The organism is Castellaniella defragrans 65Phen (assembly GCF_000612685.1).
GTDB classification, from domain to species: domain Bacteria; phylum Pseudomonadota; class Gammaproteobacteria; order Burkholderiales; family Burkholderiaceae_B; genus Castellaniella; species Castellaniella defragrans.
In genome coordinates, this window is the sequence record NZ_HG916765.1 from 681,368 (window position 1) to 735,852 (window position 54,485).

54 protein-coding genes (1 of these 54 cut by a window edge) are annotated in these 54,485 nt (G+C 69.7%); 22 read left to right on the forward strand and 32 right to left on the reverse strand.

Annotated features, from left to right (window positions below; genetic code table 11):
• Window positions 1-71: 71 nt before the first annotated feature.
• The 8 genes from BN940_RS03015 to BN940_RS03050 all read left to right on the forward strand — a co-directional run bounded on the left by BN940_RS03015 (window position 72) and on the right by BN940_RS03050 (window position 9,652).
• Window positions 72-2,033, forward strand: a complete 1,962-nt coding sequence (locus tag BN940_RS03015) for an AMP-dependent synthetase/ligase (RefSeq protein ID WP_043680017.1) — start codon at window positions 72-74, stop codon at window positions 2,031-2,033.
• Complete coding sequence (locus tag BN940_RS03020) at window positions 2,034-2,873, forward strand: ABC transporter ATP-binding protein (protein WP_420864843.1); 840 nt, start codon at window positions 2,034-2,036, stop codon at window positions 2,871-2,873. It abuts the gene before it with no gap.
• A 38-nt stretch (window positions 2,874-2,911) separates the two neighbouring features.
• Window positions 2,912-3,841 (forward strand): branched-chain amino acid ABC transporter permease, encoded by a 930-nt coding sequence (locus BN940_RS03025; RefSeq protein WP_043680021.1) that lies wholly within the window; start codon window positions 2,912-2,914, stop codon window positions 3,839-3,841.
• A 23-nt stretch (window positions 3,842-3,864) separates the two neighbouring features.
• A complete protein-coding gene (locus BN940_RS03030) occupies window positions 3,865-4,926 on the forward strand; it encodes a branched-chain amino acid ABC transporter permease (protein WP_043680023.1) in 1,062 nt (353 codons plus the stop codon).
• Between the two features lie 88 nt (window positions 4,927-5,014).
• Window positions 5,015-6,346 (forward strand): ABC transporter substrate-binding protein, encoded by a 1,332-nt coding sequence (locus BN940_RS03035; protein WP_043680026.1) that lies wholly within the window; start codon window positions 5,015-5,017, stop codon window positions 6,344-6,346.
• Between the two features lie 55 nt (window positions 6,347-6,401).
• Window positions 6,402-7,229, forward strand: coding sequence for an ABC transporter ATP-binding protein (locus tag BN940_RS03040; RefSeq protein WP_043680029.1), 828 nt, complete (start codon window positions 6,402-6,404; stop codon window positions 7,227-7,229).
• Between the two features lie 14 nt (window positions 7,230-7,243).
• Window positions 7,244-8,515: a phenylacetate--CoA ligase family protein gene (locus BN940_RS03045; protein WP_043680032.1), complete on the forward strand. Its 1,272-nt coding sequence runs from the start codon at window positions 7,244-7,246 to the stop codon at window positions 8,513-8,515.
• Between the two features lie 117 nt (window positions 8,516-8,632).
• Window positions 8,633-9,652, forward strand: coding sequence for an amino acid ABC transporter substrate-binding protein (locus BN940_RS03050; protein WP_043680034.1), 1,020 nt, complete (start codon window positions 8,633-8,635; stop codon window positions 9,650-9,652).
• Between the two features lie 42 nt (window positions 9,653-9,694).
• Here BN940_RS03050 and BN940_RS19490 read toward each other — a convergent pair whose 3' ends face one another.
• The 3 genes from BN940_RS19490 to BN940_RS03065 form a co-directional block, all read right to left on the reverse strand.
• Complete coding sequence (locus BN940_RS19490) at window positions 9,695-12,685, reverse strand: beta strand repeat-containing protein (RefSeq protein ID WP_043680037.1); 2,991 nt, start codon at window positions 12,683-12,685, stop codon at window positions 9,695-9,697.
• A gap of 282 nt (window positions 12,686-12,967) precedes the next feature.
• Entirely contained in the window at window positions 12,968-13,441 is a 474-nt protein-coding gene (locus tag BN940_RS03060) for a hypothetical protein (RefSeq protein ID WP_043680039.1), read from the reverse strand.
• A gap of 218 nt (window positions 13,442-13,659) precedes the next feature.
• Complete coding sequence (locus BN940_RS03065; RefSeq protein WP_052355560.1) at window positions 13,660-14,769, reverse strand: DUF4351 domain-containing protein; 1,110 nt, start codon at window positions 14,767-14,769, stop codon at window positions 13,660-13,662.
• A 191-nt stretch (window positions 14,770-14,960) separates the two neighbouring features.
• On the opposite strand from BN940_RS03065, the gene BN940_RS03070 reads away from it, so the two are divergent.
• Complete coding sequence (locus BN940_RS03070; RefSeq protein ID WP_043680041.1) at window positions 14,961-15,227, forward strand: transposase domain-containing protein; 267 nt, start codon at window positions 14,961-14,963, stop codon at window positions 15,225-15,227.
• A 224-nt stretch (window positions 15,228-15,451) separates the two neighbouring features.
• Here BN940_RS03070 and BN940_RS03075 read toward each other — a convergent pair whose 3' ends face one another.
• The 4 genes from BN940_RS03075 to BN940_RS17795 form a co-directional block, all read right to left on the reverse strand.
• Window positions 15,452-15,736: a HigA family addiction module antitoxin gene (locus BN940_RS03075; RefSeq protein ID WP_043680044.1), complete on the reverse strand. Its 285-nt coding sequence runs from the start codon at window positions 15,734-15,736 to the stop codon at window positions 15,452-15,454.
• Between the two features lie 11 nt (window positions 15,737-15,747).
• Window positions 15,748-16,017, reverse strand: a complete 270-nt coding sequence (locus BN940_RS18265; RefSeq protein ID WP_084330484.1) for a type II toxin-antitoxin system RelE/ParE family toxin — start codon at window positions 16,015-16,017, stop codon at window positions 15,748-15,750.
• 82 nt (window positions 16,018-16,099) lie between these two features.
• Window positions 16,100-17,209 (reverse strand): DUF4351 domain-containing protein, encoded by a 1,110-nt coding sequence (locus tag BN940_RS03080; RefSeq protein WP_052355561.1) that lies wholly within the window; start codon window positions 17,207-17,209, stop codon window positions 16,100-16,102.
• Between the two features lie 347 nt (window positions 17,210-17,556).
• Window positions 17,557-20,028 carry a SwmB domain-containing protein gene (locus BN940_RS17795; protein ID WP_052355562.1) on the reverse strand — a complete coding sequence of 824 codons (2,472 nt, stop codon included), beginning with the start codon at window positions 20,026-20,028 and terminating at the stop codon, window positions 17,557-17,559.
• Window positions 20,029-20,224: 196 nt separating this feature from the next.
• Here BN940_RS17795 and BN940_RS03090 point away from each other — a divergent pair, with 196 nt between their 5' ends.
• A complete protein-coding gene (locus BN940_RS03090; RefSeq protein ID WP_043680047.1) occupies window positions 20,225-20,842 on the forward strand; it encodes a response regulator transcription factor in 618 nt (205 codons plus the stop codon).
• A gap of 60 nt (window positions 20,843-20,902) precedes the next feature.
• Here the strand turns inward: BN940_RS03090 and BN940_RS17800 are convergent, their stop codons facing one another.
• From BN940_RS17800 to dprA, 3 genes are all read right to left on the reverse strand, one after another.
• Window positions 20,903-22,690: an ATP-binding protein gene (locus tag BN940_RS17800; protein WP_052355563.1), complete on the reverse strand. Its 1,788-nt coding sequence runs from the start codon at window positions 22,688-22,690 to the stop codon at window positions 20,903-20,905.
• A gap of 46 nt (window positions 22,691-22,736) precedes the next feature.
• Complete coding sequence (locus BN940_RS03100) at window positions 22,737-23,642, reverse strand: hydroxymethylglutaryl-CoA lyase (protein ID WP_043680050.1); 906 nt, start codon at window positions 23,640-23,642, stop codon at window positions 22,737-22,739.
• Between the two features lie 61 nt (window positions 23,643-23,703).
• The gene (gene dprA / locus BN940_RS03105; protein ID WP_043680054.1) at window positions 23,704-24,846 is read right to left on the reverse strand and encodes a DNA-processing protein DprA; all 1,143 of its coding nucleotides are present in this window, start codon (window positions 24,844-24,846) and stop codon (window positions 23,704-23,706) included.
• A 147-nt stretch (window positions 24,847-24,993) separates the two neighbouring features.
• On the opposite strand from dprA, the gene def reads away from it, so the two are divergent.
• A complete protein-coding gene (def, locus tag BN940_RS03110; RefSeq protein WP_043680056.1) occupies window positions 24,994-25,518 on the forward strand; it encodes a peptide deformylase in 525 nt (174 codons plus the stop codon).
• The gene (gene fmt, locus BN940_RS03115) at window positions 25,519-26,478 is read left to right on the forward strand and encodes a methionyl-tRNA formyltransferase (RefSeq protein WP_043680058.1); all 960 of its coding nucleotides are present in this window, start codon (window positions 25,519-25,521) and stop codon (window positions 26,476-26,478) included.
• Window positions 26,479-26,536: 58 nt separating this feature from the next.
• On the opposite strand, the gene BN940_RS03120 is transcribed toward fmt, so the two are convergent.
• From BN940_RS03120 to rsmB, 4 genes are all read right to left on the reverse strand, one after another.
• Entirely contained in the window at window positions 26,537-27,250 is a 714-nt protein-coding gene (locus BN940_RS03120) for a response regulator (protein WP_043680059.1), read from the reverse strand.
• Window positions 27,251-27,256: 6 nt separating this feature from the next.
• Entirely contained in the window at window positions 27,257-29,587 is a 2,331-nt protein-coding gene (locus BN940_RS03125; protein ID WP_043685657.1) for a sensor histidine kinase, read from the reverse strand.
• A complete protein-coding gene (locus BN940_RS03130; RefSeq protein WP_043680061.1) occupies window positions 29,587-30,156 on the reverse strand; it encodes a DUF4390 domain-containing protein in 570 nt (189 codons plus the stop codon). The genes BN940_RS03125 and BN940_RS03130 overlap by 1 nt, the downstream gene beginning before the upstream one ends.
• Before the next feature lie 147 nt (window positions 30,157-30,303).
• Entirely contained in the window at window positions 30,304-31,626 is a 1,323-nt protein-coding gene (gene rsmB, locus BN940_RS03135; RefSeq protein WP_242404258.1) for a 16S rRNA (cytosine(967)-C(5))-methyltransferase RsmB, read from the reverse strand.
• Between the two features lie 156 nt (window positions 31,627-31,782).
• On the opposite strand from rsmB, the gene rimO reads away from it, so the two are divergent.
• The 3 genes from rimO to BN940_RS03150 all read left to right on the forward strand — a co-directional run bounded on the left by rimO (window position 31,783) and on the right by BN940_RS03150 (window position 33,809).
• Window positions 31,783-33,105, forward strand: coding sequence for a 30S ribosomal protein S12 methylthiotransferase RimO (gene rimO, locus BN940_RS03140; RefSeq protein ID WP_043680063.1), 1,323 nt, complete (start codon window positions 31,783-31,785; stop codon window positions 33,103-33,105).
• Between the two features lie 105 nt (window positions 33,106-33,210).
• Window positions 33,211-33,489, forward strand: coding sequence for a type II toxin-antitoxin system Phd/YefM family antitoxin (locus BN940_RS03145; RefSeq protein ID WP_043680065.1), 279 nt, complete (start codon window positions 33,211-33,213; stop codon window positions 33,487-33,489).
• Window positions 33,486-33,809 carry a type II toxin-antitoxin system RelE/ParE family toxin gene (locus BN940_RS03150; protein WP_043680066.1) on the forward strand — a complete coding sequence of 108 codons (324 nt, stop codon included), beginning with the start codon at window positions 33,486-33,488 and terminating at the stop codon, window positions 33,807-33,809. Before BN940_RS03145 ends, BN940_RS03150 begins: the two co-directional genes overlap by 4 nt.
• A 16-nt stretch (window positions 33,810-33,825) precedes the next feature.
• On the opposite strand, the gene BN940_RS03155 is transcribed toward BN940_RS03150, so the two are convergent.
• Complete coding sequence (locus tag BN940_RS03155; RefSeq protein ID WP_052355564.1) at window positions 33,826-34,782, reverse strand: methyltransferase domain-containing protein; 957 nt, start codon at window positions 34,780-34,782, stop codon at window positions 33,826-33,828.
• Between the two features lie 74 nt (window positions 34,783-34,856).
• On the opposite strand from BN940_RS03155, the gene BN940_RS17805 reads away from it, so the two are divergent.
• Window positions 34,857-35,873: a ComF family protein gene (locus tag BN940_RS17805; RefSeq protein ID WP_052355565.1), complete on the forward strand. Its 1,017-nt coding sequence runs from the start codon at window positions 34,857-34,859 to the stop codon at window positions 35,871-35,873.
• Window positions 35,819-36,289: a tRNA (cytidine(34)-2'-O)-methyltransferase gene (locus BN940_RS03165; protein ID WP_043680068.1), complete on the forward strand. Its 471-nt coding sequence runs from the start codon at window positions 35,819-35,821 to the stop codon at window positions 36,287-36,289. The genes BN940_RS17805 and BN940_RS03165 overlap by 55 nt, the downstream gene beginning before the upstream one ends.
• Before the next feature lie 118 nt (window positions 36,290-36,407).
• Here the strand turns inward: BN940_RS03165 and BN940_RS03170 are convergent, their stop codons facing one another.
• The 4 genes from BN940_RS03170 to BN940_RS03185 are packed head-to-tail and all read right to left on the reverse strand — an operon-like array spanning window position 36,408 to window position 38,704.
• A complete protein-coding gene (locus BN940_RS03170; protein WP_043680070.1) occupies window positions 36,408-37,448 on the reverse strand; it encodes an NAD(P)H-dependent glycerol-3-phosphate dehydrogenase in 1,041 nt (346 codons plus the stop codon).
• Window positions 37,449-37,467: 19 nt separating this feature from the next.
• Window positions 37,468-37,974: a protein-export chaperone SecB gene (gene secB, locus BN940_RS03175; RefSeq protein ID WP_043680073.1), complete on the reverse strand. Its 507-nt coding sequence runs from the start codon at window positions 37,972-37,974 to the stop codon at window positions 37,468-37,470.
• A 48-nt stretch (window positions 37,975-38,022) separates the two neighbouring features.
• Window positions 38,023-38,280, reverse strand: a complete 258-nt coding sequence (gene grxC, locus BN940_RS03180) for a glutaredoxin 3 (RefSeq protein WP_043680076.1) — start codon at window positions 38,278-38,280, stop codon at window positions 38,023-38,025.
• A gap of 13 nt (window positions 38,281-38,293) precedes the next feature.
• A complete protein-coding gene (locus tag BN940_RS03185) occupies window positions 38,294-38,704 on the reverse strand; it encodes a rhodanese-like domain-containing protein (RefSeq protein ID WP_043680079.1) in 411 nt (136 codons plus the stop codon).
• A 119-nt stretch (window positions 38,705-38,823) separates the two neighbouring features.
• Between BN940_RS03185 and gpmA the strand changes: the two genes are divergently transcribed.
• The 4 genes from gpmA (at window position 38,824) to BN940_RS03205 (ending at window position 43,679) form a co-directional block, all read left to right on the forward strand.
• On the forward strand, window positions 38,824-39,576 hold the full coding sequence (gpmA, locus tag BN940_RS03190) for a 2,3-diphosphoglycerate-dependent phosphoglycerate mutase (protein WP_043680082.1): 753 nt from the start codon (window positions 38,824-38,826) through the stop codon (window positions 39,574-39,576).
• A 25-nt stretch (window positions 39,577-39,601) separates the two neighbouring features.
• A complete protein-coding gene (locus BN940_RS03195) occupies window positions 39,602-41,188 on the forward strand; it encodes a peptidoglycan DD-metalloendopeptidase family protein (protein ID WP_052355566.1) in 1,587 nt (528 codons plus the stop codon).
• Window positions 41,189-41,349: 161 nt separating this feature from the next.
• Window positions 41,350-42,882, forward strand: coding sequence for a S41 family peptidase (locus BN940_RS03200; RefSeq protein ID WP_043680085.1), 1,533 nt, complete (start codon window positions 41,350-41,352; stop codon window positions 42,880-42,882).
• Window positions 42,883-42,899: 17 nt separating this feature from the next.
• Window positions 42,900-43,679 carry a HesA/MoeB/ThiF family protein gene (locus BN940_RS03205; protein WP_043685671.1) on the forward strand — a complete coding sequence of 260 codons (780 nt, stop codon included), beginning with the start codon at window positions 42,900-42,902 and terminating at the stop codon, window positions 43,677-43,679.
• Here BN940_RS03205 and BN940_RS03210 read toward each other — a convergent pair.
• From BN940_RS03210 to BN940_RS18275, 6 genes are all read right to left on the reverse strand, one after another.
• Window positions 43,609-44,349, reverse strand: coding sequence for a pyrimidine 5'-nucleotidase (locus BN940_RS03210; protein ID WP_052355567.1), 741 nt, complete (start codon window positions 44,347-44,349; stop codon window positions 43,609-43,611). The genes BN940_RS03205 and BN940_RS03210 overlap by 71 nt on opposite strands.
• A 125-nt stretch (window positions 44,350-44,474) precedes the next feature.
• Window positions 44,475-45,380, reverse strand: a complete 906-nt coding sequence (argB, locus tag BN940_RS03215) for an acetylglutamate kinase (RefSeq protein ID WP_043680088.1) — start codon at window positions 45,378-45,380, stop codon at window positions 44,475-44,477.
• Window position 45,381: 1 nt separating this feature from the next.
• Complete coding sequence (locus BN940_RS03220; protein ID WP_043680091.1) at window positions 45,382-45,876, reverse strand: peroxiredoxin family protein; 495 nt, start codon at window positions 45,874-45,876, stop codon at window positions 45,382-45,384.
• A 76-nt stretch (window positions 45,877-45,952) separates the two neighbouring features.
• Window positions 45,953-46,669 carry a BON domain-containing protein gene (locus tag BN940_RS03225; protein ID WP_043680094.1) on the reverse strand — a complete coding sequence of 239 codons (717 nt, stop codon included), beginning with the start codon at window positions 46,667-46,669 and terminating at the stop codon, window positions 45,953-45,955.
• Window positions 46,669-47,262, reverse strand: a complete 594-nt coding sequence (locus BN940_RS03230; RefSeq protein ID WP_043680097.1) for a phosphoheptose isomerase — start codon at window positions 47,260-47,262, stop codon at window positions 46,669-46,671. Before BN940_RS03230 ends, BN940_RS03225 begins: the two co-directional genes overlap by 1 nt.
• Window positions 47,263-47,473: 211 nt before the next feature.
• Window positions 47,474-48,055 (reverse strand): YraN family protein, encoded by a 582-nt coding sequence (locus BN940_RS18275; RefSeq protein WP_084330487.1) that lies wholly within the window; start codon window positions 48,053-48,055, stop codon window positions 47,474-47,476.
• A 36-nt stretch (window positions 48,056-48,091) separates the two neighbouring features.
• Between BN940_RS18275 and rsmI the strand changes: the two genes are divergently transcribed.
• Window positions 48,092-49,018: a 16S rRNA (cytidine(1402)-2'-O)-methyltransferase gene (rsmI, locus tag BN940_RS03240; protein WP_043680100.1), complete on the forward strand. Its 927-nt coding sequence runs from the start codon at window positions 48,092-48,094 to the stop codon at window positions 49,016-49,018.
• Window positions 49,019-49,265: 247 nt separating this feature from the next.
• Here the strand turns inward: rsmI and BN940_RS03245 are convergent, their stop codons facing one another.
• The 7 genes from BN940_RS03245 to lptA form a co-directional block, all read right to left on the reverse strand.
• Entirely contained in the window at window positions 49,266-50,321 is a 1,056-nt protein-coding gene (locus BN940_RS03245; protein WP_242404259.1) for a septal ring lytic transglycosylase RlpA family protein, read from the reverse strand.
• Window positions 50,318-51,193: an RNase adapter RapZ gene (gene rapZ, locus BN940_RS03250; RefSeq protein WP_043680104.1), complete on the reverse strand. Its 876-nt coding sequence runs from the start codon at window positions 51,191-51,193 to the stop codon at window positions 50,318-50,320. Before rapZ ends, BN940_RS03245 begins: the two co-directional genes overlap by 4 nt.
• A gap of 91 nt (window positions 51,194-51,284) precedes the next feature.
• Window positions 51,285-52,223 carry an HPr(Ser) kinase/phosphatase gene (gene hprK, locus BN940_RS03255; RefSeq protein WP_043680107.1) on the reverse strand — a complete coding sequence of 313 codons (939 nt, stop codon included), beginning with the start codon at window positions 52,221-52,223 and terminating at the stop codon, window positions 51,285-51,287.
• A complete protein-coding gene (locus tag BN940_RS03260; RefSeq protein ID WP_052356026.1) occupies window positions 52,195-52,692 on the reverse strand; it encodes a PTS sugar transporter subunit IIA in 498 nt (165 codons plus the stop codon). The genes hprK and BN940_RS03260 overlap by 29 nt, the downstream gene beginning before the upstream one ends.
• Window positions 52,693-52,796: 104 nt before the next feature.
• Window positions 52,797-53,120, reverse strand: a complete 324-nt coding sequence (gene hpf / locus BN940_RS03265) for a ribosome hibernation-promoting factor, HPF/YfiA family (protein ID WP_043680110.1) — start codon at window positions 53,118-53,120, stop codon at window positions 52,797-52,799.
• Between the two features lie 228 nt (window positions 53,121-53,348).
• Window positions 53,349-54,137: an LPS export ABC transporter ATP-binding protein gene (lptB, locus tag BN940_RS03270; RefSeq protein WP_043680113.1), complete on the reverse strand. Its 789-nt coding sequence runs from the start codon at window positions 54,135-54,137 to the stop codon at window positions 53,349-53,351.
• A 5-nt stretch (window positions 54,138-54,142) separates the two neighbouring features.
• A protein-coding gene (lptA, locus tag BN940_RS03275; protein ID WP_043680116.1) for a lipopolysaccharide transport periplasmic protein LptA crosses the window boundary here: on the reverse strand, window positions 54,143-54,485 show its 3' portion. It continues 260 nt past the right edge of the window; only the last 343 of its 603 coding nucleotides appear in the window; the start codon falls outside the window, past its right edge; its stop codon occupies window positions 54,143-54,145.

The following is a 54,485-nucleotide window of genomic DNA, read 5'->3' on the forward strand; positions in this document are numbered from 1 at the left end:
GCGACACGCCCCACAGAGGCGCACTGAAGGCCCCGCGCAGCGCAGGTTCCGCGCCGGGCCGAGGAGACATCATGGTACAGGAAACCACCGCCGCGACGACGTTCCCCGCCCTACTGATGCACCATGCACGGGTGCGCGGCGCGCGCCCCGCGATCCGGGAAAAGGACCTGGGCATCTGGCAGACGCTGAGCTGGGCCCAGGTGGCGGCCGAGGTCCGGCGCGTGGCCTCGGGGCTGGCCGAACTGGGCGTCCGGCCGGGCGAGCACGTCGCCGTCGTCGGCGAGAACCGCCCCCGGCTGTACATGGCGATGATGGCGGCCCAGTGCCTGGGCGCCATCCCCGTGCCGCTCTACCAGGACGCGGTGGCCGAGGAAATGGCCTACGTGCTGCAGGACGCCGAGGTCGGCGTGGTGGTGGCCGAGGACCAGGAGCAGGTGGACAAGATGCTGGAGGTCTCGGGCCGCTGCCCGGCGCTGCGCCACGTCGTCTACGACGATCCGCGCGGCCTGCGCCACTACGACGATCCGCGCCTGCTGGACTGGGAAGCCCTGCTGTCGCGCGGCGACGAGCGCGCCCACCGGCTGCCCGACGAGATCGACGGCCGCATCGCCGCGATCCGCCCCGAGGACACGGCCGCGATGTTCTATACCTCCGGCACCACGGGCAAGCCCAAGGGCGTGGTGCTCAGCCATCACGCGCTCATCGACCGGGCGCGCGCCATCGAGCGCTTCGAGGGCCTGACCGACCGGGAAGACGTGCTGGCCTACCTGCCGCCCGCTTGGATCGGGCAGAACATGTTTTCCTACACCCAGTTCCTCACCACGGGCTTCACCGTGAATCATCCGGAATCGCCCGAGACCGTGTCGATCGACATGCGCGACATCGGCCCCACCTATTATTTCGCGCCGCCGCGCGTGCTCGAAGGCCTGCTCACCCACGTCACGATCCGCATGGAGGACGCCGGCCGCTTCAAGCGCTGGCTGTACCGCCGGGCGATGGGCCTGGCGCGGCGGGTGGGCGACAGGATCCTGGACGGCGGCGCGGGCGTCGGCCTACTCGACCGCCTGAAATACGCCCTGGGCGACCTGCTGATCTACGGCCCGCTGCGCAACACCCTGGGCATGAGCCGGGTGCGCGTGGCCTATACGGCGGGCGAGGCCATCGGCCCCGACCTGTTCGTCTTCTACCGCTCCATCGGCATCAACCTCAAGCAGCTCTACGGCTCCACCGAGACCTCGGTCTTCGTCTGCGTCCAGGCCAACGGCCAGGTGCGCGACGACACGGTCGGCCCGCCCTGCGAGGGCGTGGATATCCGCGTGGCCGACAACGGCGAGATCCAGCTGCGCAGCCCCGGCCTGTTCTCCGGCTACTACCGCAACCCCAAGGCGACGGCCGAATCCTATACCGAGGACGGCTGGTACCACACCGGCGACGCGGGCTACCTGGACACCGACGGCCAGCTGAAGATCATCGACCGCGCCAAGGACGTCGGCCACCTGTCCGACGGCAGCCTGTTCGCGCCCAAGTACATCGAGAACAAGCTCAAGTTCTTCTCCTTCATCAAGGAGGCCGTGGCCTTCGGCGCGGACCGCCCCGAGGTCTGCGCCTTCATCAACATCGACCTGGAGGCGGTCGGCAACTGGGCCGAGCGCCGCGGCCTGCCCTACGCCGGCTACACCGACCTGGCCGGCAAGGACGAGGTCTACGCCCTGATCCGGGACTGCGTCGAGCAGGTCAACGCCGACCTCGCGCAGGACCCGAAGCTGGCGGCCTCGCAGGTCAGCCGCTTCCTGATCCTGCACAAGGAACTGGACCCGGACGACGACGAGCTGACCCGCACCCGCAAGGTCCGCCGCGCCTTCATCGCGCAGAAATACGCCGTGCTGGTCGAGGCCCTGTTCGCGGGCCGCACGAGCCAGTTCATCGAGACCGAGGTCAAGTTCGAGGATGGCCGCACGGGCCGGATCTCCGCCGACCTGCGCATCGAACCCGCGGCCGTGACGCGGCCCGAACCGCTGAAGAAGGTGGCCTGAATGACCGGACTGGCGATGGAACAGGACCGCGACGCGGCGCAGGACGGCGCCGCCGGCCGGGCGGGGCGGATCGGCGAGGTCATCCTGGACCTGCAGAACATCTCGCTGTCCTTCGGCGGGGTCAAGGCGCTGACGGACATTTCCTTCGACGTGCGCGAACACGAGATCCGCGCCATCATCGGCCCCAACGGTGCGGGCAAGAGCTCGATGCTGAACGTCATCAACGGCGTCTACACGCCCCAGCAAGGCCGCATCCTGCTGCAGGGCCGGCAGTTCGCCCGGATGAATCCGCGCCGCGCCGCCGAAATGGGCATCGCCCGCACCTTCCAGAACCTCGCCCTGTTCAAGGGCATGAGCGTGCTGGACAACATCATGACGGGCCGCAACCTGCGCATGAAGGCCGGCGTGCTGGCCCAGGCGCTGCGGCTGGGGCCGGCCGAGCGCGAGGAAATCGCCCACCGCGAGGTGGTGGAGAACATCATCGACTTCCTGGAGATCCAGGCTTGGCGCAAGACCCCGGTGGGCCGCCTGCCCTACGGCCTGCAGAAGCGCGTGGACCTGGGCCGCGCGCTCGCCATGGAGCCGCGCATCCTGCTGCTCGACGAGCCCATGGCGGGCATGAACATCGAGGAAAAGCAGGACATGAGCCGCTACATCCTCGACGTGAACGACGAATACGGCACCACGATCGTGCTGATCGAGCACGACATGGGCGTGGTCATGGACATCTCCGACCGGGTCGTGGTGCTGGACTACGGCCGCAAGATCGGCGACGGCACGCCCGACGAGGTGCGCAGCAACCCCGAGGTCATCCGGGCCTACCTGGGCGCCAGCCACTAGGGCCCTTCACGCCCCTGCATGCTATTCGAGGAGTCGCAATGGGATTCTTTCTGGAAACGGTGATCGGCGGCCTGATGAGCGGCATGCTCTACGCCCTGGTGGCGCTGGGCTTCGTGCTGATCTTCAAGGCGTCGGGGGTGTTCAATTTCGCCCAGGGCGCCATGGTGCTGATCGCGGCGCTCGCCATGGCCCGCCTGTCGGGCTGGATCGACGCCTGGCTGGGCGGCGCCTCGCCCGTGCTGGCCAACCTGCTGGCCTTCGCGCTGGCCGCCCTGTTCATGTGGCTGGTGGCCGTGCTGGTCGAGCGCCTGGTGCTGCGCCACCTGGTCAACCAGGAGGCCACCACGCTGCTGATGGCCACCATCGGCATCAGCTATTTCCTCGACGGCATCGGCCAGATCCTGTTCGGCAGCTCGGTGTATTCCATCGACGTCGGCATGCCCAAGGACCCGGTCATCATCATGGATGCGATGTTCGACGGCGGCGTGATGGTCAACCTGGAGGACCTCACGGCCGCCGTCGTGGCCGCCGTGCTGGTGGCGGTGCTGGCCTTCTTCTTCCAGTACACCACGGTGGGCCGGGCGCTGCGCGCCGTGGCCGACGACCACCAGGCGGCGCAGTCGGTGGGCATTCCACTCAACCGCATCTGGGTGGTGGTCTGGACCGTGGCCGGCCTGGTGGCCCTGGTCACGGGCATCGTCTGGGGCTCGAAGTTCGGCGTGCAGTTCACCCTGTCCACGGCCGCGCTGCGCGCCCTGCCGGTGGTGATCCTGGGCGGCCTGACGTCCGTGCCCGGCGCCATCGTCGGCGGCCTCATCATCGGCGTGGGCGAGAAGCTCTCCGAGGTCTACCTGGGGCCCTACGTGGGCGGCGGCATCGAGATCTGGTTCGCCTACGTGCTGTCCCTGGTGTTCCTGCTGTTCCGGCCGCAGGGCCTGTTCGGCGAAAAAATCATCGACCGCGTCTGACCGTCTGACAGGAAGCCCCGCCCATGTTCTATCGTGAAAACGGCCAGTTCAAGAGCTCCTACCGCTCGGACCAGCAGATCTTCCCGATCCGCCAGGACCGCCGGTTCATCGCCGGCCTGCTGCTGGTGGCCTTCGTCGCCGTGCCGCTGGGCGCGTCGGACTACTTCCTGCAGGCGATCCTCATCCCCTTCCTGATCCTGTCGCTGGCGGCCATCGGCCTGAACGTCCTGGTCGGCTATTGCGGCCAGATCTCCATCGGCTCGGGGGCCTTCATGGCGGTGGGCGCCTATGCCGCCTGGAACTTCGGCGTGCGCCTGGACCTGCCGCTGGTGGTCCAGATCCTGCTGGGCGGCGTGTTCGCCACCCTGGCGGGCGTGGTGTTCGGCGTGCCCAGCCTGCGCATCCGCGGCCTGTACCTGGCGGTGACGACGCTGGCGGCGCAGTTCTTCATGGACTGGGCCTTCCTGCGCATTCCCTATTTCACCAACTACTCCACCTCGGGCAACGTGTCCGTGCCGGCGCTCGAAGCCTTCGGCCTGCCGGTGACCACGCCCGCGCAGAAATACCTGTTCGTGCTGTGCTTCGTGGCGGTCATCGGCCTGCTGGCCAAGAACCTGGTGCGCGGCGCCATCGGCCGGCAGTGGATGGCGATCCGCGACATGGACGTGGCCGCCGCCGTCATCGGCATCCGGCCGGTGTACGCCAAGCTCACCGCCTTCGCCGTCAGCTCCTTCATCATCGGCGTGGCGGGCGCGCTCTGGGCCTACATCCACCTGGGCTCCTGGGAGCCCCTGGCCTTCGACCTGAACCGCTCGCTGCAGCTGCTGTTCATCATCATCATCGGCGGCCTGGGCTCCATCATCGGCAGCTTCTTCGGCGCGGCCTTCATGGTGCTGGTGCCGGTGGCGCTCACCAACGTGCCGCACTGGCTGGGCCTGGACCTGCCGGTGGACGTGGCCTCGCACATCGAACACATGGTTTTCGGCTTCCTGATCGTCTTCTTCCTGATCGCGGAGCCGCACGGTCTGGCCAGGCTGTGGAGCATCGCCAAGGAAAAACTCAGGATCTGGCCGTTCCCCCACTGAAGGACCGCGGGGGGCTTTGGGGCGGCGTTCGATCGGACCCGTTCTTTGTTGACACGATAGGTGCCACACGCACCAGGAGGAGCTACAGATGAAGCATGCATTGACGAAGACCGCCGCCGCCGCCCTGCTGGCCGCCGTCGGGCTGGCGGGCGCCGCCGGCACGGCGCAGGCCGCCGAGGAGCAGTTCGTTCCGCTGCTGGTCTACCGGACCGGCTCGTTCGCCCCGCTCGGCATTCCCTGGGCCAACGGCAAGATCGACTACCTCAAGCTCGTCAACGAGCGCGACGGCGGCGTCAACGGCGTCAAGATTTCCTACGAGGAATGCGAGACGGCCTATTCCACCGACAAGGGCGTGGAATGCTACGAGCGCCTGAAGAACAAGAACGGCGGGGCTTCCGGCTTCGACACCCAGTCCACGGGCATCACCTTCGCCGTGACCGACAAGGCGATCGTCGACGGGCAGCCCGTGGTCACCGTGGGCTACGGCCTGTCGCAGTCGGCCGACGGCCGGGTCTTCAAGTGGAACTTCCCGCTGCTGGGCACGTACTGGACGGCGGCCGACGTCATGATCCAGGACATCGCCAAGAAGCTGGGCGGCGAGGACAAGCTCAAGGGCAAGAAGATCGCCCTGATCTACCACGACTCGCCCTTCGGCAAGGAGCCCATCCCGCTGCTGCAGGAACGCGCCAAGGACAACGGCTTCGACCTGCAGCTCTATCCGGTCGCCGCGCCCGGCGTCGAGCAGAAGTCCACCTGGCTGCAGATCCGCAAGAACCGCCCCGACTACGTGATCCTCTGGAGCGCCGGGATCATGACCCCGACCGCCATCCGCGAGGCCCAGAGCGTGGGCTACCCGCGCGACAAGATGTACGGCATCTGGTGGGCCAGCTCCGAGACCGACGTCAAGGACCTGGGCGACGTCGCCAAGGGCTACAACGGCATCACCATCCAGAACAGCGCCGAGCACGGCCGGGTGCACGAGGACGTGAAAAAGTACGTCTACGACAAGGGCGAGGGCGCCGACAAGGATGGCAGCACCTTCGGCTCGCTGGCCTACACGCGCGGCATGATGATCTCCATGCTGCAGGTCGAGGCCATCCGCACCGCGCAGGAAAAGTTCGGCAAGGGCAAGCACATGACGCCCGAGCAGGTGCGCTGGGGCTACGAAAACCTGAACCTGGACCAGGCCCGCCTGGAACAGCTGGGCTTCGCCAAGCTGATGCGTCCGGTGAAGACCTCGTGCGAGAACCACATGGGCGACGACTGGGCGCGCATCATCCAGTGGGACGGCAAGAAGTTCGACGTCGTGTCCGACTGGTACCAGTCCAACCCGAAGTACGTGCAGCCGCTGGTGAAATCCCTGGGCGACAAGTACGCCGCCGAGAAGAAACTGCCGACGCGCGACTGCGCCGCCGAGTAAGCCGCGCCGGGGCCGGGTCCGGCCCGGCCCCGGACGGCTCCTGGGAGAGGAAACCATGGATAGCGCACAGGCGTCCGAACCCGCGGTGCTGTTGAACGTCAACGGCATCGAGGTCATCTACAACCACGTCATCCTGGTGCTCAAGGGCGTGTCCCTGACCGTGCCGGAAGGCAGGATCGTGGCGCTGCTGGGCGCCAACGGCGCGGGTAAGACCACCACCCTGCGGGCGATCTCCAACCTGCTGCGCGGCGAGCGCGGCGAGGTCACCAAGGGCGGGATCGAATACCGCGGGGAACGCATCGAGTCCCTGTCGCCGGCCGACCTGGTGCAGCGCGGCGTGGTCCAGGTCATGGAAGGCCGCCACTGCTTCGCCCACCTGAGCATCGAGGAAAACCTGCTCACCGGCGCCTACACGCGGCGCCTGGGGCGCGCCGATCTGGACGCCGCCCTGGAGCGGGTCTACCGCTATTTCCCGCGCCTGAAGCAGCGCCGCAAGAGCCAGGCCGGCTATACGTCCGGCGGCGAGCAGCAGATGGCCGCCATCGGCCGGGCGCTGATGGCCGACCCGCGCATGATCCTGCTCGACGAGCCCTCGATGGGCCTGGCGCCGCAGATCGTCGAGGAAATCTTCGAGATCGTGCGCGACCTGAACCAGCGCGAGGGCGTGAGCTTCCTGCTGGCCGAGCAGAACACCAACGTGGCCCTGCGCTACGCGGACTACGGCTACATCCTGGAGAACGGCCGCGTGATGATGGACGGCGCCGCCCGCGCGCTGGCCGAAAACGAGGACGTGAAGGAATTCTATCTGGGCGTCTCGGGGGCGGGCCGCACCAGCTTCCGCGACACCAAGTTCTATCGCCGGCGCAAGCGCTGGCTGGCCTGACACGGGGGAATGGCATGCAGGCATACTACGATGCGCGCGAGACCCAGCCCGCCGACGAGCGCGAGCGGCTGCTGTTCCAGCGCCTGCCCGCCGCCCTGGAGCGGGCCCGCGCGCGGGCGCCGGCCATCGCCCGGCAGCTCCAGGGCATCGATCCCGCCGCGCTGGATTCGCGCCAGGCCCTGGCGCGCGTGCCGGTGCTGCGCAAGAGCGAACTGCTGCAGCTGCAGCACGCGGCCCGCATCGCGCCGCCGGGCGCCACCGCCGACGCGGAGCGCCTGCGCGTGTTCGGCGGCTTTTCCACGATCGGCTGGGGCGAGGCGCGGCGGGTGTACGCCTCGCCGGGCCCCATCTACGAACCCGAAGGCCCGCGGCCGGACTACTGGGGCTTCGCCCGCGCCCTGCACGCGGCGGGGGTGCGCTCCGGCATGCTGGTGCACAACTGCTTCTCCTACCATTTCACCCCGGCCGGCTCCATGATGGAGACCGCCGCCCACGCGCTGGGCTGCACGGTGTTCCCCGGCGGGGTCGGGCAGACCGAGCAGCAGGTGCGCGCCATGGCCGACCTGGCGCCGCACGCCTACACCGGCACGCCCAGCTTCCTGCGCATCATCCTGGAAAAGGCCGACGAGATGGGCGTGGCGCTGCCCTCGCTGCGCCTGGCGCTGTTCTCGGGCGAGGCCTACCCGCCGTCGCTGCAGGCCTGGTTCCGGCACCGCGGCATCCAGGGCTTCCAGGCCTACGGCAGCGCCGACCTGGGCATGGTGGCCTTCGAGACCCCGGCGCGCGAAGGCCTGGTCGCCAACGAGGACCTGATCCTGGAAATCGTGCGGCCCGGCACCGGCCAGCCCGTGCCCGAGGGCGAGGTCGGCGAGCTGGTGGTCACCACCCTGCATGCGGACTACCCGCTGCTGCGCTTCGGCACCGGCGACCTGTCGGCCCTGATGCCGGGGGCCTCGCCCTGCGGCCGCACCAACCTGCGCATCCGCGGCTGGCTGGGGCGCGCCGACCAGACGACCAAGGTGCGCGGCATGTTCGTGCATCCGGAGCAGATCGCCCGCGTGCTGGACCGGCACGCGGGAATCGGGCGGGCGCGCCTGGTGGTGTCGGGCGAGGCGGGGCACGACGTCATGACCCTGCGGGTCGAGGCCGACGCCGCGCTGGATGCCGGGGCCGTGGCCGCCACGGTGCGCGAGCAGACCAAGCTGCGCGCCGTCGTCGAGATCGTGGCGGCCGGCAGCCTGCCCAACGACGGCAAGGTGATCGAGGACGTCCGGCGCTACGATTGAGCGGCGGCGTGGCTCAGTAGCAGTGGTGTGGCCAGTATTGAATCCGGGCATATCGATTCCCGGGTTCCCTCAGTTACTATGTGCGAATCCGTGTAGCAGACCGAGGGAGACTCTTCCATGCGTGGATTCAAAATGATCGCCGGCCTGGCCGTCCTGCTGGGCGCCGGCATGCCCCTGGCCCAGGCCGACACCCTGGCCGTGGTCAAGACGCGCGGGGCCGTGCAGTGCGGCGTCACCACCGGCTTCGCCGGATTCTCCGCGCCCGACGCCAAGGGCGAATGGAAGGGCCTGGACGTGGACATGTGCCGCGCCGTCGCCGCCGCCGTGCTGGGCGACGCGTCCAAGGTCAAGATCGTGCCCCTGAACGCGCAGCAGCGCTTCACCGCCCTGCAGTCGGGCGAAATCGACCTGCTGGCGCGCAACACCACGGTGACGCAGTCGCGCGACACCTCGCTGGGGGCCGTCCATGCCGCCATCAACTTCTACGACGGCCAGGGCTTCATGGTGCCCAAGTCCCTGGGCATCACGTCCGCCCGCGACCTGAACGGCGCCACGGTCTGCATGCAGACCGGCACGTCCAACGAGCAGAATATGGCCGACTGGGCGCGTGCGCACGACGTGCAGTACAAGCCCGTGGTGATCGAGCAGTTCAACGAGGTCGTCAACGCCTTCGCGGCCGGCCGCTGCGACGTGTTCACCACCGACGCCTCGGGCCTGGCCTCGATCCGCATCGCCAAGCTGTCCAAGCCCGCCGACTACGTGATCCTGCCGGAAATCATCTCCAAGGAACCCCTCGGGCCCTTCGTGCGCCAGGGCGACGACGCCTGGCTGAACGTCGTCAAATGGAGCTTCCACGCCATGGCCGGCGCCGAGGAACTGGGCATCACCACGGCCAACGTCGATGCGCAGCTGAAAAGCGCCGACCCCAACGTCCAGCGCCTGCTGGGCGTGACCGGCAGCGCGGGCAAGAACCTGGGCCTGGACGAGCAGTGGGCCTACCGCATCGTCAAGCAGGTCGGCAACTACGGCGAATCGTTCGAGCGCAACGTGGGCATGGGCAGCCCGCTGCAGATCCAGCGCGGCCTGAACGCGCTCTGGAAGGACGGCGGCCTGATCTATCCGCTGCCGATCCGCTGATCCGCACGCCCCGCCGCGGGGACGTGCGGGGAGGCCGTGCGATCAATCGGCGAGGGCACTCATGTCCAGGCCGGTGACCGAGCCCACTCCGACCAGGATCACGATCTGGGTGAACTCGCCCGCGTCCATCACCCCATTGCCGTTGCCGCCGGACGCCGCGCGGTCGTCCCAGCCCAGCACCAGCGTGTTGGTGCCATTGGAGATCGCGAAGATGAAGGCGTCGTCGGCGGCCGTGTTCGTCACGGCGGCGGCGATCCTGGCACCGGCATCGCTGAAGTTGGCGGCGGCGGTGTCGGTGATCCTGACGAGGCCGCCAAAATCGGCGGTGTCGAGATCGAATGCTGCGCTGGCCGATCCCGTGCCGATGACGTTCTGGGCGCCCAGGCTGCCCTGGATGAAGACATCATGCCTGAATAATAGTGCGTCCTTTTGGCCGCTGGCGGTATCGAAGCCCAGGACGTAGCTGGGAGTGCCGATGCGCGCCTGGAAACTGAGGGTGTCGGTTGCCGGCGCGGTTTCGGTCAGGTCGATGAAATCGCTGCCGCTGGCGATGTACACGGTGTCCGCGCCCTCGCCTGGGCGGATGAAGTCGTTGCCTTCGTCCCCGTAGATGTGATCGTTTCCGTCGCCGCCATAGATGAAATCGTCGCCGCCGCCGCCATGGATCGTATCGGCGTTGGCGTCCCCGGCGATGAAATCGCGCGCCGCGCCGCCGGTGACGGTGTTGCTGATGCTGCCGTTGGTGGCTTCCTGCCCGACATAGATGAAGTTGGTCAGGTCGCCGCCGATCAGGGTGTCGCTGCCATCGCCGCCCGAGATGAAGTTCTGCACCCCGCTGCGCCCCTGGATCACGCCGGCGCCCGTCATTCCGGCCAGCATGTCGCACATGAGGGCATAGTCGCCTTCCACGGCCGGGGCCTGGGTGTAGGCGCCCAGGCCGACTGTCGTCAACGTGCCGTTCACCGTGGCGATGATGCCATTGACGGTGTCGATGATGGCGCCGATGTTGGCGCCGCCTGATGTCTTGAGCGTGGCGGCCTGCTGCGTGCCATCACTCTTGAGCACTTCGGCGCTGCCGAAGACATTCTTGCCGGTGAAATTCAGGACTGTGTCCACTGCCGCCTGGATCTTGGCGTTCTGGTACGACGAGACGGTGGCGATGGCGTTCAGATTGTCCTGGCTGATCTTGGCGGTGACGTTGTTGCCGACATCCAGCTGGCCGATATTGGCCAGCGTAATGCTGGACAGATCGATTGTGCTGTCCGAAGTGGCGGCCAGGCGCACCGTGCTGCCGCCGTCGCCGGTGATCTTGGTGATGCCGTCGAGCTGCCCGGGCGCAAAGGTCACGTCCGAGTGCACGACGATTTCCGTGATGTTGGCCAGGCTGATGCCCGCCATGTCCACCGTGCCGTAGACATGCAGGGTGTTGACGCCGCCGCCGCCGCCGCCATCGTAGGATTCGCCGCTGGCAGCTTCGCTGGCCGTGCGGCCGTTCAGGTCGGTGCCGTCGATCTTCAGGACGCCGGCCAGCCCGGCGGGAATGTCCCCCGCCACGTATTGGCCTTCCGCCGTGATGCCGACGAGCACGAATGTATCGTCTCCAGTGCCGCCGGTGACGGTGTCCTTGCCCTCGCCGCCACGGATCAGGTTGCCGCCGGTGGATGTGGCGCTAATGGTCTGGTCGCCAGCCGAGCCGGTGATGGCCACGCCGCCGGCGCCGCTGATGACCATGCCGCTGGCCTGGGCGGCTGACAGGATGCCGGTATCGGCGGTGATTTCCAGCGCGTCCACTCCTTTGGCGGACAGATCGGCAGCGTGGTGCGTGACCTGAGCGCCGTCACCCTTGGCCTGCACGGTGGCCCCGGTGCCCTTGACGATGGTGCCTACGTCCGCGACCTGGGACACGTCCATGCTGGCCGACTTGCCGGCGGCGATTTCGAGCCGGGTCACCTGGGTCCCGACCGAAAAATTGGTCGAGATGTCTGTGTTTTCTTCGATCCGGACGGTGACGCTGGCGGCGGCGATGGAACTCAGGTCGGCGGCGGGCGTGGCGTCCAGCGCGCCGATCACCACGCCGCCCGTGCCGTCGATGGTGCGGCCGCCGGCCTGGGCCGCCGAGAGCGCCAGCGTCTGGCCGGTGCCAACGGTGATTTTGGCCAGGGTATCGAGATCGGGCGTGGTCGTCGCCGTGACGCCGCCGCGCGAGAAGGTAGCCACGTTGCCGCCATCGGTGGTGACGGTGATGTCGCCAGTCGCGGTACCGCCGAAGGTGAGCACGCCGGCCGTGTCCGTGACCGTGAAGGTGGCGGCCGGGCCGCCGCCACCGCCACCGCCGCCGCCACCGCCGCCGCCACCGCCGCCGCCGCCACTCCCGCCGCCGGAGTCGTCCTCCACGGGCTTGAAGGTGTCGGGCAGCTCGGTGCCTTCGGGCACGGAGACCGAGGGCGGGACGACCAGCAGCAGGCCTTCGGGGGGCACGAAGTCGGTGGGGATGGGGGTGTCGGCCGGGGGCGTCCAGCCTTCTGGGGGCTGGAAGTCGGGCAGGAAGGGGGCGACTTCGGCGATGCGGGCCAGGGCCTCGAGGATGTGGTCGGGGTCGGCCAGGGCGGCGTTGAAGACCGGGTCGTTGGCGAACTGGCCCAGGGTGATGCCGTTGCCCAGGTCGCGGTTTTCGTGCAGGCCGTAGGTGACCAGGTGCTGGTAGAGGTTCAGGCCCTCGACGGCGGCGAGATCGGGGTTGGCATTGGCGTAGGCGGCCAGGTCGATGAAGGGGCTGATGGTGCGCGGCTCGCTCTGGCCGTAGAGCAGGAAATGCTCGTAGGCGGAGGCGAGGCCGGCCGCGACGGCGGCGGCGACGTCGGGGTTCTGGTCCAGGTAGAAGGCGGGATCGAAGAGCGCGCTGGGTGCGCGGCTTTCGTACTGGCCGTAGGCCATGAAGTGCTGGTAGGCGGTGGTCAGGCCGGCGGCCACGGCGGCGGCGACGTCCGGGTTCTGGTCCAGATACCACTGTTCATTGAAGAGATCGACGGCCATGAGGAGTCTCCTGGGGTGCGAGGACAGGTTTCAGATTGTTTCCTGTCTTGCATTGTCCTGAACAGGAGTGCGGTTGTCAGTTCTGCAGATGGATAGGTGCATGTGTATCTATTCGCCCCTGATCCGCCTGCGCCTTTCTGTGCTCGGGCGCCCGATGGGCATGGCCGAGCCACATGGGGGCCGCATGCTCTTCATGCTTCTTTCAGGGGGCGGAGCATGCCCCGGAATGCCCGCCGGACGCGGCGGTCTGCGCGCATCTGCAAGGCAATGTGGCAGCCGAGGTCAGGTTCTTTTCCGGTATACCAGGCTGATGCGGGCGAAGGCCGCCTGCAGTTCCGGCGTGCCGGCCTGGAAGATCACCGGCCGGCCCTTCTGCACGAAGCAGACCAGCTTCTTCGAGGCGAACAGCGGGATGAACTTGGTGGACTGGATCTCGGTCCAGGGCACTTCGCGGCGCGTGATCCAGGACTGGCGGATGCCCCAGTCGGAGATTTCCGTGACCGAGGTCCACATGTGGACGCTCATCCAGATCAGGGCGGCAAAGCACACCACGATGCTGGCGACGACCGCCATGGGCAGCGCCCGGTCGGGCGAGAGCTGTAGGACCATGGCCAGGCGCACGGCGATCAGGGCCATGATGATCCAGGCGATGACGGCGATCCAGCGCGGCCAGGCGCGCCCGCGCAGCGGCAGCGGGGCGATCTGCGCCAGCAGGGCGCGGTGTTCTTCTTCGGAGGGGCGGTACAGGGCGAGCATGGACGCTATTCTACCCAGGCTGGCGGGGCAGGCTGACCCTGGGATTGGGTGGTCGCCTCTTTGGTGACCTCAAGCACAGCATCGCGTAGTGTCGTTGTCATTACAGCGTGTCTGCGCGAGCATCCAGGCGCGGCACGCGCAGACAGTTGTGGTTCCCGCGACCACAGCGTTCAACATGATGGCTGGTGATTCGCCAGAGAACGCCGGTTCGGGTCGCGTCAGTCGCGGAACACGTCGTCCAGCGTTGCGGCGTCCAGGATGTTCAATGACCAGGTTTCCAGATCGTCCATGCCGGCCGAGCGGATGCGTTGCGTGACTTCTGCGTCTGCAGGGCCGAAGCGGCGTTCGATCTGACGCAGCAGCAGATCGGCCTGGCCCTTGACCCGGCCTTGCTCCAGACCCTGTTCCAGGCCTTGTTCCAGACCCTGCTCCAGGCCTCTTTGGGTATACAGCCGTTCGGCAATCGTCACATAGCTCATCTTGCGCTCCTGTTCCAGGCGTTCCACCGCCGCCAGGTACTCCGGCTCCTGCGCCGCAGGCAGCCGCAGCATCCATTCGATCAGCCGCAGCAGCGGCTGGATCTGGTCATGGCCATAGCCGTACCCGTACAGCATCCGCACCAGCGACACCGCAGGTCCTACCCGCCGCGCCCCGGCCCGATACCGCACGGCCTGCAGCTGCGCCATGACCACCACCGCAAACGGGTTCGTGCGCGCCAGCGATTCCAGCTCGTTCCAGCGGGCCAGCCACTGGGCCAAGTGTACGACGGGAAAGGAAAAACACACACCCTGGCCGAGGAATTCCCGCCGGCATTCCAGGCGGTCCGGGCCCGAGCGGCTGGCCACCAGGATGCACAGGCTGAACAGGGCCGGAGGCACACGCCCGGCCCGAGCGCTCAGGCCCTCGTGCCTGATCTCGATGCGCGTCCGGTAGCGGTACATGCGCTGCGCGATCCGGGCAAGCGCCCGGGGGCCCGTGCCCCCGCCCTGCACCTCGACGTGGACCAGGATCCAGGCATCGGCACCGGCCCGATGGCGCACCCGCACCAGCTTGTCGGCGTGCAGCCGCCCATGGCCGGGCGGACCATCCGGCACGCCCAGGGCCTGCAGTTCCTTGTCCAGGAACTGCGGCGCGACCGACCAGTCGACGGCCTGGTGCAGTCCGGGGGCCAGCAGTTCGAGGGCCTGCCGGAAGAAGATTTCCAGCGCCTCCTTCCAGGGACTGTCGTGGTCGTCGGCCGGGGTGGCCGCGGCAGCACCTGCACCGGTACCGGCAGCCGGGTCGGCGGCGGCAGAAGCAGCCGAGCCAGCAGCGGCGCCGGCGGCCACAGACGCAGGAGCGGCAGCGGCAGACGCAGGAGTGGCTGCGGCAACAGCAGGCGCAGCATCGTTCCGATCGGGCATGGCGGGCTTCCGGATGCGGGAAGTCTCATTCTGCGCATGCCCCCACCGCCTCGCCAGACTGGGAAGTACGAACGGATGAAAGCGTCACGGGGGCGCATCGAAAGGGTGAGACCACGATGCAGGTGTTGAAGGAGGCGGGCAAGTCCGCCGATTCCAAGTCGTACATGTGGGAGCAGACGGGCGGGCCGCCCGGGCAGTCGGTGGTGATCTACGACTACGTGGTGGAGACGGCCAAGGCCAATGGTCGCGAGCCGTATACATGGCTGCGCAAGGTGCTGCGTGAACTGCCCCGCGCCAGCGCGGCGGAAGCGGATGAAGCGCTGTTGCCCTGGAATCTGCATCCCGAGACTTTAGCGCTGGAGTCCGTCGGCGCGGAAGAATGAGGTCGTGGAGCGTTTACTTTTGCGCGGAAACTTATCGCAGAGGCATCGAAGGGCGGGAAGCGGGTGGAACGGGTGATGCCGGTTGGACGAGGGGCTGCTGGCACGAGCGCGGGGATGAACCTACCGAGCGGCTTCGTCCCGGCGCACTGAGCATCCTTTTGTTTCTTTGTTTCCACGACGGGACTTGCGTTTCAAGACGGTATCCGACCCCGGCAACTTTTCAATCAAGCTGTCCGCTGCAGCGGCTGAACCTTGGGTTTGGGCTTGCGGCTGCTCTGCCACAAGTCCCATTGCATCTGATTGGCCAGCCACGATTCGGGGCTGGTGCGCGTCAGCAGGCCGATGCGGATCGCCATATCCGCCGACATCGCGGAGCGTCCGTTGAGCACGCGGGACAGCATGACGCGAGAAACGCCGAGGCGTTGCGCGGTCTCGGTCACACTCATGCCCGGCGGCAGGAACTCGCGCAGCACTTCGCCGGGATGCGCTGGGTTGTGCATACGAGTCATCGCCATGTTCCTCAGTGATAGTCCTGATAATCGACCAGCTCGGCATCTTCGCCGTCGAACCGGAACGTCAGTCGCCAATTTCCATTCACCCATACCGACCAATGGCCATTCGAGAGCAGGTGTAGCTTCCAGCCTGGCGCATCCATGTCTTCCGGCCGTCTGGAAACGTCCAAACGCGTCAACATGATGCGCAGCCTGTTGGTGTGATGCGCCTGAATCCCGGCCTTCGAGCCCATCCTGAAAAAACGCTCAAGACCTTTGTGCCGGAAACTCTTGATCATGGCGTATTGTATAACGTGATTTTACAGTCTGCAACCGCACATCTACCCCGCCCCCTCTCCCGTGAGGGGAGAGGGGGCCGCGTCAGTCGCGGAACACGTCGTCCAGCGTCGCGGCGTCCAGGATGTTCAATGACCAGGTTTCCAGTTCATCCATGCCGGCCGAGCGGATGCGCCGAACCACGTCAGCATCCACCGCCCCGAAGCGACGCTGAAGCAGGCGCAGCAGCAGATCGGCCTGGCCCTTGACCCGGCCTTGCTCCAGACCCTGTTCCAGACCTTGCTCCAGTCCCTGCTCCAGGCCCTTGGCAATGCCGCGCCGTTCGGCGATCGTCACATAGCTCATCTTGCGCTCCCGTTCCAGGCGTTCCACCGCCGCCAGGTACTCCGGCTCCTGCGCCGCAGGCAGCCGCAGCATCCATTCGATCAGCCGCAGCAGCGGCTGGATCTGGTCATGGCCATAGCCGTACCCGTACAGCATCCGCACCAGCGACACCGCAGGTCCTACCCGCCGCGCCCCGGCCCGATACCGCACGGCCTGCAGCTGCGCCATGACCACCACCGCAAACGGGTTCGTGCGCGCCAGCGATTCCAGCTCGTTCCAGCGGGCCAGCCACTGGGCCAAGTGTACGACGGGAAAGGAAAAACACACACCCTGGCCGAGGAATTCCCGCCGGCATTCCAGGCGGTCCGGGCCCGAGCGGCTGGCCACCAGGATGCACAGGCTGAACAGGGCCGGAGGCACACGCCCGGCCCGAGCGCTCAGGCCCTCGTGCCTGATCTCGATGCGCGTCCGGTAGCGGTACATGCGCTGCGCGATCCGGGCAAGCGCCCGGGGGCCCGTGCCCCCGCCCTGCACCTCGACGTGGACCAGGATCCAGGCATCGGCACCGGCCCGATGGCGCACCCGCACCAGCTTGTCGGCGTGCAGCCGCCCATGGCCGGGCGGACCATCCGGCACGCCCAGGGCCTGCAGTTCCTTGTCCAGGAACTGCGGCGCGACCGACCAGTCGACGGCCTGGTGCAGTCCGGGGGCCAGCAGTTCGAGGGCCTGCCGGAAGAAGATTTCCAGCGCCTCCTTCCAGGGACTGTCGTGGTCGTCGGCCGGGGTGGCCGCGGCAGCACCTGCACCGGTACCGGCAGCCGGGTCGGCGGCGGCAGAAGCAGCCGAGCCAGCAGCGGCGCCGGCGGCCACAGACGCAGGATCGGCAGCAGCAGATGCAGCGGCAGACGCAGGAGCGGCAGCAGCAGCGGTAGCAGCAGACACAGGAGTGGCTGCGGCCACAGCAGGCGCAGCATCGTTCCGATCGGGCATGGCGGGCTTCCGGATGCGGGAAGCCTCATTCTGCGCATGCCCCCGCCACCCCGCCAGACTGGGAAGTACGAACGGATGAAAGCGTCATGGCTGTGCATCGGGTGCAAGACGACAGTAGATGGCTGTCAATGAAAAAAGCGGCCACGGTTCCGGGGACGGAAACCGTGGCATGGCACTTCCATGGAGGCTATTCAGCGTTCTGCGTTTGGAGGCCCAGGAGAGATGGTTCAGGCTGTCATGGCAATCCCGGTGATGTCCCCAGCGGTGATGGTCAGGCCATCATTGCTCAGATAGACGCCCGTCAATTTGATCAGCACATCCGTTGCGGTCAGTCCCGAATCCGCATCGGAGATGAACAGGTATGCATCACCACCGTTTTGCCAGATGGCGACCCCGCCTGCGGTGGGCGGACTGCTCCCTATGGCCGAAATGGCGGCCTCGACGGCGGTCAGTTGCTCGGCGAGCGTGTCATCATCGGCATGGAACGTTGCAACACCGGTGTTGGAAATGCTTGCCTTGCCGGCGACGGCCGACGAACCTCCGTGATGGATCACGAGCGTGGTGGCGCCGAAATCGATGATGTTGTTCGTTCCTGCGATCCAATGTTCGATGGTGTCGAAGTTCGTATCCGAGGGCGTTCCGGTCGATGTATTGGAGAATACGAAGGTGTTCTGCCCGGCGCCCCCGATCAGGGTGTCCATGCCTGTCTTGCCTACGATCGTGTCGTCGAAATCCGTGCCGGTAATGGTGGAGCCCGTGACGGTATGCGCCGTCGCGTTGCCTTGCAAGGCAATTTTCGCGCCGGCGGAGAAAGTCCAGGCGGACGCGTCATAGTTGTCCATGATGCCGTCGACGTTGAGCCCGGTGCCCCAGCCCGAGGCGGAATCGGTGAATGCCATATCCGTGATGCTCAAGTGATCGATGTTCTCGTAATTGAACACGGCCACGGCATTCTTGCTGAATCCGCCTTCGAGCGTGACGTTGTTGAGTGCGATGGCGCTATTTTCCGCGTTGTTCAGCTCGGGGCCGTTGACCCATACGCCGCCGCCCAGTTCGGAATTCTGCGCGCCTTGGATCTGGATGCCATACCACGGGGATGCGTTCGTGGTGCCTTTGTCCGCGAGTCCCTTGATGGTCACGTTGCTGATCGAGGCCTTGCCGCCATCGAAGCCGAACATCATGATCCCCGCGGCATGGGATGCGTCCGTGTTTTGCGACAATCCCGTTGCGGATTGATCGAAGATCACTTTATCGATGAAGAGGTTGCCCAGGCTGGAATCCTTGTGGTTCAGGCCGATCACCAGGCCGCCGTTCGTCTGGCTGATGAACGTGCTGTTCGTGACGACCAGAGAGCCCACATTGGCCTGCAGGGGCAGCGTCGAGCCGTCGATGGTCACGGCTTCGGAGCCGCCTGTCACCTGAATGCCGGTGATCGACACCGTGCCGGTCACCGTCCCGTTCACGACGAAGGCACGGACTCCGGCGGCGGTGTTGATGACGACGTCCTGCGCGGTATCGCTTGTATCGTCATCCGCCCCGACGATCGAGATTGCCTTGGTGATGGAGATTTCTTCGGGGATGTTGTGGGTGCCTTTGGCCAGGTAGATCGTATCTCCATCCGCGGCCGCGGCGATCGCGGCTTTGATGTCCCCGCCCGCGGCGACATGGATGTAGGTCGTACCGTTGGTCACGGCCGTTGCCGCCAGGGTGGCGGCGTCGTTGCCCGCCGCGTCCTGGATTGCATGGCTGTCATTTCCGGTCGAGGGGTCGTCGTAGGCGACCGTGACGGCCTGGCCCTTGCTGACGGGCGTGGTCAAGGTAAGCTGGACCGTGCTGCCGTCGATCGTCACCGCGGTCACTGCATTGTCGGCGTCATCGACTTTTACGGTGAAGGCGGTCGTCGCCGCCGTCGTGCCGCTGAGCGCGCCGTCGTAGGTCATGATGAGTTTGCTGCCGTCGGTATTGATTGCCGCCGACTGGAACACCGGCGCCACGGTGTCCCCGCCGCCGCCCCCGCCGCTTCCTCCCGTGCCCCCCGTGCCCCCGGAGCCGCTGTCGACGGGCTTGAAGGTGTCGGGCAGCTCGGTGCCTTCGGGCACGGTGACCGAGGGCGGGACGACCAGCAGCAGGCCTTCGGGGGGCACGAAGTCGGTGGGGATGGGGGTGTCGGCCGGGGGCGTCCAGCCTTCTGGGGGCTGGAAATCGGGCAGGAAGGGGGCGACTTCGGCGATGCGGGCCAGGGCCTCGAGGATGTGGTCGGGGTCGGCCAGGGCGGCGTTGAAGACCGGGTCGTTGGCGAACTGGCCCAGGGTGATGCCGTTGCCCAGGTCGCGGTTTTCGTGCAGGCCGTAGGTGACCAGGTGCTGATAGAGGTTCAGGCCCTCGACGGCGGCGAGATCGGGGTTGGCATTGGCGTAGGCGGCCAGGTCGATGAAGGGGCTGATGGTGCGCGGCTCGCTCTGGCCGTAGAGCAGGAAATGCTCGTAGGCGGAGGCGAGGCCGGCCGCGACGGCGGCGGCCACGTCGGGGTTCTGGTCCAGGTAGAAGGTGGGATCGAAGAGCGCGCTGGGTGCGCGGCTTTCGTACTGGCCGTAGGCCATGAAGTGCTGGTAGGCGGTGGTCAGGCCGGCGGCCACGGCGGCGGCGACGTCCGGGTTCTGGTCCAGATACCACTGTTCGTTGAAGAGATCGACGGCCATGAGGAGTCTCCTGGGGTGCGAGGACGGGTTTCAGATTGTTTCCTGTCTTGCATTGTCCTGAATCGACAGTCCCCTGCCATCTCTGCAAATGGACCTGTACGAATATACGTATCGTTTTGACGGGGCTGGCAAAGGGAGAGGCGGGCGCTATGATGCGCTGATCGGTGGTGCCACAGTGTGTGTGCGGAGGCTTGCCTTGACCCAACCCGATTCCATCCTGCTGGTCGACGACCACCCGGTGTTCCGCCTGGGCATGCGCCATGTGCTGGCCCACCGGTTCTCGCGGGCGGCGCTGGCCGAGGCCGGCACTTTCGACGAGGCGCTGCTCCAGGCGCAGGCCCTGCGCCCCGCACCCGCGCTCTTCGTGCTCGATCTGATGCTGCCGGGCTTCACGCCCGACACCGGTATCCCCCTGCTGCGCGGCCTGTATCCTCGCGCGGTGATCGTCGTCCTTTCCATGGCCGAGGCCGCCGCGCACATCGAACAGGTCATGCAGGCGGGCGCCGACGGTTTCGTGGGCAAATCGGTGCCGCCCGACGAGATCGCCGTTGCGATCGAATCCATCTGCGATGGCGAGATCCTGGTGCGCACGGCCCCTTCGCTCCTGGGCGGCGAGGCGCTGGCGCTGTCGCCGCGCCAGCGCGAGGTGCTGGCGCTGCTGGAACAGGGCAAGAGCAACAAGGAAATCGGCGCCCGGCTGGGCATTTCGCCGCTGACGGCGCGCATGCACGTCTCGGCGCTGATGCGGGTGCTGGGGGTCGACAGCCGCACGGCGGTCGTGGCGCGGGCCAGCCGCTGGCATCTGCCGCGCTGATGATCGCTTCCCCCGCCGTGGGGGGGCGTTCTTGCCGCCGTGCGTGGCCCGTGCCGGTGCTCAGTGACCGGGCAGCGGCTGGGGCGGGTGGCGCATCAGCCAGGCGCGCAGTTCGGCGGCCTGGACCGGTTTGGGCAGGCAGGCGATGCCGGCGGCAGCCAGGGCCTGTTCATGCACGGCATCCATCTGGCCCGAGACGATCAGGGCGGGAACGTCCCAGCCTTCGCGTGCCCGGATGGCGAGAATGGTCTGCAGTCCGTCGGACTGGCCGGGGCCCAGGTCGAAGTCGCTGATGATGGCCTGCATGCTCGGGGTGAAGTCGGGCGGCCGGGTGTACGCATGGACCGCGCAGCCCCAGCGTTGCAGCAGATCGGCGCAGGCGGCCAGCACTTCGGTGTCGTCGTCGATCAGGCACACGGACCGTCCCTTGAGCGGATGGGCCAGGCGGTCCCAGGGGCTCTGGACCGGGGCGCTGGCCTGTGGGTGGCAGGACTGCAGGCCCGTGATCCGGAAGGTCGTCCCCCGGCCGATGCGGGACTGTACCTGCACGCGCAGCGACAGCAGGCCTGCCAGCCGGCGCACGATCGTCAGCCCCAGCCCTACGCCGTCGATATGTGGGCTGTGCGGGGTCTGGATGCGGTAGAACTCGTCGAAGATGGCGTCGATCTGGTCGGGCGCGATGCCCGGTCCCTGGTCGCTGATCTGGATGCCCGGGCCGTCGGGACCGCGCCGGATGCCCAGCAGGATGTGGCCTCGCCCATACTTGATGGCGTTGGTGAGCAGGTTCTGGACGATGGCGCCCAGCAGGCCCGGGTCGCTGTGCACCCAGACCGGCGGGTCGAAAAGCCGGATGCGGGCGGCCGCGCGCCCCGGGATCTGCTGCTGGGATGCGTGCCACTGGGGCTGGGCCTGCTCCCAGGCCTGGTACAGCAGCTGGCCCAGGTCCAGAGACCGAGGCTGGGGCTGGATGCTGCCTACCTCCAGGCTCGAGATGTCGAGCAGCGACTGGAAGAGCCCCGAGACCGCGCCGACGGCGCGTTCGATGCCGCCGATCAATTCGCGCTGCTCGGTGTCCAGGCGGGTATCGTGCAAGGCGGCGGCCAGCAGGCCGATGGCATGGATCGGCTGGCGCAGGTCATGGCTGGCCTGGGCCAGGAAGCGGGATTTGGCCGTATTGGCGTCTTCGGCCTGCCGCCGGGCCTCGTCCAGCGCCTCGGAGGTGGTGGTGAGTTCGGCGAGGCGGGCGGCGAGCGAGGCGGACAGCTGCGCGTTGCGGGCCAGGAAGCCGCTCATGCGCCAGGATTGCAGGGAGAGCATGGCTGCATACAGCAGCACCATGGCGGCGTTGATGCCGCCGTACCACTGGTCCGGATCGTGGTAGTGATAGGCCAGGGCCAGCAGCGGCAGCGAGGTCCACAGGCTGAGCAGACAGGAGCGCGGCAGGGCGTGTTGCGACGAGACCGCCCCCAGGGCGGTGCCCCCCAGCGCCAGGGAATACACCAGCAGCAGGGCGAAATCGTTCCGTGCCACCCAAAGAGCGCCCAGCCCCCAGCCCAGGCCGACCAGGGAGGTGAGCAGCGAATGCAGCAGGCCGTATGTGCGGGCGGCTGCCTGGGCGTCATGGCCGGCCGCGTGTCCGTGGGGCCAGCGCAGGACGTAGGCCTGGGCCAGGATCAGCATGGCGGCAGACAGGATCAGCATCCCGGCCAGCCAGATCAGGGCTTCGTGGCGGCTGGCCGGGTTCACGCTGTGCCGCCAGGCCAGGCCCAGGAGGCAGACGACGCCCACATGGACCAGCCAGCTGTGGCGGGCCAGGCCGAAAAGATAGTCGAGCCGCCAGCCGGCCATGTGTCCAGGGCTTGTCAAGGCGGCCCCCCGGTGAGCGCGGGCAGGCCTAGGGCGCCTTCTTCAGCGCCAGGGCGCGGCCCGCGCGGCTGGACGTGGGGCGGCCGATGCGCTCGGAGATCCACTGGCCGATGTCCACGACGGCGTCCAGGTCGATCCCCGTGTCCAGCCCCTGGCCGCGCAGCAGGTACAGCACGTCTTCCGTGGCGACGTTGCCGGTGGCGCCCTTGGCGTAGGGGCAGCCGCCCAGCCCGGCCACCGAGCTGTGGAAGATGCGCACGCCGCAGTCCAGGGCGGCCAGGATGTTGGCCAGGGCCTGGCCGTAGGTGTCGTGGAAGTGCCCCGAGACGCGGGTGCCCAGGTCGGCGACCTGGCCGACGGCGCGCAGCACGCGCCCGACCTGGGCGGCCGTGCCCACGCCGATGGTGTCGGCCACGTCGATCTCGTCGCAGCCCAGGCGCAGCAGGCGTTCGGCCACGTCGACCACGGCGGCCACCGGGGTCTCGCCCTGGTAGGGGCAGCCCAGGGCGCAGCTGATGCTGCCGCGCAGGCGCAGCCCGGCTTCTTTCGCGGCGGCGGCCACGGGCTCGAAGCGGGCGATGGATTCGGCGATGGAACAGTTGATGTTGCGCTGGGAAAAGGCTTCGCTGGCGGCGCCGAAGATCACGATTTCGTCGGCGCGGGCGGCCAGGGCGCCCTCGAAGCCGCGCAGGTTGGGCACCAGGACGGAATAGATCGTGCCGGGGCGGCGGGCGATGCCGGCCATGACGTGCGCGCCGTCGGCCATCTGCGGCACCCATTTCGGCGAGACGAAGGACGCGGCCTCGATGTTGGCGAAGCCGGCGGCGGACAGGCGGTCGACGAGCTCGATCTTGACGGCGCTGTCGACGAACTGTTTTTCATTCTGCAGGCCGTCGCGCGGCCCGACTTCGACGATCTTGATGTGTTCGGTCATGGGATTCCATCTCGGTGGGGGTCCGCGCCGGGCGGGACGGGTTCATCATAGCGCAGCCGGCTCAGGCCTTGCGCCGGTAGCGGCCGTCGGCGGTGCGGTCGATGCGGCCGGCGATTTCCAGCAGGGTGAGCCGGCCCATGAGGCGGTCGATGGGCCAGTCCAGGTCCGCCTGCAGGGTATCGAGATCGACCGGATCCAGGCCGATCCGCCGCAGCAGGGCGTCGGCTTCGGGATCGGTGCCCGCGTCTGCGCCCGCGCCGGTCCCGGTGGCGGGCGGCGGGGCGGCCCGCAGGCCCGGCAGCGCGCCCTGGCGGAGTTCTTCGACGATGTCCTGGCCGGACTCGACCAGCTTGGCGCCCTGGCGGATCAGGGCATGGCAGCCGCGCGACAGGGGGGAATGGATGGAGCCGGGGATGGCGAAGACCTCTCGCCCCAGCTCGCCCGCCAGCCGGGCGGTGATCAGCGAGCCGCTGCGCGCGGCGGCCTCGACCACCAGCACGCCCTGGCTCAGGGCGGCGACGATGCGGTTGCGCCGCGGGAAATGGAAGGGCAGGCCCGGCGTGCCCAGGGGGAATTCCGACAGCAGCAGGCCGTGGGTGGCGATGCGGTGGGCCAGGGCGTGGTGGGCGGCCGGATAGACGCGGTCGATGCCGGTGCCCAGCACGGCCAGGGTGCCGCCGCCGGCTTCGCCGGCATCCAGGGCGCCGGCGTGGGCCGCGCCGTCGATGCCGCTGGCCAGGCCGCTGACCACGCACCAGCCCTGCAGGGCCAGGTGGCGCGCGAAGGCATGGGCGTTGCGCTCGCCGTCCGCGGTGGCGTGGCGCGCTCCGACGATGGCCAGCATGGGACGGTCCAGGAGGTCGGGCCGGCCGTGGGCATACAGGATCGGCGGCGGGTCGGTCAGCGCATACAGCGCGCGCGGGTAGTGGGGGTCGGCCAGGGTCAGCAGGTGATGGCCGTCGGCCCTCAGCCAGTCCAGCGCCTGGTCGACGGCGGCCTGGATGTCCGGTCCGGGCGGCTGGCGCAGGCGGGCCGCCAGCGCCGGGTCCAGGTGGCGCGCCAGGCTGCCGGTGGTGGCCGTGAGGATGTCCTGCGGCATGCCGAAGACCGACAGCAGCAGGCGCACCCGGTCCGCGCCCAGGTCCGGTTCGAGGCTCAGGCGGATCCAGGCGCGCAGTTCGGTTTCGGGGGCGTTCAGGGGCATCGCGTCGGGGCGGATTCGCTCGGGTCGGGGGGATCGCGCCAGTGTGCCATGAAAGCGGCCGGGCCTTGCGGCGGGCGGGATGCTCCTGTCCCGCGCCATGGTCCTGATTTATCATGGAGCTTTGGCATCATCGTCACGGTTTTCGACATGGCTCTGCTTCCCATTCTCAAATACCCGGACCCCCGGCTGCACAAGGTCGCCGCGCCGGTGCGGCAGGTGGACGACCGCATCCGCCAGTTGGTGCGCGACATGGCGGAAACCATGTACGCCGCGCCCGGCGTCGGCCTGGCCGCGACCCAGGTGGACGTGCACGAGCGGGTCGTGGTCATCGACGTCTCGGAAGACGGCAACGACCTGCACGTGCTGATCAACCCCGAAATCACCTGGAAGAGCGACGAGCTCCAGGTCTACGAAGAGGGCTGCCTGTCGGTGCCCGGCATCTACGACGAGGTCGAACGCAGCGCGCGCATCCACGTGCGCGCCCTGGACGAGCGCGGCGAGCCCTACGAGTTCGACGCCGAGGGCCTGCTGGCCGTGTGCGTGCAGCACGAACTGGACCACCTGCTGGGCAAGGTCTTCGTCGAGTACCTGTCCGTGCTCAAGCAGAACCGCATCCGCACGCGCCTGCGCAAGCAGCAGCGCGAGGCCCAGCGCGAAGCCGCCGGGGTCTGAATGCGGATCGCCTTCGCGGGAACCCCGGAATTCGCCCGGCAGGCCCTGGACGCCCTGATCGGGGCGGGGCATGGGGTCGTCTGCGTGCTGACCCAGCCGGACCGCCCCTCGGGGCGCGGCATGAAGCTCATGCCCAGCCCCGTCAAGCAGGCCGCGCAGGCCGCCGGCATTCCGGTGCTGCAGCCGCGCAGCCTGCGGCTGGACGGCAGGTATCCGGAGGACGCCGAGGCGGCCCGGACCGCGCTGCGGGACCTGGTGCCGGATGTCATGGTGGTGGCGGCCTATGGCCTGATCCTGCCGCAGTGGGTGCTCGACCTGCCGCGCCACGGCTGCCTGAACATCCACGCCAGCCTGCTGCCGCGCTGGCGCGGGGCGGCGCCCATCCAGCGCGCGATCGAGGCGGGCGACGCCGCCAGCGGCGTGACCATCATGCAGATGGACGCGGGTCTGGACACGGGCGCCATGCTGCACCGGGTGGAACGCCCGCTGGCGCCCGACGAGACCGGCGCGAGCCTGCACGACGGGCTGGCGGCCGACGGTGCGCGCGCCATCGTGGACGTGCTCGCGCGGCTGGCAGCCGGGGATGCGCCGGTGCCGGTGCCCCAGCCCGAGGCGGGCGTGTGCTATGCCGGCAAGCTGCTGAAGTCCGAATCGGCGCTGGATTTCTCCCGCCCCGCGGTGGAACTGGCGCGCCGGGTGCGGGCCTTCGATCCGTTTCCCGGCACGACGATGGCGCTGCCCGGATTCGATCAGCCGGTGAAGGTGTGGGGGGCGCGGGCCCTGCCGGCCGCCGCCGGCGCGGCGGGCGGGGATGCGCCGGCCCCCGGCGCGATCCTGGGCATGGGGCCCGAGGGCATCGACGTGGCGACGGCGGATGGCGTGCTGCGCGTGACGGCGCTGCAAAAGCCCGGCGGCCGGCGCCAGCCGGTGGCGGAATTCATGCGCTCGTATCGCGGGTAGCCGCGCGGCCTTGGCGCGTTCCGGATCCCGGGCGCGTGGCGGCCGGGCCGGAGGCCGCTCAGCCGCCGGACGATTTCTTGCGTGAAGTGTCGATGCCGAGCTGCTTGAGCTTGCGGTACAGGTGGGTGCGTTCCAGCCCGGTGCGCTCGGACACCCGCGTCATGCTGTGATTTTCGTGCAGCAGGTGGTATTCGAAGTAGATGCGCTCGAATTCGTCGCGCGCTTCGCGCAGGGGCTGGTTGAGCGAGATCCGGCCCAGGTGCGAGTCGTCGTGCGCGGGGGCGGCGGGCGCGGCGCCCGCGGGCTGCGCGGCGGCGGGCGCGCCGGCCAGGGCGGGCGGCTGCGTGAAGACCGGGTCGGCGGGCGCCGCCGGGCGTTCGGTGCGGCTGCGCATGGACGCCGGGATCACCGGGCGCGCCAGGCCCGCGGCGACGGTCTTGAGCAGCTTCTGCAGGGTGATGGGCTTTTCCAGGAAATCGACGGCGCCGATGCGGGTGGCCTCGACGGCGGTGTCCACGGTGGCGTGGCCGCTCATCATGATCACGGGCATGTTCAGCAGCCCCTGGCTGGACCATTCCTTGAGCAGGGTGACGCCGTCGATGTCGGGCATCCAGATGTCCAGCAATACCAGGTCGGGGCGCTGGCGGAGACGGGATTCGCGGGCCTGTGCCGCATTTTCCGCGAGTTCGACCGTGTGGCCTTCGTCGTAGAGAATTTCGGACAGCAGTTCGCGGATGCCTATTTCGTCGTCCACCACCAGAATTCTGGCCATATCACCTCACCTTGTGTTCTGCGTATTATCGTGTGCTTGACTGGGCGCGTCCAGCCGGGCGGGCGCTTCCGCCAGCCTGGAAAACAGGATGGAGATGCGCGCCCCGCCTTCGGTCCGGTTGGAAATGTCCACCTGGGCGGCGTGTTCCTCGACGATCTTCTTGACGATGGCCAGCCCCAGCCCGGTGCCGGTGGACTTGGTCGTCACGTAGGGCTCGAAGACGCGGTGCAGGACTTCGGGCGCGAAGCCCGGGCCGTTGTCCGAGACGGTCAGCCGCACGCGGGCGTGCCCGGCGGCGTCGTCGGGACGGATCAGGCGGGTCTGCACGCGGATCTCGGCCGTGCCGGGCGCGGCGTGCTGGCAGGCGGCGTCGCGGGCGTTGGCGAGCAGGTTGTGGATCACCTGGCGCAGCTGGGCCGGGTCCCCCAGGATGAGGGGCAGGTCGGGCGCCAGCAGGGCGTCGAAGCGGGCCGCGCCCGGGGCGGGCGGGGGCGCGGGTTCGGCGGGGTCCCAGCCGTACAGGGTCAGGACTTCGGTCAGCAGGGCGTTCAGGTCGATGTCCTGCATCTGCGCCGGCGGCGTGCGGGCGTATTCGCGGAAATCGTCCACCATGCGTTTCAGGGACGCGACCTGGTTGACGATGGTCTGGGTGGACCGCTGCAGCATGGCGGCGTCGTCGGGCGACAGCCGGTCGGCCAGCTTCATGGCCAGCCGCTCGGCCGAGAGCTGGATGGGGGTGAGCGGATTCTTGATCTCGTGGGCCAGGCGCCGCGCGACTTCGCCCCAGGCGACCGTGCGGTTGGCGGAGATCACCTCGCTGATGTCGTCGAACACCACCAGGTAGCCGTCCTCGTGGCCGTCCATGAGCAGCCGGGTGCCGCGCGCCAGCAGGGTGACGACGTGCTTCTTGCGCTCGTTGTCCGGCGCGTCCTGCAGCTCGACCTCGAACTGCTGCTGCCAGTAGGGGCGCGTGGATTCGACCGCGTCGTGGGCGGAGAACGCCTGGCGGATCAGGCTGGCGAGCGGTAGGGCGCCTTCGGCGGTTTCCAGCGGCCGGCCCTGGACGGTGCGCAGGTCGATGCGCAGGATGGTCTGGGCGCCCTGGTTGAACAGCGTCAGGCGGAAGGCGCGGTCGAACACCAGCACCCCGGAGGACAGGTTGCTCAGCACCGACTCCAGGTACAGGTTGCTCTGTTCCAGCTGGCGGCGGTGGCGGTCGACCATCTGGCGGGCTTCTTCCAGCTGGCGCGTCATGGCGTTGAAGGACCGCGTCAGCTGGCCGACTTCGTCGCGCGCCGGCGGCTCGGGCAGGGGTCGGTAGTCGCCCACGCCGACGGCCTGGGTGCCCGAGGCCAGGCTCAGCAGGGGCCGCACCAGGCGCCGCGAGACGGCCAGCGCCACCACCACGGCGGCGAAGACGGCCAGGATCAGCGCCAGGGTCAGGGTGATGCCGTAGAGCTTGCGCAGACCCAGGCGCGACAGGGCGAGCTCCTGGTAGTCGCGGAAGCCCTGCTGGACCTGGCTGGCGTTGTGGGCGATGCGCTCGGGCACGGCCTGGATCACCTGCAGCCAGCGCGAATCGCCGCCCAGGCTCATGGCGTTGCCCAGCCGGTCCGAGGCGGCGGAATCCAGCGGGATGACGACGCGCAGGTGCAGGCCGTCGGTGGTCGGCCCGCCGCCGGCGGCCACGTCGGCCTCGGCCGCGGCGTAGCCCTGGGCGACCCGCAGCTGGTTCATGACGCTGCTGGGGGGCAGGTCCGGCAGCAGCTGGCTGAAGGCCGACGAGGAAAAGGCGACCAGGCGGCCGTTGCCGGTGAAGACCATTGCCTCGTCGATCTCGTTGGCGGCGCGCAGCGAAGTGATCAGCAGGGCGGTCTCGGCGTCGCTGGCGCTGTTCAGCCGCAGGGCCATGTTGCGCGCCCGGCCGCTGAGCTCGGTGATCTGGGCGTCCAGGGCGGCGCGCCCGAGGTTCAGGCCGGCCTCCAGGGCGGTGTCCACCCGCACGTTGAACCAGGACTCGATCGAGCGCGACATGAACTGCACCGACAGCACGTAGATCAGCACGCCGGGCAGGATGCCGATCAGGGTGAAGTACAGCGTGAAGCGGGCGGTCAGCCGCGCGCCGAACTGGCGCCGCCGGATCTGGCGCAGCAGCCGGATGGCGAGCATGGCCACCCAGGACATCAGGGCGATCGCCAGCACGCCGTTGAGCAGCAGCAGCACGTCGTACTGCTGCGCGTAGCGCGAGGCGTTGCCGGTGGACCAGACCAGCAGGCCCAGCAGCGCCATCGCGCTGGCGGCGGCGACCGCCAGCGCGGAGCGCAGCGCCCAGCGGATCAGCCGCGGGGCGTTGCGGCGGAGATCGAGAAAGTGAAGTCTTTCCATGGGGTCGTCAGGGTCCAGGCCGCGCTGTTGAGGGCGTCGACCTGGAAGGGGCGGGCCAGGCGGGAGGTGTCCAGCCGCAGCCGCAGCCGTCCCTGGTAGGTCTGGTCCGGCGTGAAGCGGCTGGCGTCCCCGAGGGGCCAGTCGCGGATGTGGCGCACCAGGTCCAGGGCCTCGTCCAGGGACGTGGCCGGCAGGGACAGGTCGCTGGCGCCGACCCGCCATTGGCGCGTCAGGGCGTTGTACTGGATGCGCCAGGTCTGGCTGTCCGCCAGCACCGTCTCGTCGAACCACCACCAGCGCGGGTGCTCGATGACCAGGTCCACCGTGAAGTACAGCGGGACGCCCTTGCGGGCGGCGTCGTGCAGTTCGTCGCTCAGCGTGAAGTCGATGTCGGCGTCCAGCAGCAGCTGGCCCTGGCGCAGCATCGGTTCGATGCGCACCACCTGGCCGTCGTCGGCCCGGGCGGCCGCGGCGGCCAGGAACAGGAGGCCGGAGGCCAGGAGGATCAGGAAGCGGGGCATGCGCTGGCGGCGGTGGGGCGGAAAATCACGGACAGTCGCAGTATTGTTGAGCCCGCGCCAAAGCGCAAGCCAGCGCGTCCATGTGCTCCCTGGGCGCTGCGCGCCGTCCACCCCGGGGGCATTTGCGCTTGGGGCGGTCCGGTACGCTCATGCTGGCTTGCGCAGCAGGGCGTAGAAGAAGCCGTCGCCGCCGTCGGGGCCGCCGGGCAGGATGTGGCCGGGGGCCGGCAGGCGCCGCGCCTCGGGGTGCCGTTCCAGGAAGGCGCGGACCTGCGATTCGCCTTCCTGGGGGAAGATCGAGCAGGTGGCGTACAGCAGGTGGCCGCCCGCGGCCAGCAGCGGCCACAGCGCGTCCACGATGCGGGCCTGCAGCGCCGCCGTGCGCGCGAGGTCGTCGGCGCGGCGCAGCCAGCGGATGTCGGGGTGGCGGCGCACCACGCCCGAGGCGGTGCAGGGCACGTCGGCCAGGATGGCATCGTAGGGCCGTCCGTCCCACCAGCCGGCGGGCCGGGCGGCGTCGGCGCAGCGCAGGGACACGTCGGGGGATTCCAGGCCCAGCCGCCGCAGGTTGTCGCCCACGCGCTCCAGGCGCCGGGCGTCGCTGTCCAGCGCCGTCAGGCGCAGCGCGTGGCGCTCCAGCAGGTGGGCCGTCTTGCCGCCGGGCGCCGCGCAGGCGTCCAGCACGCGCTCGCCGTCGCGCAGCGGCAGCAGCCGCGCGGCCCGCTGGGCCGAAGGGTCCTGCACCGACCACCAGCCCTCGGCGTAGCCGGGGATGTCGCGCACGGGGCGGGGCGCGTCCAGGATCAGCCCGTCCTCGCCCACGGGCCGGGCGGCCAGGCCGGCCGCCTCCAGGCGGGCCCGCAGCGCATCGCGGCCGATGCGCCGCACGTTGGCGCGCAGGGCCATGGGCGGCGGCTGGTCGGCGGCCTCCAGGATCGCGTGCCAGTTGTCCGGCCAGGCGTCGCGCACGATGTCGATCCACCAGCCGGGGTGGTTCCAGACCGCCTCGGGCTGCGCATCCAGCGCGGCCCGCAGCGTCGCGCGCTCGCGCGCGTAGCGGCGCAGCACGGCGTTGATCAGGCCTTTGGCCGGCCGGGTGCGGCGGTCGGCGGCGGCCGCCTCGACCAGTTGGTGGACCAGGGTGTGCTCGTGGTAGACCGGCGTGCCGGGCGGCTGCGCGGCGCCCTCGGCCTGGCGCAGGCTGGCTTCCAGCAGGCTCAGGCCCAGCAGGATCAGGGCCTCGACCAGGCGTTCCGGCGGGCGGCGCGGCACCAGCCGTTCGCGCGCGGCCCGGGCGTGGCCCAGCCGGCGCATGGCATGGAAGGACAGGGCCTGGGCGGCGGGGCGCTGCGCGGCGGGGATCGATTCCAGCGCCTCCGACAGGGACTGGCCGCCCAGCACCGCCCGGATGGCGCGGGCGGCGGCCAGCAACTGGCCGGACAGGGCGGGGGATTGTGGCGATTCCGGCACGGAATGGATCCAGAATGAGGGGGTTGCGGAGCGGATTGCGGGGACTTTAGCACCGATTGGCTAAAATCGAGGGCTGTCCCGGCCACGCCCGCCCGCCGGCTTCGCATGGCCGGAGCGGCGCCGGGCCATTCCCGCCGCATCCCACCGAGTATTCCCATGAATCAATCCCCCCGCGTCGGCTTCGTCAGCCTGGGCTGTCCCAAGGCCCTGGTCGATTCCGAGCGCATCCTGACCCAGCTGCGCACCGACGGCTACACCATCAGCCCCGACTACGAAGGCGCCGACGTCGTCGTGGTGAACACCTGCGGCTTCATCGACAGCGCCAAGGCCGAATCCCTGGACGCCATCGGCGAGGCCATCGTGGAAAACGGCAAGGTCATCGTCACCGGCTGCCTGGGCGTGGAAGCCGACATGATCCGCAGCGTGCATCCGGCGGTGCTGGCCGTCACCGGCCCGCAGCAGTACGAGCAGGTGGTGCGCGCCGTGCACGAGGCCGCCCCGCACGAGCGCCCGCACGATCCCTACGTGGATCTGGTGCCGCCCCAGGGCATCCGCCTGACGCCGCGCCACTATGCCTATCTGAAAATTTCCGAGGGCTGCAACCACAACTGCAGCTTCTGCATCATCCCGTCCATGCGCGGGCGCCTGGTCAGCCGTCCGATCGGCGACGTGCTGGGCGAGGCCCGCCGCCTGGTGGACGCCGGCGTGAAGGAGTTGCTGGTGATCTCCCAGGACACCAGCGCCTACGGGGTGGACGTGAAGTACCGCACCGGCTTCTGGGACGGGCGCCCGGTCAGGACGCAGCTGACGGCGCTGGCGCGCGCCCTCGGGGAATTCGGCGTGTGGGTGCGCATGCACTACGTCTATCCCTATCCCCACGTGGACGAGCTGATCCCCCTGATGGCGGAAGGCCGCATCCTGCCCTACCTGGACATCCCCTTCCAGCACGCCAGCCCGCGCATCCTGAAGGCCATGAAGCGCCCCGCCTTGGAGGACCGCACCCTGGCCCGCATCCGCCAGTGGCGCGACGCCTGTCCGGACCTGACCCTGCGCTCCACCTTCATCGTCGGCTTCCCCGGCGAGACCGAGGAAGACTTCCAGTACCTGCTGGACTGGATGACCGAAGCCCAGCTCGACCGCGTCGGCTGCTTCCAGTATTCCCCGGTGGCTGGCGCGCGCGCCAACGAGCTGCCCGATCCCGTGCCCGACGAGGTCAAGGCCGAGCGCTGGGAGCGCTTCATGGCGCACCAGCAGGCGATCTCCACGCGGCGCCTGGCGGCCAAGGTCGGCCGCACCCTGACGGTGCTGGTGGACGAGGTCGACGAGGAAGGCGGCGCCACCGCGCGGTCCATGGCCGACGCCCCGGAAATCGACGGCAGCGTGCTGCTGCGCGACGCCGCCGGCCACGCGCCGGGCGACCTGGTCCGGGTGCGCATCGAGGACGCGGACGAATACGATCTGTACGGCGTGCCGGCCTGAGCCGGCCGTGCGGAGCCTGGGCCTGGCCGGCACGGGCTTTGTGTCGGACTGAATCCGGTCTATGTTCTTCCCCATGACGATATCGTGCATGAGGAAATCGTGTCCATGAAACTTGCCACTCACGTTCGACCGATCAGCTACCTGAAGTCTCATGCCGCCGAGATCGCGCGGGACGTGGCCGAGACCGGCGAGCCCATGCTGATCACCCAGAACGGAGAAGCCAGGCTGGTCCTGATGGACGTGGCGGCCTATGAGCAGAACGAGCAGGCCCTGGCGCTGTTGAAGCTGCTGGCCATGGGGCAGCGGGATATCGATGCGGGCCTCTGGCGGGATGCCGAAGACGTCTTCGCCGATCTGGATCGGGAAGACGGGGCGGGTGCGTGAAAGCGGCTTTTCTGCCGGGCGCCGAAGCCGATTTACGTGAATTGCGGCGGTATGTACTTCGGAAATTCGGGCCGCACACCTGGCGGGAATCTTTCGAGGGGATCAGGACGGCGGTGCATGCCGCCGAATCGTTCCCCCTGGCCGGCCGCCTGCCGGACGAACTTGCCGAATTGGGTCTGCCGCAATACCGGCAGATCGCCGCCGGCATGAACCGGATCATTTATGAAACCCGGGAGGACCGGCTCTACATCCATATCGTCTGCGATATCCGCCGGGATCTGCGGAGCTTGCTGCATCGGCGGTTGAGCAGGCCCTCCTGAAGCCCGCCCAGGTTCCCTAGTTTTCCCCGTCCGGCTTGCGCGGCACGACGCGCGGGGGCGGCTTGCCGGCCTCCAGCGGCTGGGCGCGCTTGAAGGTGGTGACGGGCAGGTCGCCGAACACGCCGCGCCGCGCGGCGACGCGCCAGGCGTGGCCGTAGGCGACTTCCAGGCTCAGGTGGATCGTGCCGTCGGCGTGGCGGCGGCGTTCCAGGGCGCGGACCAGGCGTTCACGCCAGGCGCGGCCCGGCAGGCCGCGGCGGCGTTCGGGGTGGGGATTGCCGCCCAGGGCGCGCACGTCTTCCAGCAGCTTGTCGGCGGTCTTGTAGGTCAGGGTGATGATTTCCTGGTCCATGACGGGATCGGCGAAGCCGACCTGCAGCATCAGGTCGCCGAAATCGTGCATGTCGACGAATTCCATGGGGCGCGTGTCCGGATCGACCTCGGCCAGGGCGTCGCGCAGTTCGCGGAAGGTGCCGGGCCCCAGGCTGGAATACATCGCCAGGGCGTCGTTGCGCAGGACGCGGCGCCATTCCTGCAGCACCAGGTGGGGCTCCGGGTGCCAGTGCAGGGCGAGGTTCGACCAGACGAGGTCCAGGCTTTCGTCCGGCAGACCGGTCTCGGCCAGGTCGGCCTGGCGGAATTCGGCGGCCGGCGTGGGCTTGTTGCGCAGCCGGTGCCAGAAGCCGGGCTTGGCCGCGTAGCGCTCACGCGCCGTGTCCAGCAGCGCGCCGCAGGCGTCCAGGCCGATGTAGCGCTGGTCGGGATAGCGCGCGCGCAGGGGGTCCAGCGCATGGGCGGCGCCGCAGCCCGCGTCCAGGATGTCGTGCGGAGCGATGCGGATGTAGCTCAGGCGGCGCAGCATGCGCTGGGCGATTTCCCCGTACAGGAACTGGGGCGCGTCCAGGGGCGCGCGCCGGGCGAACTGGCGCGTCACGGCCTGGGGGTCGATGGGTAGGCGGGGAAGCTGTGGCATAAACGATCAAGGCCCGGCCCGGGGCGGCCCGAAGCGTGCTGTGATGGGGTTTTCCTGCGGAAGGACACGCCATTATGCTGCATCTGCCGATCGATCGCTGGCGCGACTGGATCGCGGCCGACTGTCCGGGCTGCGGCCGGCGGGTGGGCGGCCAGGGGCTGTGTCCCGCGTGCCTGGCGCATCTGCGGCCGGATGGCGCGCGGCCGCGCTGTCCGCGCTGCGCGCATCCCCTGGACGAGGCAGGGCGCTGTCCCGATTGCGGCCCGCGGGCGCCGGCCTACGACCGCGTGGTGGCGGCCTTCGACTACGCCGGGCTGGGCCGCGACCTGATCCACGACTACAAGATCCGCCGCCGCCTGCCTCTGGCGCGCTTGCTGGCGGACCTGCTGGCGCGGGCGGTGGAGGCCGGCGACGTCCGGCTTCTCCGGCCGCACTGGATCGTGCCGGTGCCAGCCCGGCGCGAGGCGCTGCTGCGGCGCGGATTCAGTCCGCCGGCCGAGGTGGCCCGCCTGCTGGCCCGGCAACTGGGGCTGCGCTACCGATTGGACGGGGTGCGGCGGGTGCGCGAAGGGCCGCGGCAGGCGGGACTGGACCGCGCGCTGCGCCTGCGGGCGCAGACGGGAGTGTTCGCCGTCCCCGAAGCGGGGAGACGGGCGCCCCCGGCGCGGCCGGCGGGCGATGGGTTGCCGGGGGCCTCGGCGGACCCCGCCGGCCCGCTGGCCGGCCAGCGGATCGCGGTGGTGGACGACGTGCTGACCACGGGCGCGACGCTGCAGGCGGTGGCGGCGGTGCTGAAGGATGCCGGCGCCGCGCGGGTCGAGGGCTGGGTGCTGGCCCGCGCCGTGGTTCCCCACGCCGGCCATGCCGAAGCGCCCGATGGCCGGGCCGGTGAGTCCTCGGGGGGCGGCGCCTTGCGCGAGGCTTCCGGCGGCCGGGTCTTGCAGGCCGGGTCTTACAATAAGGGCCGCCGGGCCGGCCGCTGCGTGCGGGCGGGGCCGGCGATGCATCCCCGCGCGGCCCTCATCGATCCCGTTCCATGTTCCACATCGTCCTCGTCGAACCCGAAATCCCGCCCAACACCGGCAACGTGATCCGTCTCGCGGCCAACACCGGCGCCTGCCTGCACCTGGTGCGGCCGCTGGGCTTCGCCCTGGATGACGCGCGCATGCGGCGGGCAGGCCTGGATTATCACGAATGGGCGGACATGCGCGTGCACGACGGCCTGGACGAGGCGCTGGCCGCGATCGGCGGCGATCCGTCGCGGCGCTTCGCGCTGACCACGCGCGGGTCCGTGCCGATCGGCGAGCGCGCCTTCCGGGCGGGAGACGTGTTCGTGTTCGGACGGGAAACCGCCGGCCTGTCGGACGCGCAGCTGGCCGTCTTTCCCCCGGCGCAGCGCGTCCGCCTGCCGATGCGGCCGCAGCAGCGCAGCCTGAACCTGTCCAATGCCGTGGCGGTCACGGTCTTCGAGGCCTGGCGGCAGGCCGGCTACGCGGGCGGGGTCTGACCCGGACCCCCGTCCGGCCGGGACCGCGGCCGGAGCGCGGGACGGAAAGCCGCGGACGGCGCCGCAGCACGGCGCGGCGGACGCCCGGCGCGCTCCGGCCGCATCTGCAGCCACGGCGTCATTCGTCGCGCGGATCGCGCGCCAGCAGGGCGGCCACGGCCTGGGTGGGCGCGATGCCGTCGAACAGCACGCCGCAGACGGCATCGGTGATGGGCAGGTCCAGGCCGTGCTGCCGGCCCAGCGCCTGGGCGGCGCGCGCGCAGCGCACCCCTTCGGCGGTCATGCCGCCCGCCAGGATGTCGTCCAGCGAGCGGCCCTGGCCGATGGCGATGCCCACCTGGCGGTTGCGCGAGAGTTCACCGGTGGCGGTGAGGACCAGGTCGCCCAGCCCGGTCAGGCCGATGAAGGTGTCCGCCTGGCCGCCCAGCGCCACGCCCAGGCGCTGGATTTCCGCCAGGCCGCGCGTGATCAGGGCGGCGCGGGCGTTGGTGCCCAGCCGCAGGCCGTCGCTGATGCCGCAGGCGATGGCGATGACGTTCTTCAGGGCGCCGCCGACTTCCACCCCCATGACGTCGCGGGTGCCGTAGATGCGCGCCCGGGTGCCGTGGAAGGCCGCCTGGGCGGCGCGGCCGGTGCCCGGGTCGCGGCCGGCCACCGTGAGGGCGACCGGCAGGCCCTGGGCCACTTCGAGGGCGAAGGACGGGCCCGAAAGCACGCCCGTGCGCAGCCAGGCGATGCCCGACAGCGCCTGGTCCACGATCTGGTGCGGCCACTGGTGCGTGTCGGGGCTGATGCCCTTGCAGGTCCACAGGAGATGGACCGGCGGGGCGTCGGCGGGGCGCGCCGGCAGCGCCCGCGCGATGCGCCGGCAGACGTCGGCCAGGCCCGACATGGGCACGCCCAGCACGATCAGGCGGTCGGCCGGGCCGGGGCCGTCCAGCACGTGCGCCAGCGCGGCGTCGAAGTCGCTGGTCGCCCGCAGGGCGGGCGGCAGGGCGATGCCGGGCAGGTGGCGCGGGTTGACGTGCTGCTGGCCGATGGCCCGCGCCTGTTCCGGATCGCGGGCCCAGATCAGGGCGTCGGACCGGGCGCTGGCCAGGGCCGCCAGGGCGGTGCCCCAGCTGCCCGCGCCCAGGACGCAGAGCCGGACCGGTGCCATGGCGTGCGGGCCCGGCCGCTCAGTTGCGCGCGCCGGGAGGCAGGATCAGGCCCGAGTCCTCGCCCTGGGCCTGCGCGTCCGGCTGCTGCGCCAGGCGCTGTTCGTACAGGGCCTGGAAGTTCATTTCGCTCAGGTGCAGCGGCGGCAGCGAGGTGCGCGTGATCGCGTCGGCGACGTTGGCGCGCAGGTAGGGGTAGAGCATGGTCGGGCAGACGATGCCCAGCAGCGGATCGAGCTGTTCGGCCGGGATGTTGGCGGCCTCGAAGATGCCGGCCTGGCAGAGTTCGACCAGGTACAGGACCTTGTCGCCGATGCGCGTGGTCACCGTGGCGGTCACCGTGGATTCAAACACGGATTCCGCCAGCTGCCGGCCGCCGACCTGGATCGAGACCTCGACGGTCGGGCCTTCCTGTTCGAGGAAGATTTCCGGGGCGTTGGGCATTTCCAGCGACAGGTCTTTGACGTAGGTGCGCTGCAGGCCGAAGCTGGGGGCCTGGCCGTTCTGGGTGCTGTTTTCTTCAGACATGGGGATTCCGGTGTGAGGGGAGGAAAGGCGGGGCGGATGCGCGGGCGGTCAGGCCTGCAGCAGGGGCACCAGGCCGCCGGCGCGGTCCAGAGCGGAGAGATCGTCGAAGCCGCCGATATGGCGTTCGTCGATGTAGATCTGCGGCACGGTGCGCCGGCCGGTGCGTTCCATCATGACGGCGCGCTGGGCCGGGTCGCGGTCGATGAAGATCTTGTGGATCTCCTCCACGCCGCGCTGCTTGAGCAGCATTTCGGCGCGCGTGCAATAGGGGCACACGGAGGTGCAGTACATGGTGATCTGGGCCATGGGAGGATTCCGGTCAGGATTTTTTCAGGGGCAGGCCGCCTTCGGTCCAGGCATTCAACCCGCCATCGAGGCAGGATACCCGATCGAAGCCCTGCTTGCGCAGCTGGGCCACGGCCTTGGCGCCGTCGCGGCCGTGGGCGTCCACCAGCACGACGGGCTTGTCCTTGGGCAGGCTGTTGAGATGCGCTTCGAGCGTGTCCAGGGGGATGTTGCGGGCCTGGGGGATGGCGCCGGTCTTGAACTGGTCGGCCGGGCGCACGTCCACGAACTGGCCATGCTCCTGGTTGACTAGGCGGATGGCTTCGGCCAGGGGGACGCGCCCGGTCGAGCGGCCCTTGGACAGGCTGGGCCACAGCAGCAGGCCCCCGGAAGCCAGGGCGATGAGCAGAATCCAGAGGTTGTTCTGGCTGAGTAAGAAGTCCACGGCGGTTCCTGTAACGTGTGACGGGAGGCGTTTTGCCCTGGGGCGGCCCGGCGGCAAAAAAAGAAAGCCCGGGGGATTATAAAATGGTCGGCAGTTTTGGACTTTGCGGGCTTGGAATCATGCACAAACTGGTACTCATGCGCCATGGCGAAAGCCAATGGAACCTCGAAAACCGCTTCACCGGCTGGACCGACGTGGACCTCACCGAGACCGGCCGCGAGCAGGCGCGCCAGGCGGGAGAGCTGCTGCGCGCGCAGGGCTATGAATTCGACCTGGCCTACGCCTCGGTGCTCAAGCGCGCCATCCGCACCCTGTGGATCGCGCTGGACGCCATGGACGCCATGCACACGCCCATCGCCCTGCACTGGCGGCTGAACGAGCGCCACTACGGCGCGCTGCAGGGCCTGAACAAGGCCGAGACGGCCGCCCGCTACGGCGAGGCGCAGGTGCTGCAATGGCGCCGCGCCTACGCGATCGCGCCCGATCCCCTGTCCGAGGACGATCCGCGCCATCCGCGCTTCGACGCGCGCTACCGCCGGGTGCCGCCCGGCGAGCTGCCGGCCACCGAATGCCTGCGCGACACGGTGGCCCGCGTGGTGCCCTTCTGGAACGAATCCATCGCGCCCGCCATCCGCTCCGGGCGGCGGGTGCTGGTCTCGGCCCACGGCAACAGCCTGCGCGCCCTGATCAAGCACCTGGACGGGATCTCGGACGAGGACATCATCGGCCTGAACATCCCCACCGGCCAGCCGCTGGTCTACGAACTGGACGACGAGCTGCGTCCCCTGCGCCATTACTACCTGGGCGACGAGGAGCAGATCCGCGCCGCCATGCAGGCGGTCGCCAACCAGGGCAAGGCGCAGGCGGTCTAGCGCCGCGCCGATCCCGGGCCCGATCATGGACTCCATCGCCCCGGCGGGCGGGCGCCCGGACTCGCGCGGCCGGCCCGCGCCGCGCCTGGGCGGCTGGCGCGGGCTGGCGCCGCTGTGCCTGGCGGCCGTCCTGGCCTGCCAGACGGCCTGGGCGGATTCCGCCCTGGAAGCCCGCCAGGCGCGCGCCCGCGAAGACCGGGCCGCCCTGCGCGCGCAGATCGATGCGCTGCAAAAGCGCATCGAATCGTCGGAATCCTCGCGCGAGGACGCCAGCCGCGCGCTGCAGGCGTCCGAGCAGGCGATTTCCGACATCAGCCGCGAGCTGGCCGAACTGGACCGGCGCGAGGCCACGCTGCAGGACACGCTGAGCCGGCTGGACGCGGCCAGCGGCCAGCAGTCCGAAGAACTCGAACGCCAGCAGCAGGCCCTGGCGGCCCAGCTGCGCGCCCAGTACGCCAGCGGCCTGTCGCCCTGGACCGCCCTGCTCTCGGGACGCGATCCGCAGGAGATCGGCCGCGAACTGGCCTGGCTGGCCTACGTCACCCGCTCCCGCACCCAGGCGCTCGACGCGCTGCGCGCCACGCTGGACCGGCTGGCCGACCTGCGGCGGCAGACCGACGAGGGCCGCCGCGACCTCGAATCGGTGCGCGCCGACGTCCGGCAGCGCCGCGAGGAACTGCAGGCGCAGCAGGCGCAGCGCCGCGAAGTGCTGGACGAGATCCGCGCCCGGCTGGACGAGGAGCGCGGCCAGGCCAGGCAGCTGCAGGCGCGCGATGCGCGCCTGGGCAGCCTCATCCAGGACCTGGACGCCGAGATCGCCCGCGCCGAAGCGCGGCGCCAGGCGGCCCTGAAGGCCGAGGCCGAACGCCGCGCGCGCGAGCGGGCCGAACGCGCCCGGGCCGAAAAGGCCCGCCGCGAACAGGAACGCGCCCGCGCCGCCGAGCAGGCGCGCCAGGTGCGCGAGCAGGCCGAGCGCCATGTGCGGGAGGCCGAGGCGGACGGGACGCGGGCCGCCGGGGCGCCTGCCGACCAGTCTCCGGCGCGGGAAGATGCCCGGCGGGAGGAGACGCGGCGGGAGGACATCCAGCGGGAGGAGGCCCAGCGGGAAGACGCCCGGCAGGAGGACGCCCGTCGCGCCGAACCGGCGGGCGAAGAAGCCCCGGCGGACGCCGGCGAGGCGCCGCCCGAGCGCGAGGCGGCCGCGCGCACCGAGCCCGAGGGCGGCTTCGCCGGGCTGCGCAAGGGCCTGCCCCGTCCCGTGGCGGGCGAGATCCAGGGACGTTTCGGCACCCAGCGGCCCGACGGCGGGCTGTGGCGCGGCATCGTGCTGCGCGCGGCGGCGGGCACGCCGGTGCGCGCCGTGGCCCCTGGCCGCGTGGTGTACGCCCATTGGCTGAGCGGCTTCGGCAACCTGCTCATCATCGACCACGGCAAGCAGTACCTCAGCATCTACGCCTACAACCAGTCCCTGATGCGCCAGGTCGGCGACGTGGTGGCGCGCGGCGACGAGGTGGCGCGGGTCGGCGCCACCGGCGGCCAGGTCGAGCCCGGCCTGTATTTTGAATTGCGGCACCAGGGAGCCCCGATCAATCCGGAACTGTGGATGAGATAGGACACGTGACAGTCCCCTGCGGGCCGCGAGGTGGGGAGATGCCCCGGCTTGCGCGTCCCCCAGGACCATTTGATGCTTAATTTTTCTGTACTATGTGTCATTCGCCGTCCCAGGCGCGCCCAGCGCAGCCGCGGCGGCCCGAACATCGCTTAGGAACGTGCATGGGCACTCGAAACAATCGATCGTTGAGCTGGATTCTGGTGGGTTTCCTGGGGGGCATCCTGGTCAGCCTCGGCATCTCGGCGGCCGCCCAGAAGGGCGAGCCCCTGCCGCTCAAGGCGCTGCAGCAGTTCGCCAACGTCTACGGCGCGATCAAGTCCAGCTACGTCGAGCCCGTGTCCGACCAGTCGCTGATCGACGACGCGATCAAGGGCCTGTTCGCCGACCTGGACCCGCACTCGGTGTACCTGGACGAGGAAGCCTACAAGCAGATGCAGGACATCACCCGCGGCGGCTTCGGCGGGCTGGGCATCGAGATCGGCACCCAGGACGGCATGCCCAAGGTCATCGCCCCGATCGAGGACACGCCGGCGGCGCGCGCCGGCATCCTGACGGGCGACCTCATCACCCAGATCGACGGCGAGCCCACCAAGGGCATGAACCTGAACGACGCCGTGAAGAAGATGCGCGGCGAGCCCGGCACCCCGATCAACCTGACGATCCAGCGCGCCGGCAGCCCCAAGCCCCTGAAATTCCACATCGTGCGGGAAATGATCAAGACCCGCAGCGTGCGCGGCAAGATGCTCGACGGCGACATCGCCTACGTGCGCATCAGCCAGTTCCAGGACCGCACCACGTCCGACCTGGTGCGCATGCTGGCCAGCCTGTCGAAGAAGCAGGCGCCCAAGGGCCTGGTGCTGGACCTGCGCAACGATCCGGGCGGCCTGCTGGACGGCGCCATCGGCGTGGCCTCGGCCTTCCTGGAGCCCGGCAAGCTGGTCGTATCCACCAAGGGCCGCATCCCGTCCTCGAACGAGGAATTCTATGCCCGCCCCCTGAACGGCAGCCACGGCGTCGAGGACGGCGGGCAGCTGCCCGCCTGGACGCACACGGTGCCGATGGTGGTGCTGGTCAACATCGGCTCGGCCTCGGCCTCGGAGATCGTGGCCGGCGCCCTGCAGGACTACAAGCGCGCCCGCATCATCGGCAACCGCACGTTCGGCAAGGGCTCGGTGCAGTCCGTCCTGCAGCTGGACAAGGACACGGGCATCAAGCTCACCACCGCGCGCTACTACACGCCCAGCGGCCGCTCGATCCAGAACACGGGGGTCTCTCCCGACCACGTGGTGGACGACAGCGCCGCCGGCAACCTGTTCCGCATGCAGCGCGAGGTCGATCTGCAGCACCACCTGGAAACCCAGTCCGACGCCCAGGCGGGCGATGCGGAAGACGGCGATTTCGTGCAGGGCGAGATCAAGATGTTCGAGTTCGGCGGCGCCGACGACTGGCAGCTGCGCCAGGCCGTCAATGCGCTGCAGGGCCGGCCGATCCAGAAATCCGATCCCGCCCAGGTGCGCCAGGCGCGCGCCGAGGCCCAGGCCGAAAAGCCGGCCGACACGGCGAAAGCCCCGGCGGGTCCGGCGAACGAAGCGGCCAGGAAACCCGGTCCGGCAGAAAAAAAAACCCTGAATGATGGTGGCGACGGGGTCGAGCGCTACCGCATCACCCCGGAAGGCCTGATCAGGATCCCGTGATGGGCGCAGAATCCGCCCTGGACGATGCGCGGCTGACGCGCTATGCCCGGCACATCCTGCTCGACGAGCTGGGCATCGAGGGCCAGGAGCGCCTGCTGGCCGCCCGGGCGCTCATCGTCGGCGCGGGCGGCCTGGGGTCCCCGGCGGCGCTGTACCTGGCCGCCGCGGGCGTGGGGCGCATCACCCTGGTGGACGACGACGTCGTCGAACTCAGCAACCTGCAGCGCCAGATCCTGCATGCCATGGCCGGCCTGGGACGGCCCAAGGCCGAATCGGGCCGGGACGCCCTGCTGGCGCTGAATCCCGACGTCCAGGTGCGCGCGCTGGTGGAACGCCTGGACGACTCGCGCCTGCGCGAGCTGGTCCTGGAGGCCGACGTGGTCCTGGACTGCTGCGACAATTTCGCCACCCGGCACGCCATCAACCGCGCCTGCGTGGCGGCCCGCAAGCCCCTGGTCTCGGGGGCGGCGATCAAGTTCTCCGGCCAGATCAGCGTCTACGACCTGCGCGACGCCGACGCGCCCTGCTATCACTGTCTGTTTCCGGAGGCCGACGACGTCGAGGAACTGCGCTGCGCCACCACCGGGGTGCTGGGCCCCCTGGTGGGCATGGTGGGCAGCGTCCAGGCGGCCGAGGCCATCAAGGTGATCACGGGCATGGGCGAGCCCCTGGTCGGACGGCTGCTGTCGGTCGATGCCCTGCGCATGCAGTGGCACACGATCCGTTTCAGGCGCGATCCCGACTGCCCGGCATGCGCCCGGCGCGGGCCTGCAGCAGCAGGGTCCCCAGGCGGTTGATCCGCGCATCCACGTACAGGTCGCGGCCGTTGCGCTGGCGCGAGAACGGCGTGCCCGGGTGGTACAGCCAGACGGTGCGCATGCCGGCCTGGCGGGCCGATTTCAGGTTGCGCTCGGTGTCCTCGACCAGGATGATCCGGCGGGCGGGCACGCCCAGCCGGGCGGCCACCATGCGCATCAGGCCCGGCGAGGGCTTGGGCCGCGCCAGCCCCATGGGCATCATGTGGTCGATGGCCCACAGGCCGTCGAATTCCTGCAGGATCCCCAGCGCATCCAGCACCCGGCGGGCGTAGTGGGCGGGGGCGTTGGTCAGCACGATGCGCCTGCCCGGCAGGCCGCGCAGCCGGGCGGCCAGGCCGGTCTCGGCGTGCACCAGCGGGGCGATGTCGAAATCGTGGCAGGTGGCCAGGAACTGGCGCAGGTTCACCCCGTGGTGGCGCGCCAGGCCGATGGCGGTGGCGCCGTAGCGCTGCCAGTAGCGCAGGCGCAGGGCGTCGGCCTGGTCCTGGGGCAGGTCCAGCGTCCGTGCCACGGCGGCGCCCATGCGCCGGTCGATGGCGCGGAAGATGCCGCGCGAGGCGTCGTGCAGGGTGTTGTCCAGGTCGAACAGCCAGACCGGATCGTCGGGCCCGAGGGGCCGACGGCGCCGCAGGGGGCTGGGGGCGTGCATCGGGCCCCCTGGGCGCTTCGCGCCGTCCTCCCGGAAGGGATTTCTCGCCGGGGGCGGCGCCGCGCTCGCGGCGGGAGCGCCGGCGGCTCCCGCGGGCGATGCGCATTGCCGCATGGGGTGGCGCATCAGTGCGAGCTGATCATGGTGCCCACGCCGCGGTCCGTGAGGATTTCCAGCAGCAGGCAGTGGGGCACGCGGCCGTCGATGATGTGCACCGAATTCACGCCATGGCGGGCGGCGTCCAGCGCAGAGGAGATCTTGGGCAGCATGCCGCCCGACAGCGTGCCGTCCTGGAACAGGGCGTCGATGGTCTGGGCCGACAGGCTGCGCAGCAACTGGCCGTTCTTGTCCAGCACCCCCGGGGTGTTGGTCAGCATGACGAGCTTTTCGGCGCCCAGGACCTCGGCCATCTTGCCGGCGACGACGTCGGCGTTGATGTTGTAGGCCTGGCCGTCCTCGCCGTAGCCGATGGACGAGATGATGGGGATGAACTGGTCGTCCTGGAGCGCCTTGACCACGGCCGGCTCGACGCGTTCGATGTCGCCCACGAAGCCGATGTCCAGCGTCTGGCCGGGATGGTCGGGGTCGGGCATGAGCTTCTTGCGCGCCCGGATCAGGCAGCCGTCCTTGCCGGTCAGGCCCACGGCCTTGCCGCCGGCCTCGTTGACCATCATGACGATGTCCTGCTGGACCTGGCCGGCCAGCACCCATTCGACGACTTCCATGGTTTCGGCGTCGGTGACGCGCATGCCCTGGATGAAGGTGCCTTCCTTGCCGATGCGCTTGAGCGCGCTGTTGATCTGCGGGCCGCCGCCGTGCACCACCACCGGGTTCAGGCCGACGAGCTTGAGCAGCACCACGTCGTGGGCGAAGCTGCGCTGCAGCTGTTCGTCGGTCATGGCGTTGCCGCCGTACTTGATGACGACGGTCTTGCCGTGGAAGCGGCGGATGTAGGGCAGGGCTTCGGAGAGGACCTCGGCCTTGAGGGCGGCCGGCGTTTGGGGGGCGATGTCCGCGTCGGTGTTCGTCATGTCAGGATGCCAGCGCCTGTTCGACCGTGGCCATGAAGGCCTTTTCGTCGTAGTTGCCGAGATAGCGTTTGATGATGCGGCCCTGCTTGTCGATCAGGAAGGCCGTGGGCGTCAGGCGCACGTCGCCGAAGGCCCGGGCGATCTTGCCCTGGGCGTCGATGACCACCGGGAAGGGCAGCTGGCGCGTTTCGGTGAAGTTCTTGACGTAGTTGGGCGGGTCGTACTGCATGGCCACGCCGATGGTGTCGAAGCCGCGGGATTTCAGTTCCTGGTAGTGGCGGATGGTGTCGGGCATCTGCGCCACGCAGGTGGTGCAGCTGGTGGCCCAGAACTTGACCAGCACGACCTTGCCGCGCAGGTCCTGCGTGGTGACGGTGTGGCCGTTCAGGTCGGTGAAGGCGACGTCGGGCGCCGCCAGGGCCGAATCCATGGATTGCCAGGTGACGACGGCGCCGATCGCCACGACGGCCGCGATGGCGAGAAAGAGTTTTTTCATCGCAGGGCCGTCCCAAGATGAAAAGCCCCCTTGGGGGGCAGCACGCCCGAGGGGCGCAGCGTGGGGGTCATGTTTCTCATTGCACGGGCATGGTCTGCGCGCCTCCGTCGCCGCCCGCGGGCGCGGGCGTGGGGCCGGGGGCGCTGGATGAACTGGAATCGGTGACGGGCGCGGGGGACTGCTTGCCGGGATCGACGAGCAGGGTCTCGCGCGCCACGATCGTGAACAATTTTACGACTTTGTTGACCCCCGAGACGCCCGAGGCGGCGGAAGCGGCGCGGCGGCCTTCGTCCTCGGTGACCTTGCCCATCAGGTAGACGACGCCGCGCTCGGTGGTGACCTTGATGGTGCGGAAGGGCACGCCTTCGGCGGCCACGAGCTGGCTCTTGACCTTGGACGTGAGCCAGGTGTCGTTGGTGCGTACGCTGAGCGGGGTGAGGTCCCCGACCCGGATGTAGTCGTCCACCGAGCGGACCTTGGTGATGCCCCGGGCGATGGACTCGGCCCGCTGCCGGTCGGCTTCCGTGGGGACGTCGCCCAGCAGCAGCAGCCGGCCCGCGTAGGAGGTGCCCACGACGCGGGCCTTTTCGCCGAAGGTCTTGTTCATCTCGCTGGAGACGCGCAGTTCGATGGTCTGGTCGTCGACCTGCTCGCCGGCGGTGCGCCGGTCGGTGGCCACGGCGGCGGAGGTGGCGGCCGCGCCGCCGACGATGAACAGCCCGCAGCCCGACAGGGCGGACAGGCAGGACAGGCCGATCAGGAGCCGGGCGAGGGTGCGGGCGGGAACGGGCATCAGAGAGGGTCCCCCAGGAGCAGCGCGTCGATGCCGTCGCACAGGGCGTGCAGCAGCAGGATGTGGATTTCCTGGATGCGCATGGTGCGGTCGTGCGGGACGCAGAGGTGGATGTCGGTCTCGTAGAGCAGGGTGCCGATCTGGCCGCCGCCCTTGCCGGTGAGGGCGATGATCTGCATGTCGCGCTCGTGCGCGGCCTCGACGGCGCGCAGCACGTTGGGCGAATTGCCGCTGGTGGTGATGGCCACCAGGATGTCGCCGGGCTGGCCCAGGGCGGCCACCTGGCGCTCGAACACGGAATTGAAGCCGTAGTCGTTGCCCACGGCGGTCATGATGGAGGTGTCGGTGTTCAGGGCGATGCCGGCCAGCGGCAGGCGGTCGCGCTCGAAGCGGCCCACGAGTTCTGCCACGAAGTGCTGCGCGTCGGCGGCGGAGCCGCCGTTGCCGCAGGCGAGGATGCGGGCGTTGTTGGTCAGGGCGCCGAACAGCAGGTCGACCGCGGCCGCCAGGGCGGGCGCCAGTTCGCGGGCGCTGGAGCGGAACGCGTCGACGGCGTCGTCGAAATGCGACGTCATGCGGGAGGTCATGTCCATGGGACCGATTATCGCATGAGCGCGCGGCCCCGGCGCCCATGAACGTAACAGTTTGAGGGATGAGTCCGGACACGGGGCAGTCCCTGCGGACTGCTCCGTGCCTGACGAATCCGAACCGCTTGCAAGCGGTGAGGCGGACAGGCAACGCAGCATGGCGAGGCCAGGCGCCGAAGGTAAGGATCAGAATCAACCGGACAGGACCCGAGGTGTTTTACGCGCGGAAGGCGTCGCGGATCCAGCGGGGCCGGTCCGCCTCGAAGGCCACCACGTCGAAGCGGCAGGCCGGCGCCGCGCCGCCGAAATGCAGCCGCGCGAGCCGGGGCAGGAAGTGGTGCGCGGCGCGGATCAGCCGGGCCTGCTTGGAGCGGTTTACACTGGCGGCGGCGCCGCCGAAGGCCGGGTTGCGGCGTTCCCGCACCTCGATGAACAGCAGCACGGCGCCCTCGCGGGCCACCAGGTCGATTTCCCCGGCGCGGCAGCGCAGGTTGACCGCCAGGATGCGCACGCCGCGCGCTTCCAGGTGGCGCGCCGCCCGCGCTTCGGCCGCGCGGCCCTGGCGCTGGGTCGGGGACCCGGCCGGCAGCGGCCCGGTGACGGCGAGGCCGGTGGGCTTCGCAGGACCCGCAGGGTCGGCAAGGTGGGCGGGGCCCGCAGGATCGGCAGAGCCGGCGAGGCGGGCGGTGCCGGCGGTGGAGCCGGCGGCCGCCGTTCCGCTGCGCCGCAGCCGCCGCTTGCGGCGCGCCACCGCGCCGCGCTGGGCCTGCCGGGCGGCTTCGTAGGGGTCGGCGGGCATGGCAGGACATCAACTCCGCAGGAGGAAGGATCGAGTATGACGGACAGCGCAGACTGGGAAAAGGCCGGGCCGACGTGGAAACGTCACGCCGAGCTGGCGGCGGGCCAGTCCTGGCCGGCGGGCTGCCTGTACGTGGTCGCCACGCCGATCGGCAATCTGGAAGACCTGAGCCTGCGCGCCTGGGAGGCCCTGCGCCGCTGCGACGCGATCGCGGCCGAGGACACCCGCACCACCCGTGCGCTGCTGGATGCCTGGGGGATCGCCACGCCGCTGCTGGCGGCCCACCGCCACAACGAGCGCGAGGCGGCCGAGGCCGTGATCCGGCGGCTGGCCCAGGGCGAGCGCATCGCCCTGGTGTCCGACGCCGGCGCGCCCGCGGTGAGCGATCCCGGGGCGCGGGTGGTGCGCGAGGTCCAGGCGGCCGGCTACCGCGTCGTGCCCCTGCCGGGGCCCAGCGCCGTCATCGCCGCCCTCATGGCGAGCGGCGCCACCCGCGACGAGGAGCCCGGCTTCGCCTTCGCCGGCTTCATGCCGTCCAAGGCGCAGGCGCGCCGCAAATGGCTGGAACGGTGGCTCGCCTGGCCGGTGCCGGTGGTCATGTTCGAGACGCCGCACCGCCTGCGGGCGGCCCTCGCGGACCTGGCGGCGGCGGCCGGGCCGGGCCGGCGGCTGACCGTGGCGCGCGAGCTGAGCAAGCGCTTCGAGGAGATCCGCACCCTGTCGGCGGGCGAGGCCCTCGCCTGGCTGGACGGGGACGCCCACCGGGAGCAGGGCGAGTTCGTGCTGGTGGTGCACGCCGCCGAGGAAGCCGAGGCGGCGGACGAGGACCTGTCGGCCGAACAGCGCCGGCTCATGGAGGCGCTGCTGGAGGACCTGTCCGTGCGCGACGCGGCGCGCATCGGCGCCCGGGCCACGGGGCTGGCGCGCGACCGCCTGTACGCCTGGGCGCTGGCGCGGGGATGAGTCCGGATGGGGCCATTTTCAAATTGTGGCATCTCTCCACGTCGCGCCTTGCAAGGCGCTCCGATTCGTCAGGCACCGATCAGTCCGCAGGGACTGCTCGGTTCAAATTGTGGCATCTCTCCACGTCGCGCCTTGCAAGGCGCTCCGATTCGTCAGGCACCGATCAGTCCGCAGGGACTGCTCGGTTCAAATTGTGGCATCTCTCCACGTCGCGCCTTGCAAGGCGCTCCGATTCGTCAGGCACCGATCAGTCCGCAGGGACTGCTCGGTGTCCGGACTCATCCAGCGCGATCACGGGGTTCAGCCCGGCGGATTCCGCCAGCCGCGAGGCGGTGTGGGCGGCCTCGTCGCGCGACAGGTAGGGGCCCATGCGGACCTTGTAGAGCGGCGGCTGGTGGGTGACGGTGGCGGGGCCGGCCTGGCCGGCGGCCTCGATGTTGACGCGCCGGGCCAGCGCCTGGGCGTTCTGGGCCGAGGAGAAGGCGCCGAATTGCAGATAGACGCCGCCCGGCTGGCGCATGCCGGGGGACGCGGGGGCGGGCTCCAGCGGCGCCAGGGACTCCAGCGGCGCGGGCGGCGGCGCGGCGGGCAGGCTGACCGCCTGCGTCCGGACCGCGTCGGACGGCGGGGGCGCCGTGGCGGGGGCCGGCGTCGTGTCCGGCGCGGCGGCCGAGGCGGAGGCGGAAGTGGAGGCGGACGCCATCAGGGGCGCCGCCGGATAGCGCCCGGCGCGGATGTCGGCATTGGTGATGGCCTGCACCACCACCCGGCCACTGCCGGGGCCGATCAGGCCCAGCTTGGCGGCGGCCACGTAGGACAGGTCGATGATGCGCCCCGGGTGGAAGGGGCCCCGGTCGTTGATGCGCACGATCACCGAGCGGCCGGTGCCCACCCGGGTGACCCGCGCGTAGCTGGGGATCGGCAGGGTCGGATGCGCCGCCGTCATGGCGTACATGTCGTAGGTCTCGCCATTGGCGGTCCGTTCGCCGTGGAATTTGCGGCCGTACCAGGAGGCCAGGCCTTCCTGGCGGTAGGGCTGGTCCTCGCCGATGGGGATGTAGCGCACGCCGAAGACTTCGTAGGCGCGGAAATTGGCCGCGGCGTGCCGCTCGATGCGCGGCACGGCGTCGGGGATCGATTCGATGTCGGCCGGGATGTCGCGCCCCGGGCCGTCGTCCTTGTAGTAGCCGCCCGAGCGCGAGGCGCAGCCCGCCAGGACCACCAGCGCGGCGCCCAGCAGGCCCAGGGCGAGCCCGCGCGCCGCCCGCCTCGCGGCCCGCATGCCGCCCGGCGTACCGCTCATGGCCGCGGCTCCTGCAGCTTGGGGTTGCGGTGGCGCACCAGCAGGGGGGAGTGGTCGGCGAAGCGGCGGGCGAGCTGTTCGGTGACGTAGACCGAGCGGTGCTGGCCGCCGGTGCAGCCGATGGCCACCGTCAGGTAGTTGCGCGTGTCCTGCATGTACAGGGGCAGCCATTTGCGGATGAAGGCCGCGATGTCGTCGATCATGCTTTCGACGCTGCCGAACTGGGCCAGCCAGGCGGCGACCGGGGCGTCGCGCCCCGTCAGGGGGCGCAGCTGCGCGTCGTAGTGGGGGTTGGGCAGGCAGCGCACGTCGAAGACCAGGTCGGCGTCGTGCGGCACCCCGCGCTTGTAGGCGAAGGACTCGAAGGTCAGGATCACCGCGGGGCGGTCCGTCTGGACCAGGTCGCGCACCCAGGCGCGCAGCTGTCCGGGCGCCAGGTCGGACGTGTCGATGACGTGTTCCTGGTTGCGCAGGGGCGCCAGGAGTTCGCGTTCGCGGGTGATGCAGTCCTGCAGGGAAGGGTCCAGGCCCTCGTGGCGCAGGCGGTCGGTCAGGGGGTGGCGGCGCCGGGATTCGGAATAGCGCTGCATCAGGGTGTTGTCGTCGGCGTCCAGGAAGATCACGTGCAGCGCGGTGCCCATGGCGCGCAGGCCGGTCAGGATCCCGGGCAGGTCGTCCAGGTCGCCGGGCGTGCGCACGTCGATGGCGACCGCCACGCGCTCCAGGCCGCTGTCCTGGGTGCTGGCGATGAACTCGTGCAGGAAGCGCACCGGCAGGTTGTCGATGCAGGTGTAGCCGGTGTCTTCCAGCATGCGCAGGGCCACGGACTTGCCCGAGCCCGAGATGCCGGTGATGAGGACGATGTTCAGCATGGCGGGCGCGGCGAGGGAGCCACCGGCCGCGGTGGAACGAGGCCTCGGCCGGCTGCGCCTTGGGCGGCGAGGCAGGGGGCCGGGCGCGCGCTCACGTCCGCGCCTCCCGGGAGCTTTCCATGATGGCCAGCGCCTGGCGTTCGATGAAGTCGCCCATGGTGTCGATGCCGCGCAGGCTGAGGATGGTGTTGCGCACGGCGGCCTCGACCAGCACGGCCAGGTTGCGGCCCGCCGCGACCTGCAGCATCACGCGGCGGATCGGGATGCCCAGGATGTCCTGGTATTCGTCCTGGGTCGGCAGGCGCTCGAAGGTTTCCGGGGTCATGCGCACCAGATGCACGATGAGCTTGATCTTCATCTTGCGCCGCACCGAGGTCTCGCCGAAGATCGTGCGGATGTCCAGCAGGCCCAGGCCGCGGACTTCCAGCAGGTTCTGCAGCAGGGCCGGGCACTGGCCCTCGACGAAGTTGGGCGCGGTGCGCGAGAGTTCGACGGCGTCGTCGGCCACCAGCCCGTGGCCGCGGGAAATCAGCTCCAGGGCCAGCTCGCTCTTGCCCAGGCCCGATTCGCCGGTGATCAGCACGCCCAGGCCCAGCACGTCCATGAAGACGCCGTGGACCGTGGTCTTGGGCGCCATCCGCTTGCCCAGGTAGATGCGCAGGAGGTCGATCAGCAGGGCGGCGTCGATGGGCGTCGCCAGCAGCGGGATGTCGTGGTCCAGGCAGTAGGCCCGCAGGTCGTCGGGGGCCCGCGTGCCGGACGCCAGGACGATGGCCGGAACGCCGCCGGCCACCAGGTCGTCCAGGTGGTGCAGACGCCGGCGCGGTTCGAGCCGCGTGTAGTAGGACATTTCCTCGGCGCCGAAGACCTGGATGCGGCCCGGGTGGATCAGGTTCAGGTGGCCGATCAGATCGGCGGCGGCGCCGCCGGTGTCGGAAATCAGGCGGTGCGCGGCGGCTTCCTTGCCCGAGACCCAGGAGAAGGCGATCTTCTCGGTGTTGTCACGAATCAGCTCTTGGATGGTCAGCATGTTCAGGGGCCGGGGCGCTCGCGCCAGTCAGGATGAGTTGGTGGACTTCCCGAGGGTCCGTGGACTGCGTCAGGGTCTGGCGGATGCCGGCGTCGGACATCAGGCGGGCGATGCCGGCCAGCAGGTCCAGGTGGGCCTGGGTGGCGGTTTCCGGTATCAGCAGGAAGAACAGCAGGCGGGCGGTGCGGCCGTCGTTGGCGTCGAAGCGCACGGGTTCGGCGAGCCGGACGAAGGCGGCGTGGGGCTCGCGCAGGTCCTTGAGCCGCCCGTGGGGGATGGCGACCTCGTGGCCCAGGGCGGTCGAGCCGAGCCGTTCGCGTGCCAGCAGGCTGTGGAACACCGCCGTGCGGGCGACGCCCTGATGGTTTTCAAACAGCAGGCCGGCGTGCTCGAAGGCACGCTTCTTGCTGGTGGCAGCCAGGTCCAGGACGATGTTGTCGGGCGGCAGGATGCGGGCAGTGAGATTCATGGCGTCCATTATAGGTAAATGGGCCGCAAACAATATGGCCCCGGACGATCGTCTCGAGGCCATGTGCTCATCCGGGCCGGGAGAAGCGGCCCTGCCAGGTGCCGTCAGGCGGGGATTTCCTGGCGCTTCGGGGGTTCGTGGACGTGGTTCTGAGCCTTGGTCTTGTACTTGATGACCTGGCGGTCGGCCTTGTCGACCAGCAGATCGATGGCCGCGTACAGGTTGTCATCCGAGGCTTCGCAGTGCAGGTCCTTGCCACGCAGGCGCATGGTGATTTCGGCGGTGTGCTTGAGGGGCTCGATCGAGAGCATGACCTGGGTGTCGATGACCTGATCGAAGTGCCGCAGCACGCGTGCCGTCTTGGTTTGGACGTATTCGCGGATGGCCGGGGTGATTTCCAGATTGCGACCGGTGATTGTCAGGCTCATATGCAGACTCCTTGCGGAAAGACGGGGAGGGTTCCGGGGGAACCGGGTACGGACGGGATTGGCCTCCTTTTCTGACAGTTCGATGACAGGTCCAGTGTACCCATTGCCCCCGCCACATCAAGGGCCCTCTTACGGTGTAAGATGGCGGGATCGGCTGGTGCGCGGAACAGTCCGCCACGGGCCATGAGGCGGGGGATTGCGCAGGTCCGGCAAAATCCCCCCGCACGCTCACATGCGGAAATTCTTCCCCAGATACACCTGGCGCACGGCCTCGTTGTCCACGATCTCGCTGGGGTGGCCGCTGGTCAGGACGCGGCCTTCGCTGATGATGTAGGCGCGGTCGCAGATCCCCAGGGTTTCCCGCACGTTGTGGTCGGTGATCAGCACGCCGATGTTGCGGCCTTTCAGGAACTGCACGATGCGCTGGATTTCGATCACGGCGATCGGATCCACCCCGGCGAAGGGCTCGTCCAGCAGGATGAAGCGCGGGTGGGTGGCCAGGGCGCGGGCGATCTCCACCCGGCGGCGCTCGCCGCCCGACAGGGAAATCGCCATGTTGCGGCGGATGTGCTCGATCTGCAGTTCGTCGATCAGGGATTCCAGGCGTTCTTCCAGGGCGGCGGCCGACAGGGCGCGGCCCTGGGAATCGCGCTGCAGTTCCAGCACCGCGCGGATGTTCTGTTCCACCGTCAGGCGGCGGAAGACCGAGGCGTCCTGGGGCAGGTAGGACAGGCCCAGCCGGGCGCGCCGGTGCATGGGGATGCCGGTGACTTCGTGGTGGTCGATCAGGATGCGGCCGGTGTCGGCCGGGATCAGCCCCACGATCATGTAGAAGCTGGTGGTCTTGCCGGCGCCGTTGGGGCCGAGCAGGCCGACGACCTCGCCGCTGTCCACCGACAGGGAAACGTCCTGGACGACGGCCCGGCGGCCGAAGGTCTTGCCCAGGCCGATGGCCTGCAGGCTGCCGGAGGCGCGGGTGGCGTCGGCTGCGCTCGAATGGGAATCGTGTGCGGGCATGAGGATCAGCGGCGGCCCGCCTGCTTGGCCTTGCACCGGGCGATGGCCTGGTCGATGCGGGACTGGGGCTGCGCCAGGGAGCGGACGCGGCCGCCGGCGGCGGCCGAATTCGGCCCGCCGAACGCCTCGTAGGTGCCGGACTTCTGGTGGTAGACGATGCGCGCGCCGCGCACGTTGTCGAAAGTCTCGCCGCAGATCTGGCGCGTCACGGTCGCCTGGCCCGTGAGGGTGATGTCGCCCGACGTGCCGGCGTAGTCGGCCTGCAGGCCGGTGGCGATGAGCGTCTCGAATTTCTCGGGGTTTTCCTGGCGGATGGTGACGAACTGGCCCTTGGCGGCCGTGGCGGTG

What these genes read in the sequence shown, in the direction of transcription:
- BN940_RS03015 (WP_043680017.1), top strand. Translation starts at nt 72, where the DNA reads ATGGTACAGGAAACCACCGCCGCGACGACGTTCCCCGCCCTACTGATG.
- BN940_RS03020 (WP_420864843.1), top strand. Translation starts at nt 2,034, where the DNA reads ATGACCGGACTGGCGATGGAACAGGACCGCGACGCGGCGCAGGACGGC.
- BN940_RS03025 (WP_043680021.1), top strand. Translation starts at nt 2,912, where the DNA reads ATGGGATTCTTTCTGGAAACGGTGATCGGCGGCCTGATGAGCGGCATG.
- BN940_RS03030 (WP_043680023.1), top strand. Translation starts at nt 3,865, where the DNA reads ATGTTCTATCGTGAAAACGGCCAGTTCAAGAGCTCCTACCGCTCGGAC.
- BN940_RS03035 (WP_043680026.1), top strand. Translation starts at nt 5,015, where the DNA reads ATGAAGCATGCATTGACGAAGACCGCCGCCGCCGCCCTGCTGGCCGCC.
- BN940_RS03040 (WP_043680029.1), top strand. Translation starts at nt 6,402, where the DNA reads ATGGATAGCGCACAGGCGTCCGAACCCGCGGTGCTGTTGAACGTCAAC.
- BN940_RS03045 (WP_043680032.1), top strand. Translation starts at nt 7,244, where the DNA reads ATGCAGGCATACTACGATGCGCGCGAGACCCAGCCCGCCGACGAGCGC.
- BN940_RS03050 (WP_043680034.1), top strand. Translation starts at nt 8,633, where the DNA reads ATGCGTGGATTCAAAATGATCGCCGGCCTGGCCGTCCTGCTGGGCGCC.
- BN940_RS19490 (WP_043680037.1), bottom strand. Translation starts at nt 12,685, where the DNA reads ATGGCCGTCGATCTCTTCAATGAACAGTGGTATCTGGACCAGAACCCG.
- BN940_RS03060 (WP_043680039.1), bottom strand. Translation starts at nt 13,441, where the DNA reads ATGCTCGCCCTGTACCGCCCCTCCGAAGAAGAACACCGCGCCCTGCTG.
- BN940_RS03070 (WP_043680041.1), top strand. Translation starts at nt 14,961, where the DNA reads ATGCAGGTGTTGAAGGAGGCGGGCAAGTCCGCCGATTCCAAGTCGTAC.
- BN940_RS03075 (WP_043680044.1), bottom strand. Translation starts at nt 15,736, where the DNA reads ATGACTCGTATGCACAACCCAGCGCATCCCGGCGAAGTGCTGCGCGAG.
- BN940_RS18265 (WP_084330484.1), bottom strand. Translation starts at nt 16,017, where the DNA reads ATGATCAAGAGTTTCCGGCACAAAGGTCTTGAGCGTTTTTTCAGGATG.
- BN940_RS17795 (WP_052355562.1), bottom strand. Translation starts at nt 20,028, where the DNA reads ATGGCCGTCGATCTCTTCAACGAACAGTGGTATCTGGACCAGAACCCG.
- BN940_RS17800 (WP_052355563.1), bottom strand. Translation starts at nt 22,690, where the DNA reads ATGGCCGGCTGGCGGCTCGACTATCTTTTCGGCCTGGCCCGCCACAGC.
- BN940_RS03100 (WP_043680050.1), bottom strand. Translation starts at nt 23,642, where the DNA reads ATGACCGAACACATCAAGATCGTCGAAGTCGGGCCGCGCGACGGCCTG.
- dprA (WP_043680054.1), bottom strand. Translation starts at nt 24,846, where the DNA reads ATGCCCCTGAACGCCCCCGAAACCGAACTGCGCGCCTGGATCCGCCTG.
- def (WP_043680056.1), top strand. Translation starts at nt 24,994, where the DNA reads ATGGCTCTGCTTCCCATTCTCAAATACCCGGACCCCCGGCTGCACAAG.
- fmt (WP_043680058.1), top strand. Translation starts at nt 25,519, where the DNA reads ATGCGGATCGCCTTCGCGGGAACCCCGGAATTCGCCCGGCAGGCCCTG.
- BN940_RS03120 (WP_043680059.1), bottom strand. Translation starts at nt 27,250, where the DNA reads ATGGCCAGAATTCTGGTGGTGGACGACGAAATAGGCATCCGCGAACTG.
- BN940_RS03130 (WP_043680061.1), bottom strand. Translation starts at nt 30,156, where the DNA reads ATGCCCCGCTTCCTGATCCTCCTGGCCTCCGGCCTCCTGTTCCTGGCC.
- rimO (WP_043680063.1), top strand. Translation starts at nt 31,783, where the DNA reads ATGAATCAATCCCCCCGCGTCGGCTTCGTCAGCCTGGGCTGTCCCAAG.
- BN940_RS03145 (WP_043680065.1), top strand. Translation starts at nt 33,211, where the DNA reads ATGAAACTTGCCACTCACGTTCGACCGATCAGCTACCTGAAGTCTCAT.
- BN940_RS03155 (WP_052355564.1), bottom strand. Translation starts at nt 34,782, where the DNA reads ATGCCACAGCTTCCCCGCCTACCCATCGACCCCCAGGCCGTGACGCGC.
- BN940_RS17805 (WP_052355565.1), top strand. Translation starts at nt 34,857, where the DNA reads ATGCTGCATCTGCCGATCGATCGCTGGCGCGACTGGATCGCGGCCGAC.
- BN940_RS03165 (WP_043680068.1), top strand. Translation starts at nt 35,819, where the DNA reads ATGTTCCACATCGTCCTCGTCGAACCCGAAATCCCGCCCAACACCGGC.
- BN940_RS03170 (WP_043680070.1), bottom strand. Translation starts at nt 37,448, where the DNA reads ATGGCACCGGTCCGGCTCTGCGTCCTGGGCGCGGGCAGCTGGGGCACC.
- secB (WP_043680073.1), bottom strand. Translation starts at nt 37,974, where the DNA reads ATGTCTGAAGAAAACAGCACCCAGAACGGCCAGGCCCCCAGCTTCGGC.
- grxC (WP_043680076.1), bottom strand. Translation starts at nt 38,280, where the DNA reads ATGGCCCAGATCACCATGTACTGCACCTCCGTGTGCCCCTATTGCACG.
- gpmA (WP_043680082.1), top strand. Translation starts at nt 38,824, where the DNA reads ATGCACAAACTGGTACTCATGCGCCATGGCGAAAGCCAATGGAACCTC.
- BN940_RS03195 (WP_052355566.1), top strand. Translation starts at nt 39,602, where the DNA reads ATGGACTCCATCGCCCCGGCGGGCGGGCGCCCGGACTCGCGCGGCCGG.
- BN940_RS03200 (WP_043680085.1), top strand. Translation starts at nt 41,350, where the DNA reads ATGGGCACTCGAAACAATCGATCGTTGAGCTGGATTCTGGTGGGTTTC.
- BN940_RS03210 (WP_052355567.1), bottom strand. Translation starts at nt 44,349, where the DNA reads ATGCACGCCCCCAGCCCCCTGCGGCGCCGTCGGCCCCTCGGGCCCGAC.
- argB (WP_043680088.1), bottom strand. Translation starts at nt 45,380, where the DNA reads ATGACGAACACCGACGCGGACATCGCCCCCCAAACGCCGGCCGCCCTC.
- BN940_RS03220 (WP_043680091.1), bottom strand. Translation starts at nt 45,876, where the DNA reads ATGAAAAAACTCTTTCTCGCCATCGCGGCCGTCGTGGCGATCGGCGCC.
- BN940_RS03225 (WP_043680094.1), bottom strand. Translation starts at nt 46,669, where the DNA reads ATGCCCGTTCCCGCCCGCACCCTCGCCCGGCTCCTGATCGGCCTGTCC.
- BN940_RS03230 (WP_043680097.1), bottom strand. Translation starts at nt 47,262, where the DNA reads ATGGACATGACCTCCCGCATGACGTCGCATTTCGACGACGCCGTCGAC.
- BN940_RS18275 (WP_084330487.1), bottom strand. Translation starts at nt 48,055, where the DNA reads ATGCCCGCCGACCCCTACGAAGCCGCCCGGCAGGCCCAGCGCGGCGCG.
- rsmI (WP_043680100.1), top strand. Translation starts at nt 48,092, where the DNA reads ATGACGGACAGCGCAGACTGGGAAAAGGCCGGGCCGACGTGGAAACGT.
- BN940_RS03245 (WP_242404259.1), bottom strand. Translation starts at nt 50,321, where the DNA reads ATGAGCGGTACGCCGGGCGGCATGCGGGCCGCGAGGCGGGCGGCGCGC.
- rapZ (WP_043680104.1), bottom strand. Translation starts at nt 51,193, where the DNA reads ATGCTGAACATCGTCCTCATCACCGGCATCTCGGGCTCGGGCAAGTCC.
- hprK (WP_043680107.1), bottom strand. Translation starts at nt 52,223, where the DNA reads ATGCTGACCATCCAAGAGCTGATTCGTGACAACACCGAGAAGATCGCC.
- BN940_RS03260 (WP_052356026.1), bottom strand. Translation starts at nt 52,692, where the DNA reads ATGAATCTCACTGCCCGCATCCTGCCGCCCGACAACATCGTCCTGGAC.
- hpf (WP_043680110.1), bottom strand. Translation starts at nt 53,120, where the DNA reads ATGAGCCTGACAATCACCGGTCGCAATCTGGAAATCACCCCGGCCATC.
- lptB (WP_043680113.1), bottom strand. Translation starts at nt 54,137, where the DNA reads ATGCCCGCACACGATTCCCATTCGAGCGCAGCCGACGCCACCCGCGCC.